The sequence below is a fragment of the Herpetosiphon gulosus genome (assembly GCF_039545135.1).
In the GTDB taxonomy this organism is placed as follows: Bacteria; Chloroflexota; Chloroflexia; order Chloroflexales; family Herpetosiphonaceae; genus Herpetosiphon; species Herpetosiphon gulosus.
In genome coordinates this window covers 1-57,671 of the sequence record NZ_BAABRU010000022.1, presented here as the reverse complement: position 1 = coordinate 57,671, position 57,671 = coordinate 1, and the positions used below count along the sequence as shown (strand labels likewise).

Here is a 57,671-nt window from a genome sequence, read left to right as displayed (position 1 = left end):
CGTCGAGCAAGGTGGCGTAGATCTGGCGTGGCGTACAGTCGGCAAAGCGGTCACTGTTGAGCACCGTGCGAACGTGGGCGACCTCATCGGGCGTGAGCGCACGGGCGGGCCGACGACGCGGAGCCGCCGTAGGAGCGGGATGGGCGGCACGATAGACGGCGCTGCGCGGGACACCGAGTGACTGACATGCAGCGGCAATGCCCACGGTCGGAGCCAGATCAGCCACCGCCGTGATTAATCCTGTGCGTCGGTCGGCGGCACTGGAAGCGTGATGCCCAACAGGGTTGCAAGCTTTTTTTGCACATCGATGATCACCTCGGCTTGGGCCAGTTTGGCCTGGAGCCGCTGGTTTTCGCGGCGGAGGCGGGCGAGTTCGGCGGTCTGGCGCTGGGCTTCGGGCGTGGGTGCGGCTTTGCGTTTGGGCGTGAGCGCGGCCAGTTCACCCTCGGCGCGTTGTCGTCGCCAGCGGGCGAGGTGCGAGGAGTAAATCCCTTCACGGCGCAGCAAGGCTCCGAGTTCGCCGGGGGCACAGGCATCGGCAGCGGCCAGAATGCGCAGGCGGTCGCGGGCACTCCAGTGGGTGCGGGCGGCTTTGGACCGCACTTCGGGGTCATGGGTCGATTGGTCGGGCGTTGATTTTTTGCTGGCCATGAGAACTCCTTGCGGCCCTCGACTTAAGATTGATACACCAGATCTGTCTCACCCATGGTAGCACAGAGGGGTGTCTATGATCAAACTCCTTTTCTTCCGTATAAAATCTTCCTTCCCTATAGTCGTAAATAGGAGTATTCCATGACACGATCATTACTTCTCCTGCTTTGTGCAAGCATCATATTGGTTGGATGTGGCGCATCTCATCCAGCAGAAACACCGATTCCCATAACGACGGTTATCGATTTTAGTAGCTGGGAGGGAGAATTTACTGGGCAGTATCGGGAACCAACGCCGATGTGTCTTTTAGAGCTATCAGAGCAACGCGATAACCACCTAACGGCAATGGTCAACCCAACGGTTCGCAACCACATTCAACAATCGCAACAACCCCAAACCGTTATGGTTGCATGTTTTCTCGGTCTTCGACAAGCTGGTGGCGCATCACTGTCGATTCAATCGATCACCATCAACGAAGCGATGATCCAAATCTATGCAACTGTTTCACTCCCACAGCCACATGAGTTTGCAGAAAGTGGGACACACTCTCCCGTTTCAGTGGTTCGGCTTGATCAAAGCGCTATTCCACGGAACATCCCCTTAACACTACGGCTTATCAACGCAACAACAAAGCAAGAACTCGCGAACAACAGCGTCATTCGCCCCTAACCATGTTCGTCAAGGATACTTGGTTGCCCTCCATCCTGTGTTGTGAGGCAATCAAGTATCTTTTTTCTTGCGATGAATAGACTCATTATTAATATTTTTTAATGCTAGCGTATATTTTTCCCGAAATCGTACACTGATACCTAATCACAGCGCACCGTGGGCAGGGAGACCACCGCCTGCATCCGCTGAAAATCGCTATCCATCGAGACCAGCGTGAGTTGATATTGGAGGGCAATCGCGGCAATCCAGAGATCGTTTTCCGAGAAGCCCCGCTGGTGCAGCGCAGTATGGCGTTGTTTCGCTTTTTCCTTTGGGCCAAAGTGTTGCAAGACAGCGGCTTTGAGGCTGCCATAGGTATGGGCCGTGATGCAGTGACGAAATTCATTCGGTTGCCTTGGAAAAATCAACTGAAATATCTCATGAATGACAAACACACTCAGTCAGCCAATCCGTAGCCTAGGGGATTGGCTCACTCTCTTAACGTTTGACAGGTAATGATCACAAAAGACAAAATCCGCTATTGGAATGGCCAGCGTTGTATCGTTGCAAACCGCTTGGTTGGATCACTGTTGTATCGCTCCAGTAGCTGTTCCAAGCAGTCGGATTTCGGTATGCTTAGAATAGTTACTGGAGTTGTGATGAAACCAACATTTTATCGCCAAGAAGCCCTGGAAGTCTATCTCAAACAACAAACCATGATCAACCCACTTTCCATCGATGAAAGCCGCCCACGCTATTGGTTATGGCTCTTGATTTGCGGGTTGGGATTCGGACTAAGCTGGTTGTTGCTCCAACCACAACCACAACAACCTAATACCAGCGCTAGCATAATCAATCAACAGCAAATTCGCTATCAAACTAAACAACCAGTCATTATTGCTCAAACAATGACTGTTTATGTCAATCAGATAAGCGTTTCAGCAACGGTTGTGCAAATTATCCCTAATCAGAATGAAACCACGGTTGTCTTACAGCTAACCACTTTTATTCAACCAAACGATCAACTGGTTATTTATGAAGATAGCCAAACCTTGGGCAGCTTATTGATCAATAGTTGGTAGGGCGTATGATTTTTACCAAGCCAAACACTAGCAACCTGCTTAAACGCTATACTCAACGCCGTAAAGTGCCAGTTTTATTGCAAATGAGCCAAATTGAGTGTGGTGCTGCCTGTTTAGCAATGCTCTTAACTTATTATGGCCATGAAATGAGTGTCGCTGAATGTCGTGAGCGTTGCGGGGTTGGCCGTGATGGAATTAGCGCCAAAACCTTGGCTCAGGCGGCTCGTAGCTATCAGTTTGAGGTCAAAGCATTTTCATTTACTTATGAATCACTACTAGCATTACGTCAACCAATTATTATCCACTGGAATTTCAATCATTTTGTGGTGCTCGAACGAACAACCGAAGCCTACGCCGAAATTGTTGACCCAAATTTTGGACGACGGCGAATTGATAAAGCCGAATTCCTAACGGCATTCACTGGTGTTAGTTTGGTAATGCAGCCAAGTGTCAACTTTCAACGCCGCAAGATTCGTCGCGAAACGATCTTACAAAATTATCTCCAGCTTCTGATCCAGCATAAAACGCTCTTTTTTCAATTGATTCTCACATCGATTTTGTTGCAAGTTGGTGGTTTGGTTGTGCCGTTATTCACCAAAATGGTGATCGATACGGTTATTCCACAGGCGCTGATAACTGGAATGACGCTAATCGCCCTAGCAATTATGTGTTTTATCGTCATGCAGGGCGTTATTCAATTATTACGCCAGCAATTAACCATTTATCTGCAAACCAAGCTTGATTTGCAAATTATGCAACGTTTTTTTCGCCATCTCTTAGCTTTGCCGTTTGTCTTTTTTGAGCAGCGCAGTAGTGGCGATTTATTGATGCGCTTGAACAGTAATACAATCATGCGCGAACTCATTACCAGCCAAGTGTTGACGCTAATTCTCGATGGCAGCTTGGTGCTTGGCTATTTTATGCTGATTTGGTGGCAAAGTAGCCTTTTAGCTGCAATTGTGCTTGGCTTTGCCTTGATCGAAATTGGGTTGGTACTGCTAGCTCAATCGCGCTTGCGCGAAATTATCAACCAAGATCTTGATGCCCAAGCCAAGGCCCAAGGATTTTTGGTCGAGGCGCTGAACGGCATGACGACAATCAAGGCCAGCGGTATCGAACAACAAGTATTCGATCAATGGTCGCCGCGCTTTACCAACCAATTGGTTTGGTCGCTGCGGCGCTCGCGGGCTAGTGCCGTGATCGATACCGCGATCAATAGTATTCATATGAGTGCGGTGTTGGGCCTCTTGTGGTTTGGCACACAATTGGTGCTCAATCAGCAATTGAGCACGGGCACACTATTAGCATTGTTGGGGATAGCTGGGGCATTCTTTGCGCCGCTGGCCATGCTTATTCGTACCGTTCAAAATATTCAATTGGCCAACCTCTATTTTCAGCGAATTGCCGATGTGTTGCATAGCAAGGTTGAGCAGCCAAACAAGCCGACACCGAGTGCGGCCATGACTGCTGGCCAGATCGAACTACGCGATGTGTCGTTTTGCTATAGCACCCATAGCCCAATTGTGCTCAAGAATATTCAACTTACCATCAAGTCAGGCCAGAAAGTTGCCTTAGTTGGTAAAACTGGTTCGGGCAAAAGCACCTTGGCAAAACTGCTTTTGGGCATGTATCAGCCAAGCAGTGGCGCAATCTACTACGATAATCAACCGACTGAAGCATTTGATCTGGCAGCATTACGCCAGCAATTTGGGGTAGTGTTGCAAGATACTTTTCTCTTCAGCGGCTCGATTCGCCAAAATATTACGCTTCAGCGCAATGATCTTGAACTTGCCCAGGTTATCGAGGCCTGCCAGCAGGCAGCCATTGCCAGTGATATTGAGGCCATGCCAATGGGCTTAGAAACGATTTTGGCCGAAGGTGGCAGCAGCCTTTCAGGCGGACAACGTCAGCGCTTAGCCTTAGCCCGAGCATTGGTTCATCAACCCAGTGTGTTATTGCTCGATGAAGCCACTAGCCACCTTGATGTTGCCACCGAAGCCGAGGTTGATCGCAATCTCAATCGCTTGGCCTGTACACGGATCGTGATTGCCCATCGCCTGAGTACGATCGTCAACGCCGACTTAATTGTTGTTCTCCGTGATGGCCAAATTATCGAACAAGGCCGTCACACTGAGTTGCTGGCCCAAGCGGGCTATTATGCCCAACTTATTCAGCAACAAACCTAAATTTGGGCATTCCTGGCAATTCAATTCTGCCAGTGCCATAGAAATCATCATGCTAGTGCAAAGGAAACCACCCATGATCGACCAAAACACCATTGTTGGCAGCCTCGAACTGAGCGACGAAGAGTTGGAAATTGTCAGTGCTGGTAAGGAAAAGAAGAGCTACTCGTGCACCGTTTCACGCGGCGATGGTGCTTGCACCTGCACCTGTAGCGCTAGCGCTGCCCCAACCTCAAACGCCTAATCCTTCAATTGGCATTATTTTTCAAAGGAGCGATTCCATGCTGAATATTGATTTGAACGCCGTTGTTGGCAGCCTCGAACTGAGCGACGAAGAACTCGAAGTCGTCAGTGCTGGTAAGGAAAAGAAAAGCTACTCATGTACCGTTTCACGCGGCGATGGCGCTTGTACCTGCACCTGTGGTTCATCTCCAACTCCACCAGCAACCCCACACGCCAGCATCGGCTAATTGGTTGATTTTGTAAGCTATTCAGGAGCATTACATGAATAATTTGAACATTGATTTGAACGCCGTTGTTGGCAGCCTCGAACTGAGTGACGAAGAACTCGAAGTCGTCAGTGCTGGTAAGGAAAAGAAGAGCTACTCATGCACCGTTTCACGCGGCGATGGCGCTTGTACCTGTAGCTGCACTAGCGACAGCTAGACTGGCCTCTTTGTGATGGAAGGAAGGACTTCGCATGCAACAGTTTGATCTCAATACGATTGTTGGTAGCCTTGAGCTAAGCGACGAAGAACTCGAAGTCGTCAGTGCTGGTAAAGAAAAGAAGAGCTACTCATGCACCGTTTCACGCGGCGATGGCGCTTGTGAATGCACCTGTCAGTCAACTAATGCAGTGAGTGCTTAATCATGCAAACCATTAATTATGAATTGATTATTGGCAGTGTTGAGTTAAGCGATGAAGAACTCGAAGTGGTCAGCGCTGGTGCTGCAGCCAAAAGCTATTCGTGCACCATCTCACGCTCTGATAAAGAATGTGAATGCACCTGCCCACCACGCGAAAACTAGGAGCAACAACCATGCAGTGTTTTGGGAAATCTCTCAGTGGTTCAGCCACGGGAATGGCTGGAGCGATGAACTCCGACATCCATTGCTCCAACCAGCACTTACGCGGGCTTCCCAATCCAACAACCCTGCATCGGCTTGAATCTGCTTCGCATCGGCTGGATCACTAGCATTATACCGAACAACGGCTCATATTCGCAATCCGTTGCGCTGAGCCGTTGTTGCCAAATTGGTATTACCCAAAGCCTGGGGAGATCTTAATGACAACACAAAAGCAGCTTGGTTGGGGTGCAACGCTCCCCTTGGCAATTCGTAGGATGCACGCTGCACAATGCTCCGATGAACCCTTGAATGCTGCCAATCAGCGCCGTTTTGAGCGCTGGCAGGCGCAAACACCCTTCCAAGATGGCGATTGGTTTGCCCAACGACTCGCCCAGAACCAGCTTACACCTGAGCAATTGCAGCAGTTTTTACAAACGCCTGCCCAGCAATTTGAAGCAGACCAAGCACAACCCGACTGGGTTGAGCTATTTGAAACTGTCTATCGCAACCCCTTACCGCAGGCGCTGCCCTATTCGACCAAGCTTTTGCAACACCCCATGCATGGTTTGCTCTATCTGGTTGAGCCATTGTTAGCTTATGCGGTTCAGCAATTACACCAACAACTCAACAGCATCCAACCGCGCCAAGCCTTTTTGCAACCCGATCAATGGGTTACGCTTTGGTTTGAGTCGTTAGCCCAACGCTGTATGTGGATGATTAGTCGGGTCACAGTGCTTGAGTTGCATCTTGCTCGCGTCCAAGCGCAATTAAGCGGCACAACCCCCGAAGAACGCTATCATGATTTTGTCCAACAATTACGTGATCGCCAACGGGCACAGCACTTGTTACAAGCCTATCCGGTCTTAATTCAGCAATTGTGCTTAACCATTCAGCGCTGGCACGCCAATAGCACGACCATTTTTGAACGCTTGAATCACGATTGGCCAGCGTTACAACAGCTTTTTCCGGTGCTCCAGCAAACGGATGGGTTGATTGGTCTTCAAGCGGGCGCTGGCGATGTGCATGCTGGCGGCCAAAGTGTTGTGATTTTGAGCTTCGCAAATGCCAAGCTCGTCTATAAACCACGATCATTGGCAATCGACCAAGCCTTTCAAGAATTGTTGCACTGGGTCAATCAACACTCGTCGATGCTGCCCTTGCGCTTGCTCAAGGTATTGGATCGCCACCACTATGGCTGGTCGGAATGGGTTGATCATGCCATGCTCAGCGATTCGGCGGCGATTGAACGCTTTTATCAGCGCCAAGGGATCTATTTGGCGTTGTTGTATGTGCTGAATGCCTCAGATTTTCACCACGAAAATATTATTGCTGCTGGTGAAGACCCAATGTTTATCGATTTGGAATCGCTGTGTGGCCCACAGGTGCATAGCGATAATCAGCTTGAAAACGTCTTTATGGCCAACCAAGTCTTGACCAACTCGGTCTTGCGGGTCAGTTTACTGCCGGAGCGGTTTCAGGCACGCGCAGGCAAAACTGGCATCGATATTAGTGGCTTGGGCACGCGTGATGGTCAAACCAGTATGGATAAAATGCCCCTGTGGGTTGAAGCCGGCACCGATACCATGCGCATGACTAAGCAGCCAGTCAGCCTTTCTGGCAGCCAGCATAGCCCAATTGCCACTGTCAGTGCTGAACAAATTGGCAGTTACCTCAATTGTGTGGTGAGTGGCTTTGAGGCCATGTATGATTTCTTATTGCAGCACCAAGCCGAATTGCAAGCTGATACTAGCCCACTCGCGAAACTGTATGGGTGCACGATTCGGGTGATTGCTCGCCACACCGCCTACTATACGAAAATCTATCAAGAAAGCTTTCATCCCGATGTTCTGCGCGATGCGCTTGATCGCGATTGGCTGTTTGATCGGCTGTGGTTTGAGGTGAAATACAATCAGCGGTTGGTCGAGTTGATTCCGTATGAGCATCGCGACTTATGGCAGGGCGATATTCCGCTATTTACCACTTCGGTTGATTCATGCGACCTGTGGAGCAGCGATGGCCAACGGATTGCCGATTATTTACCACGTTCCGGCAAAATGATGGTGCTTGAGCGCTTGCATCAATTAAGTTCCAACGATCTAGCCAATCAAGTGCGGCTGATTAGCTTCTCGTTTGCGACCATGAGCGCCTCGCTTCACAACAGCTATCGTTCAAATGAGCGCTATCTGTTACCAACTAACGTGCAACCAAGCCATGCCGATTGGTTGCTGGCAGCCTGCGGCGTTGGCGACGAATTGCTGGCAACCGCCTTGCATAACGAGCATTCAATCACATGGATCGGCCTGACTCAACAGCTTGAACTGCAAATGGTCGGGCTGGATTTCTACGATGGCTTGCCTGGCATTATCTATTTCTTGGCCTATCTTGGGGCGATTAGCGGCGTTGAGCGCTACACCCAAGCGGCTGAACGCGCCCTCCAAACCCTCGAACTCTTGCTTGAACAACAACAAGCCACATTAACCGATGTTGGTGCCTTTGTGGGCTGGGGTGGTCTCAGTTATCTCTACTGGCATCTGGCTAGCCTTTGGCAAAAACCTGCATTATTGAACAAAGCCGAAACATGGTTGGCGCGAATACCCCAATTGCTGGTCAATGATACAACCTTTGATCTGATGGCGGGCGCGGCAGGCAGCTTATTAGTTGGCCTGCGTATCTACGCCCACACGCCAAGCTCCGAATTGTATGCAAGTTTGCTGGCTTGTGGCGACCATTTGCTTGCCAGCAGCCAAGCCGAGGCGATTGGCCGTTCGTGGCAAACCATCACCGATGCTGAACAACCAGCCTTGGGTGGTTTGGCCCATGGCACAGCGGGCATCGCTTGGGCCTTGATCGAACTTGCCCAATTAACCAACGATCAGCGCTACCGTGCGTGTGGTTTGCAAGCCTTAGCCTACGATAACAGCCTGTTTGTGGCCGAGCAGCAGAATTGGCGTGATATTCGCACCGCCAAAACCAAAGGCAATCAACAAACTGATGATCTGGTGCTGTGTATGGCGGCGTGGTGTCATGGAGCGAGCGGAATTGGCATTTCACGTCTAGGGATGGCGCAATGCCTTGATGATGCCACGATTGATCACGACCTACAACAGGCCTTGAGCACTACCCTCAAGCAAGGCTTTGGCATGAATCACTCGTTATGTCATGGCGATTTTGGCAATTTGGCCTTGATTCAAGCGGCAGCCAAGCATTATGCCGATCAACAATTGCAAGCCCAAGCCCAAACTCTTGCTAGCGAAATTTTTGCTAGCATTCAACGCGGTGGCTATCGCTGTGGCGTTCAATATGGTGCGCAGCCACCAGGCCTGATGACTGGAATCGCCGGGATTGGCTATGGGCTTTTGCAACAAGCAGCTCCAGCCTGTGTGCCATCGGTCACATTCTTGGAAGCACCGACCGTCTGTGCAACGACTGAGCCATTATTGGAGGTAATGGGCCATGATTCGGATTAGTCCAATTTCCCAAGCCGATTTGGCTGAATTTTTGCCGCTGACCTATCCACGCTATCGCGATTTGCTGGTGCAGCCGCAGCCGCAGATTGTGGCAATTGGAGCCTACAATCTGCAACAACAGGCAATTGGTTTAGCCTTGGCCAACCACCAGCAGCGTTCAGCCGACGTGCTTTCGCTATTTGTTGCGCCAGCCTATCGTCGCCAAGGCATTGGGCGGCAATTACTGAGTGCCTTGGAAACCAACCTCAGCCAACAGGCCTGCGCCCAAGTGCACCTGATTTATAGCCAAACCGATCAGCCAGCGCCGATACTTGGCTTGCTTAACCAGCAACAATGGCCAGCGCCCGAGGCTCGCATGCTGATCTTCAAACTTGATGTGGTGCGTATGGCGCAGGCTGGCTGGGTCCAGCGTAAATATCGCTTGCCCAAGGACAGCAGCATTGTAGCATGGCAAGATGCCGATCAAGCAGGATTAAATTGGCTAGCAAACCAACAAACTGCCAACTGGTTTCCCCCGGGCTTATCGCCATTTCAGCTTGAGCAGCCGTTTGATCCTGCGCATAGTTTTGTATTTTGTCAGGAGCAACAGATTTTGGGCTGGGTTATGACCCACTTAATCGATGCCCAAACCCGCGTCTATACTCAATTCTATGTCCACCCTGATCTGCGCCAAACGGGCATTGCCTTGGCTTTGCTGACAACCGCCCTGCGCCAACAAGCCACCCGCGCCGAACAATGGGGCATAGCCGCGATTCGCCATGACAGCGCCATGATGCGCAATTTTCTTGATCGTCACTTCGCTGACTATCTGGTTTCCTTACGTTCAACCTGGGGGACCAGCAAACTGCTGGCCCCTGCAGCCGATTGATTCAGCTTTTGTCTAATCGATGTCAAGATTTTGACAAAACGAAGCGTGTGCCGTACAGTTGGTGGCATTCCACATTTCAGCCTACATTCCACCACTTGTATGGATAGCTAGCAACATTCTGTTAATTTGGAGTACCCCATGACAGTGCTATCAAACCATGACGAGCAAGCAGCCCTCTTAGCGCAGTTGTTGGAGCATAACCCAGTTGGAACCTCTGAACTAAGCGATGATGATCTCGAACTGTGTGTTGGCGGAACAGCCTATGCCGGCAAACGCTCGCCTGGCTGTATTACGATGATGGGTGGAGAGTGTTGTGAGATCCAGCTCGATACCAAATAGCTAGCGAATAACCCATCACACCTAGGCACGATATATGAGTGAAAGCTTTGGTTACTGGCTTAAACACCGTCGTAAAGAGCTTAATTTTACCCAAGAATATTTAGCCGAGTTGGTAGGCTGTTCAACAATTACGATTCGCAAAATCGAGTCGAATGAACGGCGGCCCTCACGCCAGATTGCGGCGCGGATTGCCAAATTTTGCCAAGTAGAGGCCAATCGGGCCTTTGTTGATGCAGCTTGGACTGGGCAATCGCCTAGCCCAACTGATGGCGGATCGCCGCCTGAGCCAGCTCCATCAAACTTACTACCTCCATTTAGTTCAATCATTGGCCGCGATTCGGCGATTGAATCAATTTGTGTCCAATTTCAAGCCCAAAAAGCGCGTTTAGTAACCATTGTCGGCTCGCCTGGAGTTGGCAAAACGCGCTTGGCTCAAGCGATTGCCCAACGCTTGCTGAGCTATTTTAGCGATGGCGTTTTTTGGATTAGCCTCGATCCAATCGCCAATGCCAACCTTGTCCCGTCGTTAATTACACGGGTACTGGGCATTCACGAAAATCCCAATCAATCGATTGAAGAGAATATTTTTAACTGGCTTAAAAATCGGCATCTGCTGCTGATTCTCGATAATTGTGAGCATATTATTGATTTAAGCCAGTTTGTTAACCAACTTTTGAGCTATTGCCCTACGCTCTCAATTCTTGCAACCAGTCGCGAAGTTTTGCATTTGCGTTGGGAACAGCGGTTTCCGTTGCGTCCGCTGACAGTTCCAGTTCGTGGCATGCAGCTTGATCTGGCGCAGTTGGCCCAAATTCCGGCGATTGCGCTTTTTTTAGAGCGTAGTCGGGCGATTAATCCCCAAGCCGAGTTGAATGAATCGAATGCGCGGGCGATTAGCACGATTTGCATGCAGCTTGAGGGTTTGCCGCTCAGCATCGAATTAATTGCTGCTCGCAGTGCCATGCTCAGTCCACAAATGTTGGTACATCGACTGAATAATCAACTGAACGTGCTGACCCAAGGCTCACGCGATTTGCCCAACCGCCAACAAACCCTGCGCAATGCGATTCAATGGAGTATCGATCTGCTTGATAGTGCCGAGCAATTTCTGTTGGTGGCGCTGGCATTAGCTCCCGAGAGCTGTACCCTCCTGAGCCTTGAAGCACTGGCTGATTGCTATAGCCCATGGCCATGGTCAATTTTCGATGGCTTAACCAATTTGTTCGACAAAAGCCTGATTTGGATTCAGCAACAGCAAACTGATGAGCCACGCTTTGGCATGTTGCGGGTCTTGCGCGAATATGTGCTTGAGCAGCTTGCCGATCCAGCAACGATTCAGCGCCTACGGGCAAGTTTTGCAACCTATTATCTAAATATTGCCGAAACAATCTACCAAAAGATGCTCAACTCACGCACGAATAGCCTTTTTCAGGAGATCGCGGCTGAATATTACAATTTTCATACGGTGATTACCTGGTGTCTTGAGGAGCCATATGATCTCGAAAATGCGATTACGCTGATTGCGACATTGATCGATTTCTTGCATATCCATGGTTATCAGCGTGAGGGGATTGGCTGGTTGCAGCAGATTTTGGGGATCATCGAACAACAAACAGTTGCGCTTAGCCCAGCGATCCTCGCCGATGCCTATAACGCTCTAGGCTTTTTATGCTACCATCAGGGCAATATTAACCAAGCTCAACACTTCTTTGAGCGGGTGCTCGAACTGATTGGCGGCCAGACATCCTTTAAACATGCCCGAATTCTCTATAATTTAGGCTTAGTTAAAAAGAATAAGGGTGAGCTACTTCAAGCAGAAGCTGATTTGCATGCCAGCCTTGCAAGTTGGCGCACGCTTGGTTTGCAGCCAGGCGAAGCCTATTCGCTTTGGGGTTTGGGCAATTTAGCGCTCGATCAAGGCCACTATGCGCAAGCCCTAGCCTATCTGCAACAAAGCTTGGCCATTTGGCAAACGCTTGAATCGGCCCATGGTCAAGTGATGGTTTTAAATGATTGGGCTGAGTTAGCCTTGCTCCAAGCGAATCTTAGTTTAGCTGAACAATTGTTGGAGCAGATTAAAACAATCGTTGAAGCCAGCAATTATAAGTTGGTTAGTGCCCGTACTGCCCTGCTTGAGGGCAAATGCGCCATGCAACGCCAAGCATTTAGCCATGCCCAAACCTGCTTTGAAGAAGCCGAGGAAATTGCTCAAGAGCAGCAGGCTACTGCCCATTTATCGCGAATTTACCTTGAGCAGGCCAAGTTGGCCTTGCAGCAGGCGCAATACCACCAAGCCAGTTACCATGGCTATGAAAGTTTGCGGCTGGCAACCCTACTTGAACATCAGACCGGAATTGCCCATGCTCACCAATTGCTGGCCCAAGTCTATCAGCAACTGGCCAAACCCAGTCAAACCGAGCAACATTGGCAGGCTTGTGCGGCAATTTATCAGCAACTTGCCAACCCCTACTGGCTCAACGATTTAGCCCAGCTTGCACTCAACCAATAGAAACCGCCAAGCTCAAGCAAACCCTGAGCTTGGCTAAATCGACCAACTTAGCAGAAATCGTTGAGAGTTAAGCCAATATTGCGCTCCTGCGCTTGCCCCAAAACCCACTGCGCCAATGCTAAATCGAGCACGCCTAGGCCAAACGGGCTGAAGATCGTCGTTTGTTCAGGGTTTGGGCGGGCCGCAACTTGGCCATTGGTAATTTCGGCCAGATTGCAACGCACAAAATTGTGATGCCCCAAGGCTTGTTGGGCCAAATCGAGCGAGGTATTGGCTCGCAATACATGCTCACGATCATCAACCACATTATCACAAAACTCAATTAAGCGTGGGTTGAGATCGCGCAGCGATGTATGCAAAATGGTTGTGCCAGCAGCACACATGCTCAAATCATCAATATGCGGGTTAATTGCGGTAGTAGCCAAAGCGATTAAGCTGGTGCGGCGCAACACAGCCTCGATCGTTTCCGCAACCTGCACATTCAGCCCAAATTGATCGCTACAGGCCGCCTGAAAATGCTCAGCATGGGCTGGCTGGGTATCAAATATCACCACCTCACGAATGCTTGGAAACACTGCTCGCAAAAATCGCAAGGTTTCATGATTGATCACGCCACAGCCAACCAAGCCTACCCGCGTTTCTTGGGGATTAGAATGCAGATATTTTGCGGCCAAAGCCGCACTAGCAGCCGTGCGCTTGGCACTAATTTGCGCTCCTTCCATAAAAGCAATTGGCAAGCCAGTTTGCGGATCATTCAGGGTAATCGTGGCATTGGCACGTTGAATACCATAGCTCAGGTTGCCAGGAAACGAAGCGATCCATTTGATCCCAGCACTTGGTTGCGCACCACCAAGGTAGGCTGGCAGCGCAATAATTCGATTTAATGGATCATTCGGGAAGCGTAAAAAGCTTGAATGCGGCAAGGCACTTAATCCTGCCTGATGTGCCTCGTAGGCTGTTTGAACCAAATCAATCAGCGCCAATTCAGCGCCATCGAGAATTCGCCCAACTTCATGGCCTTTGAGTAGGGTTAATGATTGTTGCATTGTATTCCTCGTATTCCTCACAACGGCAGCTTAGCCGACAACATTTTCACGTTCGATGATCGGTTGCGGTTGATTAATCAACAGGCTTGGCAGATGTTGATCGATCCAGGCGTGGTTGAAGACTGTATCGAGATAGCGCTCACCGCGATCGCACAAAATCGCCACACAGGTGGCATTGGCTGGCAGGCTAGGCAACATCTGGGCGATTGCGCGAATTACGCCACCCGACGAGCCTCCAGCAAAAATCGCCTCTTGGTCGAGCAGGCTATGGCAGCCAGCCACACAATCGGCATCGGAAACATACACAACCCCAGTTGCTAGATCGGGCTGGAACAACTCGGGAATCCGTGATGCACCATGACCAGGAATCAAGCGCTGGCCGGGCTGACCACCAAAAATTACACTGCCCAGCGCATCAACCGCAATGACTTTGGTTGCTAAACCTTGATCGCGAATATATTCAGCACAACCGCGCAATGTGCCACAGCTGCTGGTTGCACAAAACAGATAATCGGGAGCATTCGGCAAACTTGTCAGAATTTCGCTCATCGTGGCATAATGCGCCATCGGATTATGTAAATTTGCATATTGATTACACCAAAAGCTGTTGGGAATGCTGGCTTGCAAGGCATGCACACGTTTAATCCGCGCCGTCAGTAAATCAGGATCAGGTTGGGTAATAATTTCAACCTCAGCTCCATAAGCGCGTAAAATTTGAATATTTTGGTTAGTTGTACGTGAATCAACAATACAAATAAAGCGTAACCCAAAATAGCGACAAACTTGTGCCAGCCCAATGCCTAAATTGCCCGAACTCGATTCGATAATTGTGGTGGCTTGGTCGATCTGGCCTGCAGCAAGCGCTTTGGTAATAATCGAACGTGCTACCCGATCTTTAACGCTGCCACCTGGATTAAACATCTCCAGTTTGGCAAAGAGTTGAATCGGATATTCAGCAAAGATCCGGCGCAAGGGAATTAAGGGTGTATTGCCAATCAGTTGAACAATCCCATCGTGTGAACGAGTTAATTTTGTGGTTTTGTGGGTTAACATCGCCAAAATCTCCTATGCTTGCTCTGATGACGGCGCTTTACGGGCGTGCCATCCAGCAACCCCGATAGTCCACAGCAAGGTGAGTAATCCCAAACTCATAAATTGCAGTTGAATGCCACTGCTCGGCTGATTACCCAATAGCCAGCCAAAGAAGGGGTTAAGCCAGCCACTTGGTTGCATGGCTGGAGTAAAAAATCGGTCGGCCAAAAAGCCCGCACTCACGAAGCCCATGGTGAGAGCCAACGATGCGAGAGCACTAATCAAGGCAAAAATCCGCCCATGCAGGGCATTTGGGAGCTGTTGTTGAATTAAGCTTGTATGGTTGGCGCTGCCCCATGGCAACATGCCAAAGTAGATCATTGCGGCGATTGCTAGCCCAATAATGCTTGGTTGCCAACCAGCCAAAAGCATCGCCAATGCGCCAATCAGCTCAGCCAGCAAAATCGCCCATGCTAAGCGGCGCGGCGGGCGCAACATACTCGCGAGTAAACTCCCTGCAACCATTCCCAAACCACCAAAGGTCAGCAACATGCCAAGTATCGGGACTGAGTGCAGCTCCAATACCAGTGGTGTGATCAACACCTCAATGCTGCCAGCGCTAAAATTGCTCAAAATAATCAGACTAGTCAGCGCAACTAGGCTGGGATAGCGCAAAAACTCACGCCATGCGACCAAGGCAGTTTGCAACAATGGCAGGGTTGTTGGTTCAAGTGCCTGCGGCTGCGGCGCAAACCGGGTACTAGCCGTGATCACCAAAGCCAGTCCAAAGGTCAGCAGGTCGAGGCTGAAAATAAAGGGCATGCCAACCCACGCCAGCAAACTACTGCCAATCAGGGGGGCCAGCAGTTGGGCCAAAGCATTGCTGAGTTGCATCAAGCCATTCGCTCGATTATGTTGAGTCGAAGCGACTAATTGGGGCACACTAGCCACGTAGGCCGGCCATTGACAAGCCCGGGCTAGGGCATTGATGCTATTGGCAAGGTAAATTTGCCAGATCACCAACTGCCCAGTGCTAAATAATATGATCAGCGCAATCGTGCTCAGGCCAGCGATGCTATCGCTTACCAACATTACCGTGCGCCGATTGAACCGATCGCTCAAAGCTCCGGCCCATGGAGCGATCAATGTGGCAGGTAAGGTATTGGTTAGTAATACCCAAGCATAATCACTAACCACGCCATGTTGCTGATAAACCCAAATCCCTAGGGCAAAACCAGTCAGGCTAGAGCCAATCATCGAGCCAGTTTGGCCAAACCAAAGCAGCAAAAAGCGTAGCATGGGGTGCTGTTGCCAACGCCGCAACGAAATCATACGGCAACCTCCAAGCCAACCCCAATCAATCGTCCCAAGGCCTGAACGTATGGCTCATGCAAGATGGTATGGTGGTCACCTGCCAACGTAACAATTTCGACTGTTGCACTGGTTAAGCTGCTCCAGCCCCAATCTGGCTGCTGAGCGAAGGTTAGCTCGGGTGCTTCATCACGGGCTTTGATCAGCATCACGGGGATGGCTAAGCCCGATTCTGGCTGAAAACTGGCCTGATGGTTGGCCCGAAAAACGCTCAAAAAGCGTTCGAGCAAGCTTGGCTCAGTTTGGGCAGGTAGAATGCCGAGCATAATCAGTTGGTCGGTAAGTAGGCCAGCTTGCTCAAGTGGGCTTAATTCGGCCAAATCAGCCTCAGTCAAGACCAACTCGACTGCAAAAGCCTGCTCCAAAACTTGCTTACCACGACGCAGCCATTCCGACCATGGCTCAAGCTCATGTGGTTGTTGGCGAGCTTGGGGTGCAGCACTATCAATGCTGAACAATTGACAAATCTGCTGGCCCTCGGCTAAAGCTAGGCTCGCCATCGCCCAAGCTACATCACTGCCAAATGAGTGTCCGATCAAGGTATATGGCCCTTGTGGGAAGGCTTGACGAATTGCTTGCCATGCCTGTTGCGCCATCACTTCGACCGTCTCGAACGGGGTTTGGTTTGGCTCGAGGCCATAGGCTTGGACTGCATAAATCGCCCGCTCAGTTGGAATTGCTTGGGCCAGTTGTTGTAAATACAGCACATTACCGCCTGCGCCTGGCAGCAAAAAGAGTGGCGTTTGCTCGCCTGAGCCATGGCGTAAGGGCACTAGTGGCGACCATTGGCGGCTTTGATGGCGCAGCAATTGGGCCATTTCGGCGATAGTTGGCGCTTGGTATAAGCTGGTTAATGGCAACGGCTGCTCAAGTAATGGGTTGAGCAAGGCCATAAATCGAATCGCAATCAGCGAATGGCCACCATGTTCCAAAAAGTGATCGTGAATACCCAATTGACGACCAAGCACGGTTGTCCAGAGTTGTTGGAGTTGCAGTTCCAGCGGGTCACGGGCAATTTGTAGGCTTGGTTGCTCGCTCCAAGGCTTGGGCAAAGCTTGACGATCGATCTTGCCATTGGGGGTTAATGGCCATTCGGTTAGTGCCACAATCGCGCTGGGCAGCATATAGCGTGGGAGTTGTAAGGCCAAGTGTTGGCGCAGCAGCTCGCTGGTCAAATCGGGGGCTGCACCAATCACATAGGCAATTAATTGGGCATCAACATTAGCCAATTGCACCACAACCAAGGCTTGGGCCACGCTGGGGTGAGAGAGCAAAACGGTTTCGATTTCGCCAAGTTCAATCCGATAGCCACGAATTTTAACTTGCTGATCAATCCGTCCCAAGCATTCCAGCGTGCCATCGCTGCGATAGCGAGCCAAATCGCCAGTCCGATACATGCGGGCATTTGAGTTATGACTGAAACGATCAGGCACAAAGCGCTGTTCGGTTAATTCAGGCCGTTCATGATAGCCGCGGGCAACTCCGGCTCCAGCGATATACAGCTCACCTAGTGCCCCGACTGGTAATGGTTGCTGCTGAGCATCCAAAACATAGCACTGGGTATTTGCCAATGGTCGGCCAATTGGAATTTGGGTTGAATGCAGCAGGAGGGCAGGCGTAATCTGGGCACAGGTTGACCAAACGCAGGTCTCGGTTGGGCCATACATATTCCACACTTCAGCAACCCGATCAAGCAGTGCACCCGCCAGATCGCGTGGCAATGGTTCGCCGCCACATAGTGCGCGTAAATTTGAACTGCCCTGCCAATCGGCAGTCAACAGCATGCGCCAGGTTGCGGGAGTTGCTTGCAGCACTGTTATGCTATGCTGCTCGATCAACCCAATTAATTGATCGGCATCGCTGGCGGCCTCGCGACTAGCAAGCACAACGGTTGCCCCGCAGAGCAAGGGGCCATACAGTTCCAGCACCGCAATATCAAACGACAAGGTAGTAACGGCAAGCAGCACATCGCTAGAAGTAATACCTGGTTGGCGTTGAATCGATTGCACGAAATTAACCACCGCTTGATGCTCGATCAACACGCCCTTAGGCTTACCCGTTGAGCCAGAGGTGTAGATGGCATAGGCCAAATCGTGAGGTTGGGCACTGGGAAATGGGGCGGTGGTCGGCATGCTGGATAACGTAACAACACAATCATCGAGATCAACCACAGCCCAAGGGCCATGCTGAAGGCTGTGGGCAAGCGGTTGGCTTGAGGCTGCGGTCAGCAACACCTGAATGTTAGCATCCTCGGCCATATAGCTCAGCCGCTCCAAAGGAAAACTTGGATCAAGCGGAACATAGGCTCCGCCAGCCTTGAGCACACCCAACAACGCCACCAGCATCAACGCTGAGCGCTCGATATGAATTCCGACGAGGCTATTCGGGCCAACTCCCAAACCACATAAATAGTGGGCAACTTGGTTGGCCTGCCGATCAAGTTCGGCATAGCTAAGGCTTTGGTTAGCCGCAATAATTGCGCAGGCCTGCGGTGTGCGCTGCGCTTGCCGCTGAAACAGCTCGTGCAAACAGAATGGGCTAAGCGGCTGTTCGGTTGCATTCCACCCTGCTAGTTGTTGTTGATCAACCCCTAGGTCTGGGAGTTGGCCAAGGGTCGCTTGGCGGGTGAGTGCAATCAGCGTTTGGCAAAAGCCTTGCAAGACTGCTTCGATCAGCACCGGATCAAAGCGCTCGGTTGCATAACTCAAGCTACATTCCACCTGCTCAGCGGGCGCAACTACCAAGGTCAGCGGATAATTGGTTTGTTCGGTGGCTTGAATATCGCTGATCCGCAAGGCTGCTTGCTGATCGTCAGATGCAGTGTTGGGATAATTCTCAAACACCAAAATGCTTTCGAACAATGGCGTTGGTTGAACAATATTGCTCCAGCCCTGAATATCAACGAGGCTGCTCGCGGCATATTGTTGGGCTTCAAGCTGTTGGTGTTGAAGCTCTTGAAGCCATGTACCAATTGGTTGATCAGGGTTAAGCGGCACGACGCATGGCAGAGTATTGATAAACATGCCCACCATGTGCTCGGCAGTCGGCAAATTGGCGGGTCGTCCGGCAACGGTTAATCCAAACAATACTTGCAATTGGCTGCTATAGCGACCCAAAACATAGCCCCAAGCGGCTTGAGCCAAGCTGCTCAAGGTAATATGCTGGTCACGCGCAAATTGGCTTAACGCATGAGTTTCGGCTAAAGATAGTTGCTGCTGGATTTTGGCCCAAGCTTGGCTGGCCTGACGTGAGCCAGTGTAATCGCAGGGCAAGGCGGTTGGTTGCTCTTGGGTTGCCAAGTAGCCACGCCAAAATTGCTGAGCTTGGGTTTGATCCTGGGCTTGCAACCAGCCAAGGTATTCGCGATAGGCTGGGGCTGGGGCTAGATCAAGTTGGCTGCCAGCAATCAGCTGTTGATAGCATTCCAACACTTCGCTCAGCACAATCGGCACCGACCAACCATCAAGCAAGAGATGGTGATGAGTCCAAATACAATGATAATGCTGAGCAGCTAGTTTGATCAGGCTGATGCGCATTAATGGTGCTTGGTGTAAATCAAACCCACGCTGACGTTCAGCTTGAGCATAGTTGGTTAGTTGGGTCGAATCAATCTGTTTAACCGACCAATCGTGATAGCAAAGCTCAAAGCTGACCTGCGCCAACACAACCTGGCAAGGATGGCTCAGCCCATCGCTGTAGAAGGCGGTGCGAAAAACAGCGTGGCGTTCGATAAGTTGTTGCCAAGCCTGCTCGAACAACCTTGGGTCGATATAGCCATCAAGGCGGCAGGCGACTTGCTCGATATAAAATTGCTGTTCGGGTGCAAGCAGGCTATGGAAGAGCATACCTTCTTGCAACGGAGTTAGGCGATACACATCGGCAATTGGTTGCTTAACCTGCTGGGCCAAGCGATCAAGCTCACGCTGATTGAGTTGGGCATAGGGCACATCGCTGGGAGTTAATACTGGTTGCTGAACACTGCGGCAATGTCCAATCAAAACCTCAAGCGTGGTGGAAAAGGCGGTTGCCCATTGTTCGAGCGCTTCAGCAGCAGCCCAATCGCGGCAATATTCCCAGTGCAAACTCAGCACACCATTATTGATATAGCCATTAATTTCGACGATGCTACTACGTGGGGTTGCAGGGTCTTGCTCAGCACCAAGGTCAATTTCGGCCAAGCGTTTGAATGGCGCGGCCAGTGTGCCTTGATCGAGTTGACCAAGGTAGTTGAAGGTAACTGCCAAGGGTTGATTCAGCGCAAGCGATTGACGGATTGCAGAATCGGGATGTTGATAACGCAGCCAGCCATAGCTCAAGCCCTGATCGGGCACTGCTCGCAGTTGTTCCTTAATCGCAATCAAAGCTTCAGCGAGAGTTGGGTTAGTCGGCAAGCTCAAATGTTGGGGATAGATACTCGTGAGCCAGCCGACGGTTCGGGTCAGATCAAAATCGGCCTCATCACCAAAACGCCCATGGCTTTCGCGCTCAAGGCTCAGCCCCTGCTCGCCAGTCCATTCGCAATAGCTCAACACCAAGGCTGTCAGCAACAGATCATCAATCGTCGTGCGATAGGCCTGATGCAGATCGCCGAGCAGGCTTGCGGTTAATTGTGGGCTAAGCGTTTGTTGATAGCGCTGGGTTTGAGCAACTACATTATTCAAGGCTTGATCTTGGCTGGCAACTAAGGGTTTTAATTGGCGGAGTGTCTGCTGCCAATAGCCAAGTTGGCTGTAAAACTGTTCGCTAGTTTGGCGTTGGAGATAATCAGTCCATTCGGCCACGCTGGTACTGGCGGGCATTGGTTGCTGCTCATTTAATAAATTGGCCAGATCTTCGAGCACAATTCGCCATGAAACGCCGTCGATAATCCAGTGATGCGCAATCAACAAGAGCCAAGCTTGATTGGGCTGATGGAGATAGCTGGCATTCCAAAGCGGGGCTTGTTGCAAATTCAATGCTTGTTGGCGCTGCGCAGCATAGGCGGTAATTTGGTCAGCAGCTGGCTGCGCAGGATCAAGTGCTAGCACCTGCAGGGTTGGCTCAACTGCATGCAGTTTTTGCTGAAACTGATCATCACAAGCCAGCCGTAAACTTGGATGCAGCTGGGCTAACTGATTCAACCCAACCTGCAAACGGGCTGGTTCAAGTGGCGCAGTTAATTCGATCAACACACTCTGGTTGTAGTGGTTTGGATTGGGCGCGGCCAACGCGCCAAACCACTGTTGAACTGGCAAGAGCTGCTGTGGTGCACGCGCAGGCCGTTGGGTTGTAGTGATCGAGCCAAGTGCAGGCAAGACTTGAGCTAACGCAGCAATCGTTTGATGTTGGAACAACAAGCGCGGCGTTAATCCCAAGCCCGCAGCGCGACAACGGCTAACCACCTGCATTGCCAGAATTGAATCGCCGCCCAAACCGAAGAAATTGGCATGGCGACCAATTGGCTGACCGAGCACTTGCTGCCAAATTGTAGCAAGCGTTTGCTCGGTTGCACCCTCGGGCGCAATTTGTTCGGTTGGGTTTAGTTGGCTGGGCTTCAAGGCCAATAAAGCCTTGCGGTCAACTTTGCCATTGGGAGTTAATGGCAATTGTTCAAGCTGTATCAAGCCGCTTGGCAGCATATATTCAGGCACGCGGGTTTGCAGCCATTGCACCAAGGCCGCCTGCTCAACCATTTGATCTGCAACCACATAGGCTACTAGGCTCGGATGCGGCGTGGTATGCACCAAAGCAACAGCATGTTGAATGCTTGGGTATTGGGTCAGCGCGGTTTCAATCTCGCCCAGCTCAATCCGAAAGCCACGCAGTTTGATTTGCTGATCGCCACGCCCTAAAAATTCCAATTGGCCAGTGCTCGTCCAGCGGGCGCGATCGCCAGTGCGATACATACGTGCCCCGGGCAATCGGCCCCATGGATCAGGCACAAAGCGTTCGCTGGTGAGGTCGGGGCGACCAAGGTAGGCACTAGCCAAGCGTTCGCCAGCCAAATACAACTCGCCGCTGGCCCCGTTTGGCACAGGCTGCAACCATTGATCAAGCACATACATCGCGGTTGCGGCAAATGGTCGGCCAATCGGCACAGTCCGCTCAGCGATCAACGGTTTATCAGCAGCACTGAAATAGCAGCTATCGATCACTGCTTCGGTCACACCATACGAATTGATCAAGCGGGTTGTTGGTTCAAACACCGTTTGAAAGCGCTGATACTCTTCGCCATACCAAGTATCTGAGCCAGCAATAACCAAGGGCATTGCTAGTTTTTGCTTGGTTAAGGCCAGATAATGGCAAAGTTCACGCAGCACCGCTGGGACAAATTCGCCACAATCGACCTGTTCGCTGACGATTAGTTGATATAAATCAGCGGGCGAGAGCAAATAATCGCGTGGGCAAAGCACCAAACGCCCGCCTGAACCGAGCGCCCGCACAAAATCGCCAGTGCAGACATCAAACGAAAAAGCTGCCATTTGCAAGTGCACGCGGATCGTGTCGGTCAGCTGATAGGCTTGCTCCCAAGCGCGGTAGGTTTGGGCCAACGGGCCATGGGCAATGACGGTTCCTTTGGGCAAACCAGTTGAGCCAGAGGTATAAATCACATAGGCAGGTTGTTGCGGGTGAATCGCTAGCGCAGGTGCAGTTGCCGCATACTCATGCAATTGATCGTTTAGTTGCTCCCAGATAATTAGTGGTTGTTCGACGGGCAAACAATCGATCAAGGCAGCTTGAGTAAGCACCAAACGCAGCTTAGCATCGTTGCACATAAAGGCCAAACGCTCAAGCGGATAGCTCGGATCAAGCGGGACATAGGCTGCGCCAGCCTTGAGTACCCCTAACCAAGCAACCGGCATGGCTAGCGAACGCTCAAAACAGAGACCAACAAAATCGCCACAACCAATCCCTTGTTGATGTAAATACTGGGCCAATTGATTGGCGGCCTGATCAAGCTGGGCATAGCTCAAATGCTGACCTTGCCACGTTACAGCTAAGGCATCTGGCTGATTAAAGGCATGCTGCTGAATCAAGTGCTGAATCGGTTGGGCAGCAATAATTGGCGATTGAAACCCCCAATCGGCCAAACGTGAAATTGGCAAGCTCTGCAATGGGTACTCAGGCGCAGCACAAACATAGCTCAAGGTCTGTTCAAAATCTTCGATCCAGCGCTCGATTGTGCTTGGTAAAAAAAGATCGATAGCAAACTCAACTTGTCCAGTAAAGCCGTTTGGAAGATCTTGCATTGTCCACGACAGATCAAACATCGCCGTGCCTTCGCCAAGCTCATCAAGCAAGCATGGTTCAAAGCTAAGATTGGGGAGTTGCAAGCTACTGGTTGGCGCGGTTTGTAGATCAAACATCACCTGGAAAATGGGGTTATAGCCCAATGTGCGCTCTGGTTGCAAGGCCTCGACTACCTGCGCAAATGGCGCATCCTGATTAGCAAAGGCGGCCAAACTGACAGCTTGGGTTTGGCGCAAAAGCTCCGAAAATGGCAAATTACGATCAGGCTTGATCCGCATTACCAAGCTATTGACGAAAAAACCAATCAAGTTTTCAGTTTCTAGGCGGTTGCGGTTGGCAATCGGTGTGCCGATTGGCAAATCGTGGCTACCAGTCATCCGCGCCAGCCAAAAAGCAAAGCCAGCCAATAACGTCATATAGGGGGTACAGCCATAGCGCTGGCCAACTTGGCGAATTTGCTGGCTTAGGCAGGCCGAAAGCACAAAATGGCAGGTTTTGCCGCGCCACGATTGGCTGGCTGGGCGTGGATAATCGCTGGGTAGCGCCAACAATGCTGGTGCGCCAACTAAGCTAGCATGCCAAAATTGCACCTGTTTTTGCCAGAGCGGAGCTTGAGCTAGGTCGCGTTGCCATGCAGCAAAATCGCCATATTGAATTGGCAAGACGGGGAATTGCGGTCGTGTGGCTTGGGCAAAGGCTTGATAGCTGGTAGTCAATTCGTGAATCAAGCAACCCATCGACCAACCATCAGCTATTGTATGGTGCATTACCACCAGTAGCATGGCTTGCTCAGCGCCAAGCTGCAACAACACCAAGCGCAATAATGGCCCGTTACTCAAATCAAAGGCTGCCAGCGCTTGCTCACGTAGATAGTGTAAGGCCTGCTGGCGTGGCGCGGCATAGCCTGAATAATCGACGATCTGCAACGGCAATTCGCTCAGACTGGGCGTGGGCTGAACTTGTTGAATTGGCTGGCCAGCAACGGTTGGCAAGCTGGTGCGCAAAATCTCATGGCGTTCGAGGCTAAGCTGTAAGGCTCGCGCTAATAATTCGGGCTTGAACTCGCCACGAATCTCAAAACAGCCCGATAAGTTGTAGGCATTGCTTTGGCCTTCGAGTTGATCGAGAAACCAAAGCCGCTCTTGGCCAAAGGAGAGCGGCAAAGGCTGGTTGCGTGGGCTTGGTCTGATCGCTTCAGATGCATTTACTGGAGCCTGATATTGCTCGAACCAGGCGATCAATTGCGGTTTTTGCTCACTGAGCGCAGCCCGTAATTCCGGCGTTAATACGCCCTTTGGTGCATTAACCCGTAAATTCGGGCCATCAAGCCATAATTTTATGTCGAGTGTATTTAATTGTTCAAGTAGGGTTTGAACCGCGCTCATAGCTCTATCTCCTCACGCTCGCTACCACCGACTGCCTGCGCTTGCAAGGTTTGGCTAAGCTGCTGCTGGCGAATATGCTCGGCCAATTCAGCCAAGGTTGGCAGCTGAAACACCACTTGCAATGCCAAATCAACCTGCATTTTCTGGCGAATCCGCCCAAGTATTTGAGTTGCTAACAACGAATGGCCACCCAAATCGAAGAAATTATCGTGAATGCTAAGTTCGTTCAGTCCCAACAAATCGCCCCAAATTGCTGCTAGCTGTTGTTCAACCTGGGTACGCGGAGCCTCGAAATTAGCTGAACGCGGGCGATGGACAGTGGTTTGCTCCACAACCATTGGCTGTGGATAGAGCCAACGTTGACGACGTGCAGCAAAATCGCCTAGCACCACTTGCAGATTAAGCACGCCGCGTTGCTGCACGATTGCGGTTAGCGCAGCCCAGCCTTGCTCAAAGCTCAAGCGTTGAGGGTCGGCTTCGTTGGCGCTTTGCCAACCATCCCAATTAATGCAATACCACGGCACGGCACTGGATTGATTGAGTTGGTGCACGATGGCATGTTGGGCAATATTCGCGCTGGCATAGCTCGCAAAGCCCAGCCCGCCCAAATCGCTGGCCAACGACGACATCACCACCGCCCAATCGAGTTTCCATGGTCGCACCATCATAGCGAGCTGTTGAGTTCCGTGGAGTTTGGCCGCCATCATCGAATTCCAAATGGCATGAGTGGTTTCAGTACTGCCAATTTGGGCCGCACTGCCAGCGATCCCTGCCGCGTGGATCAGGCCATGACAGTGACCCCATTGGGTTTCGATCAGCGCTAAAGCTTCGGCTAGTTGCTTGGGCTGAGCTACATCGGCCTGCATAATCAAGGCCTCGCCACCAAGTTCAGCTATCTGCTGTTGCAAAACCTGAGCAGCGGACGAAGCTGGTGCTAGCGAACGGCTCAAAATCGCAATTTTGGCCTGATATTGTTTGGCTAATTGCAGCGCGATTTGGCGACCCAACCCACCGTTGCCCCCGGTGATCAGATAGCAGCCGCCAACCCGAAAGCCAACTTGGTTGGCTGGCAAGTTTGCAGTGTTGGCCTGTGGCACAAAGCGATTGAAACCGCGCAACGCCACGGCTGGCTCGCTGGCATGGTGTAGCTCTTGCGCCAACATACTGGGCCAAGCTTGGTGGGTAAAATCAAGGTCAATCCAATGGCTGCTGATTTCGGGATATTCTTGGGCCAAAACCATCGCCACCCCACGCAATGAAGCATCATGCGGGTTGAGATCTTCGTGCGGAGCAATTGCCAAACTCTGGCTAGTTACAACATGTAACTTCACCGAGTTCAAACCCAAATCACGCACCCGCTGGGCAATTCTTAGAAGATCAGCAGCAGATTCCCAAGCAGAGGGGTTGCTGAAGTTGCTGAAATAGACAATTTGGCTGTTTGTAGAATCGAGATTTTTGCTTTGTTCAGCAAACGTATCTCGAACGCATACCAAAATTCGCTGATTTGGGGCAACCTGTTGAGTTAAGCGTTCGATCGTGCTTGGTTCGTTGCCCCAAATCAGCCACGTACCAGTTTGGCTTGGCATGCTTGCAAGGCTTTGGGCTTGCCACGTTGAGGTGTTGATGGTTAATTGATTGCTTGAGCGCGGTGTTTGGCGTTGTTCAGCCTCAATCCAATGGCGCTGGCGCTCGAAAGCATAGGTTGGCAACCAAACCTTATGCCAAGTCGTTTGATGCAGAGCATTCCATCGCACTGCAATCCCTGCTTGCCACAACTGGCCTAAGCTTTGCAACATCAGCGCTAAATCGGCTTGTTTGGCCTGCGGATGTGGCAAACTGGTGAGAATCAGTGGCGCTTGAGCGGCTTGGCTGGCACGCGCAAAGGTTGCCAATGTATGGCCAGGTCCAAGCTCTTGTACAATCCAGGCTCCATCAGCCAATAAGTTATTGAGACAGGCAGCGCACTGAACTGGACTGACAATCTGCTCAAGCCAATACTCGACGCTGGTCGCTTGGGCGGTGGTCATCCATATACCACTCACATTTGAGAGGATTGGAATTGTTGGTGCTTGGAGTTGCACAGCGGCAAATTGCTGACGAAAGGCCGCCAACATCGGCTGCATCGCCCGTGAGTGAAAGGCATGTGAGGTGTGTAAAATGCGTGATTCGATCCCACGCTCAGTCAATTGCTGTTGAAACGCGCGAATCGCCGCGTGTTCGCCAGCGACCACCAGCAGATTGTTGGTATTAATCGCCGCTAGATCAAGCTCGGCAGGTAAACTGGGTTGAATTTGATCGAGGCTAGCACTAATACTGAGCATCACTCCGCTTGGTAATTGGTTCATCAGTTGGCCACGAGCAACCACCAAACCAATTGCAGTTGGCAAATCCATCACATTAGCGATACAAGCGGCCACATATTCACCAATGCTATGACCAAATAAGGCTTGTGGTTGAATGCCCCACGCTAGCCATTGTTGGGCCAAGGCATATTCCAGCATAAACAAACAGGGCTGAGCTATGTTCGTTGCAGTTAGATCGCTGGATTGGTCAAACAGCACTTGGCGCAGATCGCAGCCCAGCAAAGGTTGAGCATAACGGTTGACCAAATCAATTGCTTGGCGAAAGGCCGTAGCCTGTTGATATAGTTCGGCGGCCATTCCGGCATATTGGCTGCCTTGCCCCGAAAAGAGCCAAGCAACTTTGGGCGGTTGGCTGGGACACTCACGAATTGGGCTGGTCAACAAAGCTTGGCTGGCTTGTTCATGGTTTTTGGCCACCACAAAACTTCGCTGAACAAAGGCTTGCCGCGCCGTTTGCAAGGTATAGGCTACATTAGCCAAGCCTTGAACTGGGTTAGTTTGGAGATGTACCGCCAGCCGTTCGGTTTGCTGCTCAAGCGACCAAATGCTGGCCGCCGAAATTGGCAGCAATTGCCATGATTCAGTTTGGCTCTTAGTTTGGATTGGTTCGGCTGCCGCCAGCACCACATGCGCATTCGTACCGCCAATTCCAAATGAACTAACCCCAGCATGAAGCTTTGTCTCCCAAGCCGTAGCTGTGGGGTTTAGATAAAATGGTGATTGTTGCAAATCGGCATGCGGAATGTTGGCATAGGCGGTTGGTGGTAGTTGGCGATGATGTAGGGCCAAGGCGGTTTTGATCAAGCCCGCCACGCCAGCAGCATTATCGAGATGCCCAATATTGGCCTTGAGCGTACCCAACCCACACCATGCTTGCTCGGCAGTTGCCCCAAAAACCTTTTTGAGCGCCGCTAATTCGATTGGGTCGCCAAGGTTGGTGGCCGTGCCATGGGTTTCAAGATAGCCAATCGTATTCGGTTCAACCTCGGCTAAGGCCAAAGCTTCGCCAACCACTTGGGCTTGGCCTTTGATACTTGGGGCGGTAAAACCAACTTTTTGTGCACCATCATTATTAATCGCACTCCCTTTAATCACTGCCCAAATTGGGTCGCCCGCAGCAACCGCATCAGCGGCGCGTTTGAGCAGCACCATACCAGCCCCACTACTGCCAATCGTGCCAGCCGCCTCGCTAGTAAAGGGCTTGCAATTGCCATCAGGCGAGTGAATCATGCCTGTTTGATACAGATGGCCTTGAATTTGAGGAATGCGTAGCGCCGCACCACCAGCTAAGGCCATCTCGCTCTCACCATTCAAAATGCTTTGAATGGCCATATGAGTTGCAACCAGCGAAGTCGAGCAGGCCGTCTGAACACTAACACTCGGTCCTAGCAAATTGAGCTTGAATGAAATTCGGGTTGGTGCATAATCTTTATCATTTGCCAGCATCACGGCATAATCACCACTGCGCTCGATTGCACTTGGATTGGCCAGCACCTGTTGCAACAAATAGTTATTTGCGCCAACCCCCACAAAAACTCCAATTTTTTGCGGCTGTTTCAAGGCATAGCCCGCTTGCTCCAAGGCTTCCCAAGCACATTCCAACAACATGCGCTGCTGTGGATCAAGCAAGGCGGCCTCGTTGGGCGTAATTCCCCAAAAGCTATGATCAAAGCCCGCAATATCGTCAAGCAACAGTGGCGCACGTTTGACGTAGGCAGGATCATTGAGTAGGACTGGGTCGATTCCGCTGGCTTGGAGTTGTTGTAGTTCTAAATCTGTTATGCAGACAATTCCTTGGCGAATATTATCCCAAAATGTCGTCAGATTATTGGCTCCTGGAAAGCGTCCAGCCATCCCAATGATTGCAATATCAGTGTCGGTATAGGCGTGCATCAATTATTCCTCATCAAGACTAAGCTGGACTTGTTGGCGACGTTGACGACGTTGGGCTTGGCTTTGCTGACGCTGGCTGCGTTGTTGGGCTTGATGTTGGTCGGCAAGTGGCAACTCGCTTGGTTGTTCGCTCAAGGCTACGGCCAACGCCGCAATCGTTGGGTGTTCAAACAACAGCATCAATTCGATTGAACGATTTAAGGCTGTTTCCAAGCGGCTATGGACTTGAATCAAGGCTAAAGAATGGCCGCCAAGGTCGAAAAATGGCCGTTCAACTTCATTAATTGGGCGCTCTAGCACTGCCGACCAAATTGCCGCGATGGTTTGTTCAAGTGCATTTTGGGGCTGGCGTTGCGGGGTTACTGCGCCAGGTAGCGGGGCGGGCAAGGCTTTGCGGTTCAACTTGCCGTTGCTGCTCAAGGGCAATTCAGTCAATTGCAGCCAATGCGCCGGAATCATGGCTTCGGGCAGGCGTGAACGCAACCATGAGCGCAAGGTTGCTTCAGCTGGCACAACTTGATCTGGCCGCGCAATCCAATAGGCTACCAATTGCCCAGCGTGATGATGCACCACAACCTGAGTGATGGCTGGATGTTGGCTAAGTTGATGCTCAATCTCACCTAGCTCAACCCGAATGCCACGCACCTTAATTTGGAAATCGTTGCGGCCAAGGTATTCGATCGCACCATCATCGCGCCAACGGGCCAAATCGCCAGTACGATACAAACGTGCGCCTGCTTGGCTAGCAAAGGGATGTGGAATAAAACGCTCGGCGGTCAAATCGGGGCGTTCAGCATACCCCCGCGCCAAATTTACCCCACCAATCAGCAACTCACCCGCCACGCCAACAGGCACTGGCCGCATCTGTGAATCAAGAATATAGAGTTGGGTGTTGGCAATCGGGCGGCCAATTGGCACGCTTGGCTCGGCGCTAGGCTGATAGTGCCAAGCACTCACATCAACCGCTGCTTCAGTTGGACCATATAAGTTATGTAAATCTGCATTCAGCGTTTGGCAAAAATGAGCGCTGGTTTCGGCACTCAAAGCCTCGCCACTGCAAAAAACTTGGCGTAAACTGGAGCAGTTGGCTGCTTGTGGTTCTTCCAAAAACAGGCTGAGCATCGACGGCACAAAGTGCATGGTCGTGACCTGCTGGGCTTGAATTAGCTCGGCCAAATAACGTCGATCAAGATGCCCCGCCGGGCGGGCAACCACAAGCTTAGCGCCAGTTATCAATGGCCAGAAAAACTCCCAGACCGAAACATCAAAGCTGTAGGGCGTTTTTTGCAACACCACATCAGCCGCCGTTAATTGATAGCGCTGCTGCATCCACAACAAACGATTGACAATCGCCTGATGACTATTGATCACGCCTTTGGGCTTGCCCGTTGAGCCAGAGGTATAAATCATATAAGCCGCATTAAGTGGATGGAGTGTCGGTGGGTTGAAGCTCAGGCTGAAATCTGGCTGCCACGTTTGATCAAACACCAACACTGGAATTGACGTTTGATCGAGGTTTGGCGTATCAGTAATGAGCACCCGTGGCGCAGCATCAGCCAACATCGCCAATACCCGCTCGGCAGGGTAGGCCAGATCAAACGGCACATAGGCAGCGCCAGCTTTGACAATCGCCAAAAGCGCAATCACCATCTGAGCCGAGCGCTCCATCAACACCCCAACCCGATCATCAACCTGCACCCCTTGGACTTGCAACGTGGCGGCAAGCTGAGTTACCCGTTGATCAAGCTCGGCATAGCTATAGTGATGATGTTCATCAGAGAGTGCGGGAGCATTGGGCGTGCGCTGCACTTGCTGAGCCAATAAATCAACCAAAAGCTCACTTGAATCCCAAATTTGCGCGGTGTTATTCCACCCATTGAGTAACTGATCCTGTTCGGCAGTAGCGAGCAAGCTTAATTCGCCAACCGTTGCAGTGAGTGGCAATTGCTGTAACAAATGCGCCAAATGACGTGCTAGTTGGGTAATTCGAGTTGCCGAATACACCGCTTGATCGTAGCTCAGCTTCAAGGTTAGCGCAGCATCAGGCAGCACCAACAGGGTCAGCGGCAAATTGGTTTGCTCAGTAGTTTTGGCATCAACAATCGCCAAATCACTGACTGCTTGCTCAACGCTAGCAGCAATCGGGTAGTTTTCAAAAACCAGTAAGCTTTCAAATAGATGCTGACTAGCTGGAATGTTGCTGGCCTGCTGAATCGCAGTCAATGGCGTAGCCGCAAAATCGTTGCAACGGCTTTGTTGGGCTTGCAAAGCTTGCAACCATTCAGCAATTGGCTGCTGTGAATCAAGCTTGACCCGCACTGGCAAGCTATTGATACACAAACCGACTAACTGCTCCATACCCACAATATCGGTTGGGCGGCCTGCCACCGTCGCCCCAAACAGCACATCATCAAGCGCATTGTAGCGCCCTAACAAGACCGCCCAAGCGCCTTGAACCAAGGTATTCAAAGTGACATGCTGTTGGCGTGCCCACTGCTGGAGCACTTGAGTTTGGTTTGGCTCAAGTTGCAGGCTATATTCGTGATAGCTACTAGTTGCTTGGGGCACTATATGCGGCGCTGGCAAAGGCGTTGGCTCGGCCAAACCAGCCAAATAGTCGCGCCAAAACTGCTGCGCCTGCTGCTGATCATAGCTTGTGGCCCAAGCGATATAATCGCGATAAGCCACTGCTGGGACTAATTGCAATGGCTGAGCTTGATCAACATGGCCATACACTCCAAATAATTCAGCCAACAGATTGGCGATCGACCAACCATCAAGCAACAAGTGATGATGCGTCCAGAGGCAGTGATAGCGCTGTTCAGCCAGTTTGATCCATGTCCAGCGCAGCAAGGGTGCTTGGTTTAGGGCAAACGGTTGAGTTCGATCAGCTTGGCGTAAAGCCGCCAGCAATTCAGCTTGTTCATCAGCTGCAATAGCCTGCCAATCGAGCACCCGCCAAGGTGTATCGACATGCTCAAGCACAATTTGCATTGGCTGCGGCAAGCTTTCAGTACAAAAGGCTGTGCGCAAAACCGCATGGCGCTGTTGCACCTGCTGCCAAGCAATTTGCAAACTCACCAAATCCAGCGGGCCATTGACCGTCCACTCAACTTGTTCGAGATAAACGCTCGATTGAGGGTTGAGCAAACTATGGTAGAGCATACCAACTTGCAAGGGAGCCAAGGGGTATACATCAATTGGGGTAAGGTTTTGGGCATGATAACGGGCCAATAATTGATCAAGGGTTGGCTGATCGAGTTTGGCTAAAGCAACATCGCTGGGCGTTAAGCTCAGGCGTAATTGCTGGCGACAAGCGCCAATCAAAGCTTTGAGTGCGGCAACACAGGCACTGGCCAAGCGTTCAATCGTGCTCTGCTGATGCCAAGCTTGGTTATATTCCCAATCGAAATGCAATTGACCATCGCGAATGTAGCTGGCTATGTTCAACAAATGGCCGCGTGGCGTGCTAGCAGCAACGTCAGCGCCCGTCGCTTCAGGGGCAATTCCTAACAATGGTGGCATGCTAACGCTCTGATCAAGCTGGCCAAGATAATTGAACACCAAGGGAATTGCTTGATCTGGCTGTAATTGGGAGACGGTTGCTGAATTCAAGTAACGCAAAATCCCAAAGCTCTGGCCGCCCTCTGGCACAGCCCGTAATTGCTCTTTAATCGCTTTCAGGGCGGCTAAGGGCGCTGGATCGGCGGGTAAATCGAGAGCAACAGGATACAAACTGGTAAACCAGCCAACGCTGCGGCTAAGATCGTCGGTTGGCTCAGGGCTAAATCGCCCATGGCTTTCGAGATCGATCACCCAATGGCGTTGCTCAGCCCAGCCAGCCAAGGTTTGGGTCAAAGCAGTTAATAAAAGATCATTGATATTCACCCGCACTGCTTGTTGGCAATCGTGCAGCAGCGCTTGGGTTGTGGCTTGATCAAGCGTAGTGTGGACAAAAACCGCATCACGCGTGAGATTTTGTCCACTAGTTGGCACATGATCAAGCGGCACAGGGCTGATATTGGCAAGTTGCTGCTGCCAAAAGCCCAAATCAGCCAAATACTGGGGATTATCGGCTTGGCCTTGGAGCCGATTGGCCCAAACACTCCAAGGCGTAGTACTGGGAATCGCAGTTGCCCCATTCAAAGCCATGGCCAAATCTTCGAGCACAATTCGCCACGAAACCCCATCGATTACCAAGTGATGGGCAACCAAAATCAGGCGAGCCTGCGTGGGCGTTCGCACCAAGCTGGCGGCGAAACTTGGGCCATGCTCTAACTGCAAACTTTGCTGCATGCGCTGGCAAATATGCCCAAGCATGGTCGGCCAATTATTCGAATCGTCGGCGCAATGCTGAACCACTAGATTGATCGAGCGCGAATCGCCATACCACTGGCGTTGCTGTGGCTCAAATTGCCAGCGTACCCGCAAGATTGGGTGCAAGCTGACCAAGCGATCAAGTGCAGTTTGAATCGCGGCTGGCTCTAAATCGGGCGCAACCACCAGCATCAAGATCTGGTTGAAATGTTGGGGATTGGTTGGGCGCAATTGGCGCAGCCAATGGCCAATCGGAGTCCAAGCAATCTCGCCTTCAAGCTGATAGCTTGGCTGTTCAAGCACCAAACTGTTCACTTGTTGCTCAATGATCACTGCTAATTCAGCAATAGTTTGATGCTGAAAAAGCTGGCGCGGGCTAAGATTAAGCCCTTCGGCCCGTGCACGGCTAACCATCTGCATCGCAATAATCGAATCGCCACCAAGGCTGAAGAAATTGGCTTCGCGGCTGATGATGGTTTGACCGAGCGCTACGCTCCAGAGATCAGCCAATTGTTGCTCAAGCGGCGATTGCAGTGGAGTGCTGCTGGATCGCTCGGCCTGTTCTAGCTCGGGTGCTGGTAAGGCTTGGCGATCGAGCTTGCCATTGCTGGTCAAGGGAAAACTAGCCAGTTCAATTAAGGCGCTTGGCCACATATAATCGGGCAGTCGTTCATGTAGTTGCTGGTTGATCGCCGCCAGATCAAGTGCTGAATCGGCTTGTGCGCCGACGCTGCGCATTTGAGTTTTGGCAATTAGATAACCAACCAAGCGTTTATGGCCTGGTCGATCTTCGCGCACAATTACTGCCGCCGATTGTACCGCCGCATGCTGGCTCAAAGCGGCTTCAATTTCACCAAGCTCAATCCGGAAGCCGCGAATTTTGACTTGTAGATCGATTCGGCCAAGGTACTCTAGCTCGCCATTCGGCCAGTAGCGCACCAAATCGCCTGAACGATACCAACGGCTGTTGCTGGGCAAATCGGGAGTACTTAGATCGGCTTGGATAAAGCGCTGCGCATTCAATTCAGGTCGTTCGAGATAGCCCTGAGCCACCCCAGCCCCGCCAACATACAATTCGCCTGCCACTCCAACCCCAACTTGGCGGCCTTGCGAATCAAGCACTGCCAGTGCCAAATCGGGAATAGGGCAACCAATTACGCTACCTAAACCCATGTGCAGATCGGCCAAGCGAATCGGGCGGTAGGTCACATGTACAGTGGTTTCGGTGATGCCATACATATTGATCAGTTGCGGCTGATCGCCATAACGCGCAAACCACGGCCCAAGTTGGGCTAGATCAAGCGCCTCGCCGCCGAAAATCACCGTGCGCAAGGCCAGCCGTTGGTCAGCCAAACTATCAGCCTGAATCAATTGGTAAAAGGCCGATGGCGTTTGATTCAGCACGGTTACTTGTTGTTGATACAATAATTGATGGAAGACCTCAGGATTGCGGCTGACCCAGTAGGGCACAACCACTAAATGGCCGCCATACAACAACGCGCCCCACAATTCCCAGACCGAAAAATCAAAGGCATATGAGTGGAACAGCGTCCAAACGTCGTGCTGATTGAATTGATACCAAGCATTGGTTGCAAGCATCAGGCGTGCAACGTTGGCATGGCTTACCACGACACCTTTGGGGTTGCCAGTCGAGCCTGAGGTATAAATCACATAAGCTGGGTTTTCTGTTGAGCAGACCACACTGGGTGGCGTTGTGGGATAATCGCTTGTGGGCTGGTCAAGCAAATAGCACTGTTCAGCTTGCACCAAATTCTGGAGCTTGCGCTGGGTTACAATATGGCGAATATTGGCATCGGCCTGCACAAACCCCAAACGTTCGCTGGGATAGGTCGGATCAAGCGGCACATAGGCCGCACCAGCCTTAAGAATCGCCAAAATGCCCACGACCAACTCAAGTGAACGTTCAACACACAAGCCAACCAAACTGCCAACCGTCACACCTTGGGCAATCAAGCCATGGGCAACCTGGTTGCTGCGCTGATCAAGCTTGGTATAGCTCAGCCAGCTATCTTCGAAACTCACCGCCTTGGCATTGGGATGTGCCTGCACTTGCTGGGCAAACCATTCATGCAAACATAAGGGCGGCGCATAATCGGGCGCTTGCCAGTTGCCCCATGCCTGCAAATTAGCCCGTTGATCTGGCGTAACTAGGCTTAATTCGGCCACACTGCTGGCCGTAGTCAAACTCAACAAGATTTGCTGCAATTGAGCCAATAACAATTCAGCATTGACCTGATCATAGCGATAATGATCGACGCTCAAGCTCAAACGTAGCTGTTCGCCAGGTACAACAATCAAGGTAATTGGATAATTGGTATGTTCGGCGAGGCTCAGTTGCTCAATCTGTAGGTCTGCTTGGCTGGCATCGGTCGCTTGCAGCGGATAATTCTCGAAAACTACAATACTTTCAAAAAGGCTTGCCCCATGACCAATCTCGCTCCAACGCTGAATATCGACCAAAGCGCTGGCACTATGCTGCTGCAATTCGGCATATTCAGTTTGAATAGTTTGCAGCCATGTTTGCGGTGATTGGCTTGGCTCAAGCTTAATTCGAATTGGCAGTGTATTGATGCACAAGCCAATCAATTGCTCGCTTTGGTGGATTTCGGCAGGACGTTCGGCGAAAGTCGCGCCAAAGGCCACATCATTGGTTTGGCTATGTTGGGCCAAAAGGTAAGCCCAGGCCGCCTGCACACAATTATTCAAAGTCACTTGGCTTTGGCGTGCCCATGTTTGCAATTGGCTGGTTTCAGCAATTGTTAGCTGCTGGTGATATTCAGCGAAACGCTGGCTATGGGTCAACTGAATTGAGCGCTGCAAGGGCAAGGGCGTGGCAGCATGAAAATCGGCCAAATAGCCGCGCCAAAATTGCTCGGCTTGAGCTTGATCGTGCTGTTGCAGCCAATCAATATAGGCGCGATAGGCTGGGGCAGGTGTTTGAGCAAGCGCTGTACCATGCCGCAAAGCAGCATAGGCTTGCAACACTTGCTCAAACAACAAGGCCACCGACCAACCATCAAGCAAAAGATGGTGAAACGTCCAAACCCAATGCCATTGATCATCGGCTAGTTGCACCACAACCCAACGCTGTAAGGGCGCTTGATCAAGCATAAATGGCTGTTGGCGATCATTTTCCAATAATATGTCAAGTTCATAGGTTTGTTGTGCAACGCTGAGCTTGCGCCAATCGAGCACCTGAAACGGCAATTCAACCGTTTCATAGACCACTTGCAAGGGCTTTTCAAGTTCTTCCCAGAAAAAACCACTGCGCAAAATCGTATGCCGAGCCACAACCATTTGCCATGCTTGGCCAAAACAAGCGAGATCAAGTTGACCACGCAAGCGCGATTGCACCTGTTCGAGATACATTCCAGCAGTTGGGCTCGCGATGGTATGAAACAGCATGCCCTGCTGCATTGGCGATAATTCATAAATATCCTGAATATTGTCCACCGCTATTGCCCCTTTGCTTTCAAACGTGCCAACAGCCGATCCAGATCGTTGGCCTTGACGCGGGCCGCTGGAAAATCCGAGGGAGCCAAGCTAGCATTTGCTGTTGGCAGTTGCAGCAATAGCGCCAAAGCTTGCTGATAGTGCTCGGCCAATTGTTCAACTGCTGCCCGTACTGCTTGATTGAACTCCCAATCGATCACCAAACCACCACCAGCGATATAACAATTAATTTCTAGGGCATGGCTGCGTTGATTGTTTGGGGCCAAGGTTTGGTTGGAAAACTCCAAGTTTAGCCCTTGCAAGGGAGCTAAAGTTTGTTGGTTATCAAGCTGGCCGAGGTAGTTAAAGGCAATCGCTGGGGCATGGGTTGGCACAAGGCTAGCGCGAATCGCTGGATCAGCGTGCAAATAGCGCAGCATGCCATAACCAGCCCCAGCCTGAGGCACTGTTCGCAAGGTTTCTTTGATCTGCTTAATCCATTCATTTGGTTGATCAACCCTGGGAAAAGCCAAGCGCACTGGATACAAACTGGTGAACCAGCCAAGACTGCGGCTGAAATCATGCTCAGGGTCAAGCGATTCACGGCCATGGTTTTCAACATCAAGCACCAGCTGTTGTATATTTGACCAGCGCTGGAAGGCCATGGTCAAGCTAGCGATTAGCAATTCGGGCACGCTAGCGCGAGTACGCTCAGGCGCGTGATGCAGCAATTGCTCAGTCAATTCAGAATTAAGTTTGGTTTGAAAGCGCTGAGCTTCAGCAACCACACCCGCAGTGCCAAGCTGAGCAATTGGCGCAATCACTTCAATCGTTGAGCGCCAATAAGCCAATTGGCCGATCAGCTGCGGCGTTTGAGCTTGTGCTACCAAATATTCCACCCAGCTGCTAAATGGCGTGGTTGCCGCTGGCACAGCTTGTTGGTTGAGTAACAAGGCCAAATCTTCGAGCACAATTCGCCACGAAACCCCATCGATAATGCTATGATGAGCTACTAATAGCAATTGATCTTCACTAGTGCCACGCCATAAGCCAGCTCGTAATAACGGAGCTGTTGCCAAATTAAACGAGGCTTGTATTTCGGCATCACAGACTTGTTGCTCATTCAAACTTGGTTGCTGCAATTCGCGCAATGGCACACTTCCAGCCGCAGCATAGCCTTGTTGCCAAGCCTCAGTTTGGGTAAATACCAAGCGCAAACTTGGGTGCAAACGCCCTAATTGATCAAGCGCTGCCTGAATTTGCTCCGTCGCAAACCCTGTTTGCAACTTCACAACAATGCTTTGGTTGGCATGGGCCGGGTTGGCTAGTTGGCGCTCAAACAGCCAATGCTGCATCGGGCTAAGTGGCACGGCTCCCTGCAAACTCAAAGGGTCAAGCGCTGGCTTGGCTTGGGTTTGCTGGCGAATCGCTTGGGCCAAGCTGGCAATCGTTTGGTTTTGGAACAGCAAACGCGGCGTTAATATCAAGCCATGCTGGCGTGCAATCCCGACCACCTGCATCACCAAAATCGAATCGCCGCCAAGGCTAAAGAAGTTGGCATGGCGATCAACTGCCTTCAGGCCCAACACCCGCTGCCAAATTGCCATCAACTGAGCTTCATGCTGATCGAGCGGGGTAGTTTGGGCCACATCAAGCGGAGTTTGGTTGATCTCAGGTGCGGGCAATGCTTGGCGATCAATTTTGCCATTGGGGGTTAATGGCAGGTTATCTAGCCAAATCACAGCACTTGGGAGCATATAGTGCGGCAGTTGTTGGGCGACATGGCTCAACAGAACTTGGGTATCGCGTATAGCGCCATGCTCAGCCACCACATAGGCCACTAAGCGCTTATGCCCAGGCCGATCTTCACGAATCATGGCTACCGCAGCATGGACAGTAGCATGGCTCGCCAGCGTAGCTTCGATCTCACCAAGCTCAATTCGGAAGCCATGGAATTTGACTTGCTGATCGATCCGCCCAAGGTATTCGAGATTACCATCGGGCAGGTAGCGCACCAAATCGCCCGAACGATACAAGCGTTCAAAGGCTGGTTGGGGTTGCTGACAACGAGCAAGTTCAGTCCGAACCGCAGCCAATTGTTCAAGCTGTAAAAAACGCTCGGCGGTCAATTCAGGCCGCTCATGGTAACCGCGCCCAACCCCCAAACCAGCGATATACAACTCGCCAGGTACGCCAATTGGCACAGGCAAGCCCGCTGGATCAAGCACATATAACTGGGTATTGGCAATTGGGCGACCAATCGGCACAGCCGCCCATTCGCTTTGGCCAGCTTCAGCCTGATAAATCACACAGCCAACCACGGTCTCGGTTGGGCCATACTCGTTGATCAAACGCAGTTTGGGAGCATTAGTTTGCCAAAAGGCCACATGTTGCTGCAACAAGGCCTCGCCGCCAATCACAAAGGCGTGGCTTGGCCCAATCTGTTCAGGTGCAATCAATTGACTCAGGGCTTCCATATGGGCTGGAGTAATTTTGAGCAGACTATAGTTTTCGCTGCTTAGGCGTTGGGCTAACCCTTCTAGTTCATCCTGCTCAGGCAGCAAATCAACGGTTTTGCCAGTACAGAGTGGTCCCCACAAAGCCGTAATCGTCGCATCGAAGGCCAGCGACGAGGCCAGCGGCGCACCATTGCCCTGCTCAAAAGGATAATAATTAATTGCCCAGTGTAGATAATTGACCACCCCTTGATGCTGAATCAGCACACCCTTGGGCTTGCCGGTCGAGCCAGAGGTATAAATCACATAGGCCAATTGCTGCGGGTCGAAATCAACTACTGGCGCGGTGTTCGGCAAGCTAGCCAGCGTTTCAGCCTCAGCCACCACATCGAGAATGCTGGCGTTGCTAACCAGCGTTGGCAGCGCTTGATGGCTGGCTTGCACAATCAAACTAGCGGCTGAATCGGCCACCAAATATTGCAAGCGCTCGGCGGGATAAGCCGGATCAAGCGGTAGATAAGCGGCCCCAGCCTTCAAAATTGCTAGCAAGCTCATCACCATCTCTGGGCAACGCGTCGCATAGACCCCAACCATTGCGCCTTGAGTAACCCCCCGTTGTAGCAACAAATGGGCCAGTTGGTTAGCTCGTTGATCAAGTTCTGTATAGCAGACTATTTGGTTATTCCAACGAATCGCCGGGGCATTAGGAGTGCGTTGAACTTGCTGCTCGACCAAATGCTGCAAGCCGAGCTGGTCGGGGAAAGGTTGCTGAGTTTGGTTCCAATCGACTAAAAGCTGCTGACATTCAGCATCGCTCAGGATACTGAGGTAGGCCAGCGGTTGCTTTGGTTGGGTCAAGGTTTGTTCTAATAAGCGCAAGAAATGGTTGCGCAAGCGCTCAATCGTCGCTAGCTCAAACAAATCACGGTTATATTCCAAGCGCCCGACCAAACCAGCGGGCGTTTCTTCGAGAAACAAAGTCAGGTCAAACTTAGCATAGCCTAGATCGAGTGGTAGTTGTTTAATCGTCAGGTTGGCGATGTTGAGTTGCTGGCTTGGCACATTTTGGTAGGCCAGCATCACCTGAAAAATCGGCGAATGGCTCAGATTGCGCTCAAGCTGCAAATGCTGCACCACCTGCTCAAACGGCACATCTTGGTTGGCATAGACCGCCAAACTTTGCTCACGAACCTGCTCAACCAAACTCAGCAAATCGAGGCTAGGACTAAGTTGGACTTTAAAAACCACGGTATTGACGAAAAAGCCAATCAGTGGTTGGGCTTCGGCAGTCGTGCGATTAGCAATTGGCGAGCCGATCAATACCTGATCTTGGCGGCTATAACGGCTTAACAAACTGGCAAACACAGCCAAGGCCAGCATAAACGGCGTAGTTTGGGTTTGCTGCGCCAAATTGCGCAGTTGGCTAGTTTGTTGGCTTGGGATGCCAAAACTCAGCGTGTTACCAGCAAAACTCTGCTGAGCAGGCCGAGGATGATCAGTCGCCAACTCCAAACGTTTGGGAGCATCGGCCAATTGTTGTTGCCAAAAATCCAATTGTTGCTGCTGGCGTGGGCTAGCCAACCATTCGCGCTGCCACTCGCTATAATCGGCATATTGCAAGGCCAAGGGCACAAGTTGTGGATGAAAGCCAGCGCGATAGGATTCATAGCTGATCACTAACTCTTGGATAAATAGCTCCATCGACCAGCCATCGGAAATAATGTGATGCAGTACGACGGCCATCAAACAATGCTCAGGCGCAAGTTGAAACAACTCAAGCCGCACTAATGGGCCTTGGCTCAAATCAAATGGCACTAAACAACTAGCCTTGGCTTGTTCGAGCGCCACAAACCAGCGTTGCTCAAGATCAAGTGCTTGCAAATCGTGGACAATGGGTGTAAGCAACAACTCACTGCTAATCAATTGCATCGGCGTTTGATCAACCATGCCGAAGGTGGTGCGCAAACTCTCGTGGCGCACAATAATGTGGTTAATGCTCTGCTGCAACGCTGTCTGATCAAGTGGCCCCTGAATTTCGAGCAAACTGGCGATATGATACAAGGCACTATTGGGCTGAAGTTGCTCCAAAAACCAGAGTCGCTGCTGAGCAAACGACATTGGGAAGGCAAATACCTCACGCTCATTCATGGTCATGCCGCACCTCCATCGTTGGTTTCAGCAATTTGGCCAAAGCCGGTTGCATTCAGATTGACTCGTTGACGCTGACGCTTGAGCGCGGTTGGTTTAGCGATTTCGCTAGGTTCAGTTTGAGCAGCGGCAACTTGCAAAGCCAGTTCGGCGATGGTTGGTGCTTCAAACAAGCTGCGCAATGGCAAATCGGCCTGGCACTCGCTGCGAATCAAGCCAATCAGCTGGGTTCCAGTCAACGAATGACCACCCAATTCAAAAAAACTTTGATCGATGCTGACTTGGCTCAGATTGAGCACCTGCTCAAATAGGCTGGCAAGTTGCTGCTCTAGCGGGTTGCGCGGAGCCAGATAGACCGTGGTTTGGATTGGCGCTTCTAAGGCCGCCAAGGCGCGACGATCAACCTTGCCATTGGGGGTAAGCGGCAATTGCTCCAGCAACACGAAAGCTTCGGGCTGCATATAGTCGGGCAGCGCTTGGCGCAAATGTTGGCGAAATTGCTGAGTCAGCGATTGGCTCTCTTGAAGTGGGTTGTTAGCATAGGCCGACCAAGCTTTGCGTGGGCTGGCAAGGGCTTGAATTTGGCGTGGCAAACCAGCATCCGCCAGCTTGGCATTGGCATAAAACAGCACATCGTAGCAACCAATTTCGCCGCTTTGGGCCAAGGTTACGCTAATTCGGTAGCGCCCATTCAGATGCAAGCTATACCAATCTTCGGGGTCGATGCCTTGTAATACCAATGGTTGCATGGCTTGTTTCAACTCGCCAGCAGTCGCTGGTTGCTCCGATGCATGCAGAGCTTGCCACAAACCGCAAGCCTCGCTCAGCCGACTATTGGGTACATTGGCGATTCCCAGTGCTTCGGGCTGGCTTTGCTCAAGCACCTGACGCACGAGGCTCAAACTCAAACCATCAGCTTGCCAATCAAACCAATGCGGCTGCACATCGAGGCTTGGGCGTTGCACATGCAGCACCACATCATAGCGAAAACGAGTTAGTTCGTTGTGAATTCGCCCGCGTTTCAGCACAAGCTCGACATGGCTGATTTGCGGATATTGCTGTTGTAGCGCATAGAAAAAGCTTGGATCGATCACCAACTCTTGATCACGCAAATGCTGCTGTTGCGCCAATTGAGCAATTTGTTCCACCGCCAACTCATTTGGCGCTTGAAACAACTGAATCGAGGCATGGAGCAATGGGTTGAGGCTCAAGTTGCGAATATCGCCAAGATAAATTCGCCCGCCCGCCACCAGCGCATCAAGCCCAGCCGCCAACACCTGCACCAAATACTCGATGCTAGGGAAATATTGAGCCACCGAGTTGATCACAATTGTATCGACACTATGTGGGGCGATGCTGCTAAAGTCGTGAGCGGGAACCTGAGCCAAACTGACATGCGGCCAATCATGAATTTGTTGATCAAGCCGTTGTTGGACGTAAGCCAACACTTCGGCGGCAATATCGTGGCCGCGATAGCTCAAACAATAAGGAGCCAGCGGCAACAGCAACATACCCGTTCCACAACCAAGTTCCAAAATTCGGCTTGGTTGTTGGGCCAAAATATTACGGACTGTGACCCAACTCCATTCGTGCATGGCCTCTGCCGAGAAGGGTTGACGGGTATAGCTATCGTTCCAGCCAATTGTGTTGATCGTGCCATGTTCGCCAGCACTCAGTTGATCATAGGTATCAGCCCAAACGCTATCCCATTGCTCCAAACGAGCACTGGTAGCCTGTTCCGCTGGTTGATCAGTGGCTTTAGAAACCACATAGGCAATGAGGCGCAATTGACCTTGAGCATTCGGGGTGGCCGTGACAATGCTTTGATGCACTGCCTGATGTTGCGCCAAAGCCGCTTCAATTTCGCCCAACTCAATCCGAAAGCCGCGAACTTTAACTTGATGATCAATCCGCCCCAAGTATTCAATTGTGCCATCTCTGCGATAGCGGGCCACGTCGCCAGTGCGATAACAACGCCCAGCAGCAACAAATGGATCAGCCAAAAAGACCGCTTGAGTTCGTTCAGGATCATTCAAGTAGCCGCGACCAACGCCCACGCCACCAACATAGAGTTCGCCAATCACCCCAATCGGCACTGGTTGCAACAATCCATCGAGAATATACAAGCGGGTGTTGATCACCGGACGGCCAATCGGCATATGCACCACATGCGCCGCCGGAGCCGCGCGAATCACATGATGGGTCACATCATCGGAGCATTCGGTTGGGCCATAGGCATTCATCAAGGGAATGGTGGAATACCACTTGAACCAATCGCGGCAGGCTGGCGGCGGCAAGGCCTCGCCAGTCAACAAGAGCCAGCGTAATTGATCAAAACTGGGTAAATCATTGGCTCGATTGGGGAAAATTGTCAGCCATGCACCCAGCAGTGAGGGCACAATTTCCAAAATCGTAGTTTTTTGTTGCTCAGCATAGCTCAGCAACACTTCCGGATCACGCGCAATGCTATCGGGGTAGATTTGGGTTTCTGCGCCAACCAACAAGGCTACCAGCATCTGCCAAACCGAAATATCAAAGCTTTGACGGGCATTTTGCGCCACCCGATCAGCCGCCGTCAGGTGTAAATCGACAATCTTAGCATACAGGTGATTGACCATGCCGCGTTGTTCGATCATGGCTCCTTTGGGCAAGCCAGTTGAGCCAGAGGTATAAATTACATAGGCCAAATTGCTGGCTTGGGCTTGAATCGCTGGTGCTTCACTGGATAATTCAGGATTGAAGGCTTGTTCAAGCAGCACCAACATCGGGCGTTGATCGCTGGGCAAAATGCTCAGCGCTGCGGCCAAGGTAGCCTGCCAAGCCTCGCCAACAAGTACTAAACGACTTTGGCTTTGTTGCAAAACTTGAGCCAAACGCCGTGGCGGATGCTCTAAATCGAGCGGTAAATAGGCCGCGCCAGCCTTGAACACGCCCAAAACCGCGCTAACAAAATCGCAGGAGCGATCAGCTAGAATTGCCACAACCTGATTCGTACCGATTGCCAAGCTCTGCAAATAGTTGGCCAAGCGATTAGCACGTTGCTCCAACGCTTGATAACTGTAACTAGTGTGCTGATCGCTAACCGCAATCGCAGTGGGGGTGCGCTGCACTTGATCAGCAAATAATTGGCTATAAACCTGATCGAATGGCACATGCTTGGTTGTGGCATTCCAGGTTTCAAGCAGTAAGTTCACTTCATCGGAGTTCAACAAGTCTAAGCGTTCGGCAGGGCTGGTTGGTTGCTGAGCGGCACTCAACAAGAGTGTTTGATAATGGCCCAGCCAACGCTCAATCGTGGCCTGCTCAAACAAATCGCTGTTGTAATCGCAGTACACCACCAATTGTTGATTCAGTTCCAACACATTGACGCTTAGATCAAGCGCAGTCGCACTAATCGATTGGGGTACAAAGCTAGTTTCAAGCCCACCAAAGTTGGGAGCTGGCGTTGGCGGCTCGAAGTTGAACAAGGTTTCAACAATCGCCGAGCGACTAGCATCACGCACAGGGTTCAACACTGCCAACAGTTGGGCCAAGGAATAATCTTCGTTTTCGTAGGCATCAAACAAATGCTGACGGGTTTGATGCAGATAGTCGCTAAAGCTCTGCTCAGCTTGTAAGCGGCTGCGCAAGGGCAGCAAATTGCCACAATAGCCGACAATTGTTTCGCTGCCCTCAAACGAACGGGCCGCCGCCGGAATGCCCACCACCAAATCGGCTTGGCCAGTCAGGCGATGCAACAACAACTGATAGCCCGCCAACAGCACCATAAACAAGGTCGCACCCGATTGACGACTTAGTTGTTTCAAGGCTTGATAGCTGGCTGGATCAAACACCTGCATTACTCGTTGGCCAACATAGCTTTTGAGCGCTGGGCGCGGATAATCGGTTGGCAAGGCCAATGGGGCTGGCAACTCAGCAAATAGCGCTTGCCAGAAATTGGCTTGGCCAGTCAGATCGCGGCCAGCTTTCCAAGACAGATAATCACGAAACTGCAAAGGCTGGGCCAATTGCGGCGTTTGAGCATCACTCAAGGCTTGGTAGATTTGAGCAACTTCTTGCAAAATTACCCCAACCGACCAACCATCAACCAATAAGTGATGGGCCACAATACTCAGCACATAGCGATCTGAGGTAAGTTGAGCAACCTTGCAGCGCAACGGGTTGGCTTGGCTCAAATCAAACACCTGTTGATTATGTTGAGTAAACCATTGATCGAGTGCTTGCTGCTGATTGGCTGTGGTTGAAAGATCAATCAGTTTGAGCTTAATTGGTTGTTGTGGCTGGACAATTTGCTGCTTGCCATCAACCGCAATCAGCGTGCGCAAACCCTCATGGCGCTGCACAACCAGATTGAAGGCTTGCTCCAAACGAGCCAAATCAAGCTGGCCACGAATTTCCAAGCCCGTTGGCAGATTGTAGGCAATCGCCTCGTGCTGACCAAGTTGGCCCAAAACCCACAGATGATATTGATCTTCGCTCAAGGCAAAACGATGAGGTTGGTTCAATTGGCGTTGTGGTTTGGGCAAAAATCCGCCGTTTTGCAGCGCTTCGACCGCATTGCGAATCGCGCGTTTGAGCCATTCCACGTCGGCGGCGCTATGCGCAGTTGAGAAGAAACAATTACGGCCTTCCCAAATATAAATCCCTTGCAACAACAAATGGTAAAAGAATAAATCGAGGTTTTGCTTGAAGCTGAAGCGGAAGAGCGAGCCAAAATTCACCACGCTAATTGGCGCTTCGGCTTGAGCAAAATAGGCATTCATTTCAGCCGCAAAGCTGGTCGTTTGTTGATTGAGCTGGTCATATAGCCCTTGTCCAGTCTGTTCAATCGCCGTCAGCACTGCCTTAGCACTTGCCAAGGCCAAAGGATGTTTGCAGAAGGTGCCAGCGACAAAGGTAGTTTCGGCTTGAGGAAAAGAATCGTCGCCATATTGCCAAAAGCCGCCATCAAGCGCATCGAGGGTCGAGCCACGCCCAGCCACCACGCCAATCGGCATGCCACCACCAACAATCTTGCCATAGGTCGCGAGATCAGCTTCGATGCCAAACCAAGCCTGCGCCCCGCCCGCCGCAATTCGAAAGCCGGTAATCATCTCATCGAAAATCAACAGGCTGCCATGAGCGTTGGTTAATTCGCGTATAGCTTGCAAAAACGCTTTGGGTTGCAAATCAGGCCGACGGCTTTGGACTGGCTCGACCAGCACTGCCGCCAATTCGGGCATCAATTGCTCAAGTGTGACCAAACTCTCAGGTGTGGCATAATCCAACACCACAATATCATCGACCATACCTTGCGGAATACCAGGAGCCAGTGGAACCGAGGTTGTCGCAGATCCAGCTTGAGCCGTGGCCAAGGTTGCATCGTAAAAACCATGATATGAGCCCGCAAACAGCGCAATCTTTTTACGGCCTGTGGTGGTGCGGGCTGCACGAATTGCCGTAAGCACTGCTTCAGTGCCTGAATTGCAAAACGCCACCCGATCCATCCCCGTAATTCGGCAAATTAATTGGGCAACTTCGCCAGCTAAGCGAGTTTGCGGGCCAAGTTGATAGCCTTGGGCAAGTTGGCTCGCCAAGGCTTGAGTGGTAATTTCAGGTCGATGCCCAAATAAATTCACCCCAAAGCCCATGGTCAAATCGAGATATTGATTGTGGTCAACATCCCAAATTTTGCTCCCTTCCGAGCGCTCGCAAATCAGGGTATACAACATCTCTTTGATCGAGAAGCGAAAACCCGCCGATTCACGATTGTCGGCCAGTTGGGCGCGATAGGTTTGGGTTAGCTGCTTAGAAGTCGCGGTACGAGTGGTGTAATCCTTGATCAATTGCTGCAAATGGGCTTGTTGTTGGCTGCTCAGATCGTTAGCGGTAATCGAGCCTGGCCGTACTGGCTGGTAGGGCACATAGGCTTTGGACGCAGCCGCGACGGGGGTTGGTGCTGGCTTGAGTGCTGGGTTGTCAGCAGGAGCGGCAATTGCTGGGCTAGCTGGTTGACTAGCCGCTTGAATCGGAGTTGTTGACACCGACTGGCCTGCCAACAAGGCTAACTGCTGTTGCATCAAGGTCAACTGTTGCTGCACCACGGCCTCTAAGCCTGCCGCTGCAACTGGGGTAACCGCCAATGGGACTGCTATTTGAGGTTGGGCAACCACCTGAACCATGCTTGGCTGACTGGGTGCTAACTCAGCCTCAAACGTGCCATGAGCATCAAGAAAACGCGCCAAGGCATCAAGGCTGGCCAAATCTTCAAACAATTGGCGCATGGTAATATGCACGTCATAGCGTGATTCAATCGCGCGGCCAGCATCGATCATCACCAACGAATCAGCGCCCATTTCGACAAACGAGCTATGCACATTAATCTGCTCGGGATTGACATGGAGTAAATTGGCAGTTAGGCTGCGTAATTCAGCCAAAATCGTGCTATGGCGGCTTGAGGCGCTAGCAGGCGTTGGTTGAGCGCTAGCTTGATTCATACCAGTTCCTTCCGTAAACCAATAACGTTGGCGATCAAAGGCATAGGTTGGTAGCAGCACAGATTGCGGCTGATAATCGAGATTCAGTGCGGCCCAATTAAGTTCACAGCCATGGGCCAATAAGGTTGCCCCCGCGTAATACAGCGATTCCCAATCGGCTTGTTGGCGGCGCAAACTCGCCAGCCATGTCAGATCAGGCAGCCCAGCTTGGCGACCTAAATCGATCAATGTGCTATGCCCGCCAATTTCGAGGATATGGCTCACGCCGCTGGCAACCAAGCTTTGCAAGCCACGATAAAACTGGACGGGCTGACGGGTGTGTTCAGCCCAATATTCAGCGCTAGGAGCTTGTTCGTGCCACGAGCCATCGAGGTTGGCAATTAAGCGAATGTGCGGAGTATTGGCGGGATGTGCACTAAGCACTTGCTGAAAATCCGCCAGCATCGGCTGCATCAAGCGCGAGTGAAAGCCATGCGATACATCAAGTTGTTTATTTGTTATGTTGAGTTGATTTAATTGAGTAGCAAACTGGCTGATTGCTGCTTCGCTGCCCGCCACCACCACTGCATTTGGCCCGTTGATCGCCGCCAAATCAAGCTGATGCGGCGCGAGCAATGGCTTGATTGTTTCGAGCGGAGCGCGAATTGCCAGCATTGCACCATGCTCAGGCAAGCTATGCATCAATTGAGCGCGTTGGGCGACCAAACGCAAGCCCTGCTCAAAACTCCAAACTCCAGCCAAAACTGCCGCGCTATATTCGCCAATGCTATGGCCAAGCAAAGCGACTGGCTCGATGCCCCACGAACGCCAAAGCTGACCAAGAGCATAGCTCACCACAAAAATGGCGGGCTGGGTGTAGCGGGTGTCGCGCAGCAAGGCGTTATGTTCAGGTTGATACAACACATCAAGCAGTGGAATCGCCAAATAATCATTGAGAATAGTGTTGGCTTGATCGAGAATTTGGCGCACCAACGGCTGAGTTTGATACAGGGTTTGAGCCATACCCACATATTGGCTGCCTTGGCCTGAGCAGACAAAGGCAATGCGTGGCGCTGGTTGGTGGTGCTGGGCATAGACGCTACCTGTGGCTTGAGGGTGCTCAGCTTGTTGCAAGCGTTCGAGCATTTGTATTTTGTCTGTAGCGAAGACTATTAGGCGATGGCGCATTGAGGCACGTTGGTGGTAGGCACTCCAGCAAATATCGGCCAAACTTGCATCAGTTTGAGCCAAATAAGCCTGATAGCGTTCGCTCAGTTGACGCAATGCTGCTTCGCTGTTGGCTTGCAAGCACAACAACTGGATTGGAGCTGGGCTTGGTTGCGGCAAAGACTTAGGCTGAAACGGTGCAGCTCCGAGAATCACATGAGCATTAGTTCCACCAAAGCCAAAGCTGCTAATGCCCGCATAACTGCCGAAGCTATACCACGGCTGTGGGCTGGTGGCGATTGCCAAGGCTGAGCCAAGCTCAATTTGCGGGTTGAGTTGTTGAAAATTAGCTTGGGCTGGAATAATTTGCTGCTGAAACGCCAAAACCAGCTTGATCAAGCCCGCAATTCCGGCGGCAGCCTCAAGATGCCCAAGGTTAGATTTGATCGAGCCGAGTACACACGGCTGTTGGCGTTCGCCTAGCACTGCTTGCAATGCCGCAACCTCAATTGGGTCACCCAAGGGTGTGCCTGTACCATGAGCTTCGATATAACTTAATTGATCGGGCTGAATTTGGGCTTTTGCTAGGGCTTGACGAATAACGGCTTGTTGAGCCTGCCCATTCGGCGCGGTCAAGCCATTACTGCGGCCATCCTGGTTGACTGCCGAGCCATGAATCACCGCCAAAATTGGGTCACCCGCCGCTTCAGCAGCATCAAGCCGCTTCAACAGCACCATACCACAGCCTTCACTCCGCACATAACCATCGGCAGCAGCATCGAAGGTATGACACTGGCCTGTACCCGAAAGCATTTGGGCTTGAGCAAATGTCACGCTTAGCTCTGGGTTGAGGATCAGATTGACCCCACCAGCCAGTGCTTGCTCGCATTCGCCAGCTAGCAAACTTTGGCTGGCCAGATGCACCGCCACTAACGACGAAGAGCAAGCAGTATCAAGCGCCATGCTTGGGCCTTGCAAGCCAAATACATACGACAAGCGATTGGCGGCGATACTATGGGCGTTGCCAGTGCCAGCATAGGCATCAAGCAAGTCAAGCTGGGCAAATTGCAAACGAGCATAATCGTTACTGCTGATGCCCAGAAAAACCCCGGTCGCGCTACCCACCAATTGATCAGGCGCAATTCCAGCCCGCTCAAAGGTTTCCCACGCCACCTCCAAGGCCAAACGCTGCTGTGGATCGATCCGGCTAGCCTCGCGCCCAGAAATCCCAAATACTTGCGGATCGAATTGATCGACCTGCTCGAGAAAACCGCCCCAGCGAGTGTTGATTTTGCCTGGTGTGCGAGCTTCAGGACTATACAAGGCCTGCTGATCCCAGCGATCAGCAGGCACAAGCCCAATTGCGCTACGACCTTCGAGTAGCAATTGCCACAAAGCTTCGGGCGAATTGGCTCCAGGTAAGCGGCAACTCATGGCCACAATTGCAATCGCTGGGGTTGGGCTAGCGCTGGGTTGGTTGGGCTTGAGCACTGGCAAGGGCAGCAGTTGCGCTTGATCCTGTGCTAAAAAATTGCTTAATGCCTGAATCGTCGAATATTCCCAGAGCACGGTTGGGGCAACTGTGCGCCCCAGCCATGCCTGTAAATCACCACTTAAGCCGACTGCCTCACGTGACGATAGGCCCAGATCGGCAAATGGAGCCGTTGGTGCTACTAGTTCGGGGGAGCGTTTCAAACGTTCAGCAATCTGCGTTTGCAGCCAAGCGGCAATCTCCGCAGCGCTATAGGTGGAACTCATTCCTCACCCTCCAAGGTATTGAGGGTTTGGCTCAAATAACGTTGGCGGCATTCGCGGCGGCGCACTTTACCACTTGAAGTTTTGGGCACTTGACCAGGTCGTACCCACATCAAATCGGCGATTGCCAAATCGTGTTGTTGTTGCAAGGCCAAACGCACAGCCTTGGCAGCCTCTTCAGCTTGGTTGGGGCGGCGAATTTCGGCCACAATCACAATTTGCTCACCGTCAGGGCCATCGACCGCAAATGCAGCACAACCACCTTGGCGAATCGCAGGGTGTGCCAATTCAACACTTAATTCCAAATCTTGGGGATAATGATTGCGGCCATCAATAATAATCAGGTCTTTGAGCCGCCCAGTGATATACAACTGCTCGTTGTGGATAAAACCAAGATCGCCGGTGCGTAAGAAAGGCCCGCGCCCATCAGGCAGCATCAATCGAAAGGTTGCCTCGCTCGCACTAGGGTTATCCCAATAGCCATGGGCAATGCTGCGCCCGTGAATGCAGACCTCGCCAACCCAACCATCGGCACAAATTTGGCCTTGCTCAGGATCGACAATCGCCACAACTTGCGGCGCGGCCACCACGCCAGAGCTAACCAACAACGTCCCAGTTATGCTCGGAACCGCCTGATGTTGGCTCAAGGCTTGGGTATCAACCGTAATGCTCGTTGGCTCGGCGGCATGCGGCGCACCACTGACAAACAAGGTGGCCTCAGCCAAACCATAACAGGGCAAAAAGGCTTGAGATTTGAAGCCCAGTGGGGCGAATGTGCGACTAAATCGCTCAAGCGTTGCCGCGCGAATTGGCTCAGCTCCATTAAACGCCACCCGCAAACGGCTCAGATCAATACCTGCCAAAGCTTCGGGCTTAGCTTTGGCCACACATAAATCGTAGGCAAAATTAGGCCCACCAGTGACCGTCACACCTAAATCGCTGATCATGCGCAGCCAAATTAGTGGTTGTTGCAAAAAGGTCAGGGGGTCGATCAAACTTAATTCACAGCCAGTAAACAACGGCTGCATAATCCCGCCGATCAAGCCCATATCGTGGTAGGGCGGCAACCAAATAAACACATGATCATCAGCCGTAATCCCAAAACTTTGGGCAATCAGGCCCGAGTTATAAACCAGATTTTCGTGGCTAACCATCACGCCGCGTGGTTGCGAAGTTGAGCCAGAGGTATATTGCAAAAAGGCCAGATCATGGGTATCGATGCTGGGGGCTTGCCACATACTCGCCAGTTGGCTATTAACCAAATCGCTGGCGATCCATTGCAATTGGCCAAGGCCAGTATATTGTTGTGATAAGGCTCGTTGCTGAGCCACAACCTCGCTAGCTGCCAACATCACCCGCGCTTCGGCATTGCTAATAATCGCATCTAAGCGTTGATCGTGGCGATTGGGGCGAGGTGGATAGGCTGGAACGGCAATCACGCCAGCGAATAAACAGCCGAAAAATGCTTCAACATAACCTAAGCCGGGCGGGTATAATAACAAGGCCCGATCGCCTGGTTTGGTAATACGTTGCAAAACGGCGGCAATTGCCTGGCAACGCTGTGCCAATAAGCCATACGATAGACTAGTACGGTAGCCATCAGCCGTATAAAAATTAAGCGCAATCGCTTCAGGAGTCGTTTGTGCCCGCTGAAGAATAATTTCAACAAAACTTGCAGGTTTGGATTGAATCGTCGTAGAACTACCACCCGCCTCCAACACCAGATCATGATCAAGCATAACAACCTCACACTGTTCAACTGCAAGGCATTACACCATAGCAACCATGGTTACAACAGCTATTAACCTGATATTGATAGGCGCTTAAAGTGATCGTTTTAGGGTATCGCTTAAAGTATCGCTGGTGATCTTGTTTTGGAACACTGATCTGAACGATGATTACAGGCGGTAGTAAATGATCATTAAAAGATGGGTGAGTGTGTTGATTCGCTGTGCGTCACCAGCAGGTCATTCATGATTAATCATTCCAAGGCTGACGAGTGGCTGAATTGTTCCAATGCACAGATTTGATGGGTAGAATGCAGAATTCACTCAGGAGGCAGAAATGCAATGAAGCAACGCCAAGCGTTTGCTGCATGGCTCCGTCATGTACGCCATGAATTACAGTATAGCCAAGACCAATTTGCCGAACAACTGAATTATGCCACGGTCACCTATCGCAAAGTTGAACGTGGGTTAGCGCCATCAGCAGCATTTTTAGAGCGGCTCGCAGCAGTGCTCGAATTACCAGCCAGCGATATGCGTATCTTGCATGACTTTGCAAGCTCCGATACCGCCTTACAAGCACTCTCCTTACCGCACCATCTGGAGCATCTCCAACCGCATGTCGCCAAGCCTAAACCAGCGGTTGCAACCACTCCACATACGTTGCCAATGCTGCCCTACCCTTTAATTGGCCGCGAACGTGAGGTTGAGACGCTCACCAACTTGTTACAACACCCTCAACATCGCTTGATTACGGTGATTGGCCCGCCTGGGGTTGGCAAAACGCGGGTTGCTCAGGCAGTAGGTTGGGAAAGCCTCGGCCATTTTTGCGATGGAGTTTGGTATGTTGAGGGTATTCAATGTACAACTATTGCTGATTTTTGGGTCGATATTGCCAACATGCTTGGGCGTTCGGCCAATAGCTTGATGACTTTGCTCGAACAAATTAGTGCATTAATTGGCCAGAAAAGTAGCCTATTAATTTTAGATAATTGTGAGCATTTAGCCGAAATAAATCTTGGTTTAGCCCAAATCTTGGCTCAATGCAGCGGCTTGAAAATCCTGGTAACATCACGTACCAGCCTAAAACTACGCATCGAACATCTCTTTTGGCTGCATCCCTTTCCTACACCCGACCCGCAGAGCAGCAATTTAAGCGCCATTTGGCAAAACCCAGCCGTGCAACTCTTCTGCCAGCGTGCTCAAGCCAGCAACCATGAGTGGCAAATCAACGATAGCCAAGCCTCAATTATTGCCCACATTTGCCAACATCTTGATGGCTTGCCACTAGTCATCGAATTGGCGGCTGTGCGCACCCAATTCGTTACCCCGACGACACTCCTTGCCCGCTTAAGCAACCGGCTTGGCATCTTAACCAATACCATGCGCGATGCTCCAGCCCATCAAAGCACCCTGCGGCGCACGCTTGAATGGAGCTATCAACTGCTTGATAGCAACGAACAACAGATTTTTGCGCGGCTCAGTGTGTTTGCGACCGATAGTGATTTTGAGGCGATTGTGGCGGTTTGTGTTGATTTAGTGCCCTCGAACGACGATATTTTCGATTGTATGGCCAGCTTAGTTGCCAAAAGTCTGGTTATTCATCGCCCCGACCCGCAAGGTAATTCACGCTTTGGCATGTTGGCGACAATTCGCGAGTTTGCTGCCAGCCTGTTGTCTGAGCAGCAACAAACGCATTATTACACCCAACGTTACATTAATTATTATATGGAGTTAGCCGAAAAAATCGATCGCGAACTCCGTGGCAACGACCAAATTCGGCTCCTAGAGCAGCTTGAGTCTGAGTTTCATCATTGGCAAGCAGTGTTACGTTTGTGTCTCAACCAACAACAGTATAGTGGCTTCTTAAGGCTCTTTGCAGCGCTTAGCCAATTTTGGTATGGTCATGGTCACTTTATGGAGGCTTGGCAATGGCTTAGTGCGGTCGATGAAGCCTTGAACCATGTCGATTCGCCAATAATTCAGGCGCGGGCGGCACTTGGTGCAGGCATCGTAACCAATATTCATCATTGCCTTGATCTACCATTGGGCTACCTTGAACGTGCCCTCGATTTATGTCAACAACTGAATGATCAGCAGGGAATTGCCACATGTCGGCTATTGCTCGGGTTAATTATGATGCGCAAACATCAATATGTGCAGGCAACCCGCTGGCTCAACCAAAGCCTAAGCTATTTTGATTCGAGCGTTGAGTATTGGCTTTTGAGCATTAATCATTTGCTGCTGGCTCAATTAAATATCTACCTCAACGATCTTGAGCAAGCCAGCCATTACCTTGATCTGATTGGGCATTCACCACAATTACGCCTTGATCCTTTTCGATTGTCGTGGTATCAATCATTACAAGGTCATGTAGCCTTTTACAAACGCTCTTACACCGAGGCATTAACCTGGCATCAACAAAGCCTCATCGAACGCCAACAGCTTGGCATCAAGGGTGATATTGCGGTTTCGTGGCTGCGGATCGCCCAAACCGAGCGAGCTTTAGGCCATTATCAACCAACCCGTAATGCCCTCGAACAAAGCCTCAAACTTTGGCAAATGCACGATAATCAAGAAAACGTCTTGCATTGTTTAGAAGAATTCGCAGCGCTGCTGGCCTATGATCAAAAGCATCAGGCTGCAACCCATCTGCTAAGTTATGCTTGGTTTCAACGCGAACAGCGTCAATTACCGCATCCACCGATCGATCAAGCACGGTCGCAACAATTTGGCATGTGGCTGCAAAATCAACAACCAAGCCACGTTTGGCGCGAAGCATGGAATCATGGCCAAAACCTCAAACTCGATCAAGTTATTCGCTTAGTGATCGTCCTATAACTGGTTCGTATCCGACACCAGAAACCCTTGATGGACGGCTAAATCATAGCCGTCCTAACTACTGCCTAGTTCGCTTGAGGAGTAGTTAGGACGGCTGGCTTACGCTCAGTAGGTAGAGAAATTGTGCTTCTTGGCCTCCTCAAAGGTTAGTTCAACGATTATGCCATAGCCAAAACGCTATCGAAGCCAATGCGTTTGCCAATTGAGCGTGCCAAGGTCGGCGTAAAGGGAGACCACAAAAAAGTCGGGAGTACTACCCCGATAACGGCAGCGATGGGGCAATCATCGGTTCAGACCGGAAACCCGCATACCACCCGCGAACGGTCGCCTCCCAATCACCATTGAACACCTGGGTTCGCACGGGACTGTCAAGTAGATTGTGTATTTCGCCTCATGACCCCGGAAAGCGTCCGTCAAAGCGAATGGCCAATTGGTTGCGAATGCGTGCCCAGTTCGGCAGCGTGACCCATTTTGCGGTGATATCGCGATTCACCAAGTACAGCAGTTTCCGCACCGACTCCACCGTCAGGAATGCCCCCTTGGTTTTCGTTACCTTGCGCAGCTGACGGTTATACCCCTCGACGGCATTCGTGGTATAAATGAGCCGCCGAATATCGGGCGGATAGTCGAACATCGTCGCCAGCTCCTCCCACGCTCGCTCCCAACACCGCACCGCCATGGCGTACTGCCCGCCCCAGCGTTCGCCCAGCTCCAGCCAGCTTGGTTTCGGCCAGTTCACGCGTCGGCGCTTGGTAGACCTGCCGCAGCCCTTCCGGATCATGCCAACTACTCGCCGCCAGCAGCCATTGCTGAAACACCAGCCCAATCAATTTGGCGTAGATTTCACACAGCACCCGCGCTGGATTGGCCGTGTGCCAGTCATCGATCCGCGCATGGCTTTTCCACAGCTTAAACTTAAACAGCAGTTCAATTTGCCAGCGCACGCGCACCAACGCCCAGACCTCGGTCGGGCTGAGCAGCGTGCGCGGCGCATTCGTCATCACCACATTCCAGTCGGCTAGCGCCAAGACTGCCGCCGATGGCATCCGATGCTGGTGCTGGGCATGCTAGCGAATCCGTGCCCGTCGCTGATCGGCAACGGCCCGCGCCACCCGCGTGACAACCAGCCGACCATGCACCTGCTGCTCCTTGCCAACAATGATCGCACAATCCCACGTGGTCACCGGGCCAAGCTCGCGGACAAACGTGGCCAACGGCTGCACCGCATGCCCCGGATAGGCAACGAGGGCATTGCTGGGCAGGCGGGTGATCCACAAGACCCCCTGCTGGTCGTGGTGGTGCAACCGCTCGAGATGGTAAAACCCACGATCCGCAAGCAGCAAACTCCCCGGCGGCAGATCGCGCTGCTGGATCGGGCGCTCCCGCTCCGCGGCCCGTCCGTTGACCAAATCAAGCGCGGTGATCGCGCCCGTGAGCACATCGAGCTGAACACCACATTTGAGGGTGGCTCCGCCGCCCGTGGTCGCATTGCCACAGCCGCGCCAGGTGCGGGTAAGGGCATCGGGCAACCCGATAGCGGTGCTGTCATGGACGCGCACGCTGGCAAAGCGTTGGAGGATGGGCAGGGCCACGGGATTGGCGGCGATGACGGGCTGGATGCTGGCGAGGACGAGCCGGTGGAGCAGGTCAGCGGTGGCCATGGTGAAGCGCGATATCACTACATCACCCACTTGGCGCTGGCCGAGAATTGGGCAACCCTGTGGCAGGTCTTGGATGCGGGAGACTATGGCGAACAGAAAACCCGCTTTGATCCCAGTACCCGACTCTATGTACTCGATTTGGATCGGTGTCGTGAGAGTACCATTACGGAAGGGCAATCAGTCAATGAGCATATCCAGAACCTGCCACGCCTGTGGAAGTATAGTTTGCTGCGAACAATGTTGAGCAGTCGGGTCGATCAATGGCCAGAAGATTTGTTTATAGCTCTTGTCATCAGTATGTCACCATTTCTCGTTTGAACGCTAAAATCATCACTGGTTCCCTGATCGGGTATGCTTGGGGTGCTATCCAACCAATCAGACCCAGGAGAACCAGTGATGACCGCGTTGACCAGTTTAACCAGCCAGCGTGTGCTTGATGATACCATGGCGATTGTCCAAGCGCACCTTCCCGTATCGGCCTCTGGCTATCGCTGCCAGACTGCTGACCTGTGGCGGGTGTTGCTGCATGCGATGACGCATACCCACTCGATCGAAGCGA

At 51.6% G+C, this 57,671-nt stretch carries 28 protein-coding genes (1 of these 28 running past the window's edge); 14 read left to right on the top strand and 14 right to left on the bottom strand.

Annotation, left to right across the window (positions count from 1 at the left end; all coding sequences use genetic code 11):
* A protein-coding gene (locus ABEB26_RS22450) for an IS3 family transposase (protein ID WP_486348326.1) occupies positions 1 to 651 on the bottom strand; the annotation gives its coding sequence in 2 pieces (ribosomal slippage) (positions 1 to 291 and positions 291 to 651; 1,431 coding nt in all) (it extends 779 nt beyond the left edge of the window).
* 141 nt (positions 652 to 792) lie between these two features.
* On the opposite strand from ABEB26_RS22450, the gene ABEB26_RS22445 reads away from it, so the two are divergent.
* A complete protein-coding gene (locus ABEB26_RS22445) occupies positions 793 to 1,320 on the top strand; it encodes a protease complex subunit PrcB family protein (RefSeq protein WP_345724326.1) in 528 nt (175 codons plus the stop codon).
* Positions 1,321 to 1,460: 140 nt separating this feature from the next.
* Here the strand turns inward: ABEB26_RS22445 and ABEB26_RS22440 are convergent, their stop codons facing one another.
* Positions 1,461 to 1,727 carry a PIN domain-containing protein gene (locus tag ABEB26_RS22440; protein ID WP_345724325.1) on the bottom strand — a complete coding sequence of 89 codons (267 nt, stop codon included), beginning with the start codon at positions 1,725 to 1,727 and terminating at the stop codon, positions 1,461 to 1,463.
* Positions 1,728 to 1,958: 231 nt separating this feature from the next.
* On the opposite strand from ABEB26_RS22440, the gene ABEB26_RS22435 reads away from it, so the two are divergent.
* The 11 genes from ABEB26_RS22435 (at position 1,959) to ABEB26_RS22385 (ending at position 12,815) form a co-directional block, all read left to right on the top strand.
* Positions 1,959 to 2,381 (top strand): hypothetical protein, encoded by a 423-nt coding sequence (locus ABEB26_RS22435; RefSeq protein ID WP_345724323.1) that lies wholly within the window; start codon positions 1,959 to 1,961, stop codon positions 2,379 to 2,381.
* A gap of 5 nt (positions 2,382 to 2,386) precedes the next feature.
* Positions 2,387 to 4,567: a peptidase domain-containing ABC transporter gene (locus tag ABEB26_RS22430; RefSeq protein ID WP_345724322.1), complete on the top strand. Its 2,181-nt coding sequence runs from the start codon at positions 2,387 to 2,389 to the stop codon at positions 4,565 to 4,567.
* Between the two features lie 73 nt (positions 4,568 to 4,640).
* Positions 4,641 to 4,808: a hypothetical protein gene (locus ABEB26_RS22425; RefSeq protein WP_345724321.1), complete on the top strand. Its 168-nt coding sequence runs from the start codon at positions 4,641 to 4,643 to the stop codon at positions 4,806 to 4,808.
* Between the two features lie 37 nt (positions 4,809 to 4,845).
* Positions 4,846 to 5,034, top strand: coding sequence for a hypothetical protein (locus ABEB26_RS22420; RefSeq protein ID WP_345724320.1), 189 nt, complete (start codon positions 4,846 to 4,848; stop codon positions 5,032 to 5,034).
* 34 nt (positions 5,035 to 5,068) lie between these two features.
* Positions 5,069 to 5,230, top strand: a complete 162-nt coding sequence (locus ABEB26_RS22415; protein ID WP_345724319.1) for a hypothetical protein — start codon at positions 5,069 to 5,071, stop codon at positions 5,228 to 5,230.
* A gap of 34 nt (positions 5,231 to 5,264) precedes the next feature.
* The gene (locus ABEB26_RS22410) at positions 5,265 to 5,432 is read left to right on the top strand and encodes a hypothetical protein (RefSeq protein ID WP_345724318.1); all 168 of its coding nucleotides are present in this window, start codon (positions 5,265 to 5,267) and stop codon (positions 5,430 to 5,432) included.
* Between the two features lie 2 nt (positions 5,433 to 5,434).
* On the top strand, positions 5,435 to 5,593 hold the full coding sequence (locus ABEB26_RS22405; protein ID WP_345724317.1) for a hypothetical protein: 159 nt from the start codon (positions 5,435 to 5,437) through the stop codon (positions 5,591 to 5,593).
* 257 nt (positions 5,594 to 5,850) lie between these two features.
* Positions 5,851 to 9,099 carry a type 2 lanthipeptide synthetase LanM family protein gene (locus tag ABEB26_RS22400; protein WP_345724316.1) on the top strand — a complete coding sequence of 1,083 codons (3,249 nt, stop codon included), beginning with the start codon at positions 5,851 to 5,853 and terminating at the stop codon, positions 9,097 to 9,099.
* Positions 9,086 to 9,967: a GNAT family N-acetyltransferase gene (locus tag ABEB26_RS22395; protein ID WP_345724315.1), complete on the top strand. Its 882-nt coding sequence runs from the start codon at positions 9,086 to 9,088 to the stop codon at positions 9,965 to 9,967. Before ABEB26_RS22400 ends, ABEB26_RS22395 begins: the two co-directional genes overlap by 14 nt.
* Positions 9,968 to 10,105: 138 nt before the next feature.
* A complete protein-coding gene (locus tag ABEB26_RS22390) occupies positions 10,106 to 10,306 on the top strand; it encodes a hypothetical protein (protein ID WP_345724314.1) in 201 nt (66 codons plus the stop codon).
* Positions 10,307 to 10,340: 34 nt separating this feature from the next.
* Positions 10,341 to 12,815 carry a tetratricopeptide repeat protein gene (locus ABEB26_RS22385; RefSeq protein WP_345724313.1) on the top strand — a complete coding sequence of 825 codons (2,475 nt, stop codon included), beginning with the start codon at positions 10,341 to 10,343 and terminating at the stop codon, positions 12,813 to 12,815.
* A 47-nt stretch (positions 12,816 to 12,862) separates the two neighbouring features.
* Here the strand turns inward: ABEB26_RS22385 and sbnB are convergent, their stop codons facing one another.
* Genes sbnB through ABEB26_RS22340 form a run of 9 tightly spaced genes read right to left on the bottom strand, consistent with a single transcriptional unit; the run spans position 12,863 to position 52,625 of the window.
* Entirely contained in the window at positions 12,863 to 13,861 is a 999-nt protein-coding gene (sbnB, locus tag ABEB26_RS22380; protein ID WP_345724312.1) for a 2,3-diaminopropionate biosynthesis protein SbnB, read from the bottom strand.
* 30 nt (positions 13,862 to 13,891) lie between these two features.
* Positions 13,892 to 14,914 (bottom strand): 2,3-diaminopropionate biosynthesis protein SbnA, encoded by a 1,023-nt coding sequence (gene sbnA, locus ABEB26_RS22375; protein WP_345724311.1) that lies wholly within the window; start codon positions 14,912 to 14,914, stop codon positions 13,892 to 13,894.
* A gap of 12 nt (positions 14,915 to 14,926) precedes the next feature.
* Entirely contained in the window at positions 14,927 to 16,225 is a 1,299-nt protein-coding gene (locus ABEB26_RS22370) for an MFS transporter (RefSeq protein WP_345724310.1), read from the bottom strand.
* Entirely contained in the window at positions 16,222 to 24,879 is an 8,658-nt protein-coding gene (locus tag ABEB26_RS22365) for an amino acid adenylation domain-containing protein (protein ID WP_345724309.1), read from the bottom strand. Before ABEB26_RS22365 ends, ABEB26_RS22370 begins: the two co-directional genes overlap by 4 nt.
* Positions 24,876 to 29,135, bottom strand: a complete 4,260-nt coding sequence (locus ABEB26_RS22360) for a type I polyketide synthase (protein ID WP_345724308.1) — start codon at positions 29,133 to 29,135, stop codon at positions 24,876 to 24,878. The genes ABEB26_RS22365 and ABEB26_RS22360 overlap by 4 nt, the downstream gene beginning before the upstream one ends.
* Before the next feature lie 3 nt (positions 29,136 to 29,138).
* Positions 29,139 to 36,926 carry an amino acid adenylation domain-containing protein gene (locus ABEB26_RS22355; protein ID WP_345724307.1) on the bottom strand — a complete coding sequence of 2,596 codons (7,788 nt, stop codon included), beginning with the start codon at positions 36,924 to 36,926 and terminating at the stop codon, positions 29,139 to 29,141.
* A 2-nt stretch (positions 36,927 to 36,928) separates the two neighbouring features.
* Positions 36,929 to 41,515, bottom strand: coding sequence for an amino acid adenylation domain-containing protein (locus ABEB26_RS22350; protein ID WP_345724306.1), 4,587 nt, complete (start codon positions 41,513 to 41,515; stop codon positions 36,929 to 36,931).
* Entirely contained in the window at positions 41,512 to 50,889 is a 9,378-nt protein-coding gene (locus ABEB26_RS22345) for a non-ribosomal peptide synthetase/type I polyketide synthase (protein WP_345724304.1), read from the bottom strand. The genes ABEB26_RS22350 and ABEB26_RS22345 overlap by 4 nt, the downstream gene beginning before the upstream one ends.
* A complete protein-coding gene (locus ABEB26_RS22340) occupies positions 50,886 to 52,625 on the bottom strand; it encodes a fatty acyl-AMP ligase (protein WP_345724303.1) in 1,740 nt (579 codons plus the stop codon). The genes ABEB26_RS22345 and ABEB26_RS22340 overlap by 4 nt, the downstream gene beginning before the upstream one ends.
* Positions 52,626 to 52,955: 330 nt before the next feature.
* Between ABEB26_RS22340 and ABEB26_RS22335 the strand changes: the two genes are divergently transcribed.
* A complete protein-coding gene (locus ABEB26_RS22335; RefSeq protein WP_345724302.1) occupies positions 52,956 to 55,451 on the top strand; it encodes an ATP-binding protein in 2,496 nt (831 codons plus the stop codon).
* Positions 55,452 to 55,842: 391 nt separating this feature from the next.
* On the opposite strand, the gene ABEB26_RS26995 is transcribed toward ABEB26_RS22335, so the two are convergent.
* The 3 genes from ABEB26_RS26995 to ABEB26_RS22325 are packed head-to-tail and all read right to left on the bottom strand — an operon-like array spanning position 55,843 to position 57,112.
* A complete protein-coding gene (locus ABEB26_RS26995; RefSeq protein WP_486348325.1) occupies positions 55,843 to 56,130 on the bottom strand; it encodes a transposase in 288 nt (95 codons plus the stop codon).
* Complete coding sequence (locus ABEB26_RS22330) at positions 56,021 to 56,497, bottom strand: transposase (protein WP_345724300.1); 477 nt, start codon at positions 56,495 to 56,497, stop codon at positions 56,021 to 56,023. Before ABEB26_RS22330 ends, ABEB26_RS26995 begins: the two co-directional genes overlap by 110 nt.
* Before the next feature lie 21 nt (positions 56,498 to 56,518).
* Positions 56,519 to 57,112 (bottom strand): transposase, encoded by a 594-nt coding sequence (locus tag ABEB26_RS22325; RefSeq protein WP_345724299.1) that lies wholly within the window; start codon positions 57,110 to 57,112, stop codon positions 56,519 to 56,521.
* Between ABEB26_RS22325 and ABEB26_RS22320 the strand changes: the two genes are divergently transcribed.
* A complete protein-coding gene (locus tag ABEB26_RS22320; protein ID WP_345724298.1) occupies positions 57,089 to 57,430 on the top strand; it encodes a hypothetical protein in 342 nt (113 codons plus the stop codon). The two genes, ABEB26_RS22325 and ABEB26_RS22320, sit on opposite strands and share 24 nt — an antisense overlap.
* The last annotated feature ends 241 nt before the right edge of the window (positions 57,431 to 57,671 follow it).

Excerpts from the sequence above, each read along its gene's own strand:
- ABEB26_RS22360 (WP_345724308.1), bottom strand. The coding sequence starts at position 29,135 with ATGCACGCCTATACCGACACTGATATTGCAATCATTGGGATGGCTGGA.
- ABEB26_RS22400 (WP_345724316.1), top strand. The coding sequence starts at position 5,851 with ATGACAACACAAAAGCAGCTTGGTTGGGGTGCAACGCTCCCCTTGGCA.
- sbnB (WP_345724312.1), bottom strand. The coding sequence starts at position 13,861 with ATGCAACAATCATTAACCCTACTCAAAGGCCATGAAGTTGGGCGAATT.
- ABEB26_RS22445 (WP_345724326.1), top strand. The coding sequence starts at position 793 with ATGACACGATCATTACTTCTCCTGCTTTGTGCAAGCATCATATTGGTT.
- sbnA (WP_345724311.1), bottom strand. The coding sequence starts at position 14,914 with ATGTTAACCCACAAAACCACAAAATTAACTCGTTCACACGATGGGATT.
- ABEB26_RS22395 (WP_345724315.1), top strand. The coding sequence starts at position 9,086 with ATGATTCGGATTAGTCCAATTTCCCAAGCCGATTTGGCTGAATTTTTG.
- ABEB26_RS22370 (WP_345724310.1), bottom strand. The coding sequence starts at position 16,225 with ATGATTTCGTTGCGGCGTTGGCAACAGCACCCCATGCTACGCTTTTTG.
- ABEB26_RS22435 (WP_345724323.1), top strand. The coding sequence starts at position 1,959 with ATGAAACCAACATTTTATCGCCAAGAAGCCCTGGAAGTCTATCTCAAA.
- ABEB26_RS22340 (WP_345724303.1), bottom strand. The coding sequence starts at position 52,625 with ATGCTTGATCATGATCTGGTGTTGGAGGCGGGTGGTAGTTCTACGACG.
- ABEB26_RS22425 (WP_345724321.1), top strand. The coding sequence starts at position 4,641 with ATGATCGACCAAAACACCATTGTTGGCAGCCTCGAACTGAGCGACGAA.
- ABEB26_RS22325 (WP_345724299.1), bottom strand. The coding sequence starts at position 57,112 with ATGGCCACCGCTGACCTGCTCCACCGGCTCGTCCTCGCCAGCATCCAG.
- ABEB26_RS22420 (WP_345724320.1), top strand. The coding sequence starts at position 4,846 with ATGCTGAATATTGATTTGAACGCCGTTGTTGGCAGCCTCGAACTGAGC.
- ABEB26_RS22345 (WP_345724304.1), bottom strand. The coding sequence starts at position 50,889 with ATGAGTTCCACCTATAGCGCTGCGGAGATTGCCGCTTGGCTGCAAACG.
- ABEB26_RS22405 (WP_345724317.1), top strand. The coding sequence starts at position 5,435 with ATGCAAACCATTAATTATGAATTGATTATTGGCAGTGTTGAGTTAAGC.
- ABEB26_RS22365 (WP_345724309.1), bottom strand. The coding sequence starts at position 24,879 with ATGAGCGCGGTTCAAACCCTACTTGAACAATTAAATACACTCGACATA.
- ABEB26_RS22430 (WP_345724322.1), top strand. The coding sequence starts at position 2,387 with ATGATTTTTACCAAGCCAAACACTAGCAACCTGCTTAAACGCTATACT.
- ABEB26_RS22330 (WP_345724300.1), bottom strand. The coding sequence starts at position 56,497 with ATGCCATCGGCGGCAGTCTTGGCGCTAGCCGACTGGAATGTGGTGATG.
- ABEB26_RS22410 (WP_345724318.1), top strand. The coding sequence starts at position 5,265 with ATGCAACAGTTTGATCTCAATACGATTGTTGGTAGCCTTGAGCTAAGC.
- ABEB26_RS22390 (WP_345724314.1), top strand. The coding sequence starts at position 10,106 with ATGACAGTGCTATCAAACCATGACGAGCAAGCAGCCCTCTTAGCGCAG.
- ABEB26_RS22385 (WP_345724313.1), top strand. The coding sequence starts at position 10,341 with ATGAGTGAAAGCTTTGGTTACTGGCTTAAACACCGTCGTAAAGAGCTT.
- ABEB26_RS22350 (WP_345724306.1), bottom strand. The coding sequence starts at position 41,515 with ATGACCATGAATGAGCGTGAGGTATTTGCCTTCCCAATGTCGTTTGCT.
- ABEB26_RS26995 (WP_486348325.1), bottom strand. The coding sequence starts at position 56,130 with ATGGCGGTGCGGTGTTGGGAGCGAGCGTGGGAGGAGCTGGCGACGATG.
- ABEB26_RS22415 (WP_345724319.1), top strand. The coding sequence starts at position 5,069 with ATGAATAATTTGAACATTGATTTGAACGCCGTTGTTGGCAGCCTCGAA.
- ABEB26_RS22335 (WP_345724302.1), top strand. The coding sequence starts at position 52,956 with ATGAAGCAACGCCAAGCGTTTGCTGCATGGCTCCGTCATGTACGCCAT.